38 protein-coding genes, 1 tRNA gene and 1 pseudogene (1 of these 40 running past the window's edge) are annotated in these 57,671 nt (G+C 46.3%); 15 read left to right on the top strand and 25 right to left on the bottom strand.

Features of this window, described 5'->3' with window-relative positions; all coding sequences use genetic code 11:
• From QUA62_RS21030 to QUA62_RS21020, 3 genes are all read left to right on the top strand, one after another.
• Positions 1 to 177 carry the final stretch of a polysaccharide biosynthesis/export family protein gene (locus tag QUA62_RS21030; RefSeq protein WP_190661505.1) on the top strand. Its footprint begins 1,296 nt before the window's first position, so 177 of the gene's 1,473 nt are visible here — the last part of the coding sequence; its start codon lies off the left edge, out of view; the stop codon is at positions 175 to 177.
• A 135-nt stretch (positions 178 to 312) separates the two neighbouring features.
• The gene (locus QUA62_RS21025) at positions 313 to 2,649 is read left to right on the top strand and encodes a polysaccharide biosynthesis tyrosine autokinase (RefSeq protein WP_333406407.1); all 2,337 of its coding nucleotides are present in this window, start codon (positions 313 to 315) and stop codon (positions 2,647 to 2,649) included.
• A 322-nt stretch (positions 2,650 to 2,971) separates the two neighbouring features.
• Positions 2,972 to 3,337, top strand: coding sequence for a response regulator transcription factor (locus tag QUA62_RS21020; protein WP_039886668.1), 366 nt, complete (start codon positions 2,972 to 2,974; stop codon positions 3,335 to 3,337).
• A 65-nt stretch (positions 3,338 to 3,402) separates the two neighbouring features.
• Here QUA62_RS21020 and QUA62_RS21015 read toward each other — a convergent pair whose 3' ends face one another.
• From QUA62_RS21015 to QUA62_RS20990, 6 genes are all read right to left on the bottom strand, one after another.
• Entirely contained in the window at positions 3,403 to 3,900 is a 498-nt protein-coding gene (locus QUA62_RS21015) for a hypothetical protein (RefSeq protein WP_190661498.1), read from the bottom strand.
• Between the two features lie 336 nt (positions 3,901 to 4,236).
• Positions 4,237 to 7,155, bottom strand: coding sequence for a response regulator (locus tag QUA62_RS21010; RefSeq protein WP_333406406.1), 2,919 nt, complete (start codon positions 7,153 to 7,155; stop codon positions 4,237 to 4,239).
• A 428-nt stretch (positions 7,156 to 7,583) separates the two neighbouring features.
• The gene (locus tag QUA62_RS21005; RefSeq protein WP_333406405.1) at positions 7,584 to 9,059 is read right to left on the bottom strand and encodes an ATP-binding protein; all 1,476 of its coding nucleotides are present in this window, start codon (positions 9,057 to 9,059) and stop codon (positions 7,584 to 7,586) included.
• A 179-nt stretch (positions 9,060 to 9,238) separates the two neighbouring features.
• Positions 9,239 to 9,700 (bottom strand): response regulator, encoded by a 462-nt coding sequence (locus QUA62_RS21000; RefSeq protein WP_333406404.1) that lies wholly within the window; start codon positions 9,698 to 9,700, stop codon positions 9,239 to 9,241.
• A complete protein-coding gene (locus QUA62_RS20995) occupies positions 9,663 to 11,621 on the bottom strand; it encodes a CHASE3 domain-containing protein (protein ID WP_333406402.1) in 1,959 nt (652 codons plus the stop codon). Before QUA62_RS20995 ends, QUA62_RS21000 begins: the two co-directional genes overlap by 38 nt.
• Positions 11,622 to 12,357: 736 nt before the next feature.
• The gene (locus tag QUA62_RS20990; RefSeq protein WP_333406400.1) at positions 12,358 to 13,563 is read right to left on the bottom strand and encodes a 4-hydroxy-3-methylbut-2-enyl diphosphate reductase; all 1,206 of its coding nucleotides are present in this window, start codon (positions 13,561 to 13,563) and stop codon (positions 12,358 to 12,360) included.
• A gap of 200 nt (positions 13,564 to 13,763) precedes the next feature.
• Between QUA62_RS20990 and QUA62_RS20985 the strand changes: the two genes are divergently transcribed.
• Complete coding sequence (locus QUA62_RS20985; protein WP_333406398.1) at positions 13,764 to 14,153, top strand: GxxExxY protein; 390 nt, start codon at positions 13,764 to 13,766, stop codon at positions 14,151 to 14,153.
• A 127-nt stretch (positions 14,154 to 14,280) separates the two neighbouring features.
• Here the strand turns inward: QUA62_RS20985 and QUA62_RS20980 are convergent, their stop codons facing one another.
• Both QUA62_RS20980 and QUA62_RS20975 read right to left on the bottom strand, forming a co-directional pair.
• Complete coding sequence (locus QUA62_RS20980) at positions 14,281 to 15,720, bottom strand: ammonium transporter (RefSeq protein ID WP_333406396.1); 1,440 nt, start codon at positions 15,718 to 15,720, stop codon at positions 14,281 to 14,283.
• Between the two features lie 473 nt (positions 15,721 to 16,193).
• Positions 16,194 to 17,105, bottom strand: a complete 912-nt coding sequence (locus QUA62_RS20975; RefSeq protein ID WP_333406393.1) for an SGNH/GDSL hydrolase family protein — start codon at positions 17,103 to 17,105, stop codon at positions 16,194 to 16,196.
• 282 nt (positions 17,106 to 17,387) lie between these two features.
• Here QUA62_RS20975 and QUA62_RS20970 point away from each other — a divergent pair, with 282 nt between their 5' ends.
• A complete protein-coding gene (locus QUA62_RS20970; RefSeq protein ID WP_333406392.1) occupies positions 17,388 to 17,990 on the top strand; it encodes an IS607 family transposase in 603 nt (200 codons plus the stop codon).
• A 422-nt stretch (positions 17,991 to 18,412) separates the two neighbouring features.
• On the opposite strand, the gene QUA62_RS20965 is transcribed toward QUA62_RS20970, so the two are convergent.
• Together QUA62_RS20965 and purE are read right to left on the bottom strand one after the other, a co-directional pair.
• A complete protein-coding gene (locus QUA62_RS20965) occupies positions 18,413 to 20,014 on the bottom strand; it encodes an ammonium transporter (RefSeq protein ID WP_333406390.1) in 1,602 nt (533 codons plus the stop codon).
• A gap of 83 nt (positions 20,015 to 20,097) precedes the next feature.
• The gene (gene purE, locus QUA62_RS20960) at positions 20,098 to 20,619 is read right to left on the bottom strand and encodes a 5-(carboxyamino)imidazole ribonucleotide mutase (RefSeq protein ID WP_190735709.1); all 522 of its coding nucleotides are present in this window, start codon (positions 20,617 to 20,619) and stop codon (positions 20,098 to 20,100) included.
• Positions 20,620 to 20,853: 234 nt separating this feature from the next.
• Here purE and nagA point away from each other — a divergent pair, with 234 nt between their 5' ends.
• The 3 genes from nagA (at position 20,854) to QUA62_RS20945 (ending at position 23,586) form a co-directional block, all read left to right on the top strand.
• Positions 20,854 to 22,083, top strand: coding sequence for an N-acetylglucosamine-6-phosphate deacetylase (gene nagA / locus QUA62_RS20955; RefSeq protein WP_333406387.1), 1,230 nt, complete (start codon positions 20,854 to 20,856; stop codon positions 22,081 to 22,083).
• Positions 22,084 to 22,291: 208 nt separating this feature from the next.
• The gene (bchM, locus tag QUA62_RS20950) at positions 22,292 to 22,978 is read left to right on the top strand and encodes a magnesium protoporphyrin IX methyltransferase (protein ID WP_190661485.1); all 687 of its coding nucleotides are present in this window, start codon (positions 22,292 to 22,294) and stop codon (positions 22,976 to 22,978) included.
• A 215-nt stretch (positions 22,979 to 23,193) separates the two neighbouring features.
• The gene (locus QUA62_RS20945; RefSeq protein WP_039886547.1) at positions 23,194 to 23,586 is read left to right on the top strand and encodes a DUF423 domain-containing protein; all 393 of its coding nucleotides are present in this window, start codon (positions 23,194 to 23,196) and stop codon (positions 23,584 to 23,586) included.
• Between the two features lie 40 nt (positions 23,587 to 23,626).
• Here the strand turns inward: QUA62_RS20945 and QUA62_RS20940 are convergent, their stop codons facing one another.
• Complete coding sequence (locus tag QUA62_RS20940; RefSeq protein ID WP_333406384.1) at positions 23,627 to 24,721, bottom strand: hypothetical protein; 1,095 nt, start codon at positions 24,719 to 24,721, stop codon at positions 23,627 to 23,629.
• 884 nt (positions 24,722 to 25,605) lie between these two features.
• On the opposite strand from QUA62_RS20940, the gene QUA62_RS20935 reads away from it, so the two are divergent.
• The gene (locus QUA62_RS20935; protein WP_333219245.1) at positions 25,606 to 27,039 is read left to right on the top strand and encodes a phosphoglucomutase/phosphomannomutase family protein; all 1,434 of its coding nucleotides are present in this window, start codon (positions 25,606 to 25,608) and stop codon (positions 27,037 to 27,039) included.
• 367 nt (positions 27,040 to 27,406) lie between these two features.
• Positions 27,407 to 27,682, top strand: a complete 276-nt coding sequence (locus QUA62_RS20930) for a LapA family protein (protein ID WP_333406382.1) — start codon at positions 27,407 to 27,409, stop codon at positions 27,680 to 27,682.
• Positions 27,683 to 27,696: 14 nt separating this feature from the next.
• Here QUA62_RS20930 and QUA62_RS20925 read toward each other — a convergent pair whose 3' ends face one another.
• The 3 genes from QUA62_RS20925 to QUA62_RS20915 all read right to left on the bottom strand — a co-directional run bounded on the left by QUA62_RS20925 (position 27,697) and on the right by QUA62_RS20915 (position 31,142).
• Complete coding sequence (locus tag QUA62_RS20925) at positions 27,697 to 28,692, bottom strand: hypothetical protein (RefSeq protein WP_333406380.1); 996 nt, start codon at positions 28,690 to 28,692, stop codon at positions 27,697 to 27,699.
• Positions 28,693 to 28,846: 154 nt separating this feature from the next.
• The gene (locus QUA62_RS20920) at positions 28,847 to 29,908 is read right to left on the bottom strand and encodes a hypothetical protein (protein ID WP_333406378.1); all 1,062 of its coding nucleotides are present in this window, start codon (positions 29,906 to 29,908) and stop codon (positions 28,847 to 28,849) included.
• Between the two features lie 559 nt (positions 29,909 to 30,467).
• Positions 30,468 to 31,142 carry an Npun_F0813 family protein gene (locus QUA62_RS20915; protein WP_333284992.1) on the bottom strand — a complete coding sequence of 225 codons (675 nt, stop codon included), beginning with the start codon at positions 31,140 to 31,142 and terminating at the stop codon, positions 30,468 to 30,470.
• A 940-nt stretch (positions 31,143 to 32,082) separates the two neighbouring features.
• On the opposite strand from QUA62_RS20915, the gene QUA62_RS20910 reads away from it, so the two are divergent.
• From QUA62_RS20910 to QUA62_RS20895, 4 genes are all read left to right on the top strand, one after another.
• Positions 32,083 to 32,156 (top strand) — tRNA-Arg (locus QUA62_RS20910).
• A gap of 344 nt (positions 32,157 to 32,500) precedes the next feature.
• Positions 32,501 to 34,129, top strand: a complete 1,629-nt coding sequence (locus QUA62_RS20905) for a site-2 protease family protein (protein ID WP_333406376.1) — start codon at positions 32,501 to 32,503, stop codon at positions 34,127 to 34,129.
• 241 nt (positions 34,130 to 34,370) lie between these two features.
• Positions 34,371 to 35,321 carry a PIN domain-containing protein gene (locus tag QUA62_RS20900; RefSeq protein WP_190661473.1) on the top strand — a complete coding sequence of 317 codons (951 nt, stop codon included), beginning with the start codon at positions 34,371 to 34,373 and terminating at the stop codon, positions 35,319 to 35,321.
• Between the two features lie 252 nt (positions 35,322 to 35,573).
• The gene (locus QUA62_RS20895; RefSeq protein WP_333406374.1) at positions 35,574 to 35,735 is read left to right on the top strand and encodes a hypothetical protein; all 162 of its coding nucleotides are present in this window, start codon (positions 35,574 to 35,576) and stop codon (positions 35,733 to 35,735) included.
• A gap of 638 nt (positions 35,736 to 36,373) precedes the next feature.
• On the opposite strand, the gene QUA62_RS20890 is transcribed toward QUA62_RS20895, so the two are convergent.
• The 3 genes from QUA62_RS20890 to glpX all read right to left on the bottom strand — a co-directional run bounded on the left by QUA62_RS20890 (position 36,374) and on the right by glpX (position 42,095).
• Positions 36,374 to 39,382, bottom strand: coding sequence for a UPF0182 family protein (locus QUA62_RS20890; RefSeq protein ID WP_333406372.1), 3,009 nt, complete (start codon positions 39,380 to 39,382; stop codon positions 36,374 to 36,376).
• Positions 39,383 to 39,619: 237 nt separating this feature from the next.
• Positions 39,620 to 40,912 (bottom strand): glutamyl-tRNA reductase, encoded by a 1,293-nt coding sequence (locus tag QUA62_RS20885; RefSeq protein WP_333219229.1) that lies wholly within the window; start codon positions 40,910 to 40,912, stop codon positions 39,620 to 39,622.
• A 145-nt stretch (positions 40,913 to 41,057) separates the two neighbouring features.
• On the bottom strand, positions 41,058 to 42,095 hold the full coding sequence (glpX, locus tag QUA62_RS20880; protein ID WP_006631470.1) for a class II fructose-bisphosphatase: 1,038 nt from the start codon (positions 42,093 to 42,095) through the stop codon (positions 41,058 to 41,060).
• A gap of 633 nt (positions 42,096 to 42,728) precedes the next feature.
• Here glpX and QUA62_RS20875 point away from each other — a divergent pair.
• On the top strand, positions 42,729 to 43,346 hold the full coding sequence (locus QUA62_RS20875; RefSeq protein WP_190661461.1) for a CP12 domain-containing protein: 618 nt from the start codon (positions 42,729 to 42,731) through the stop codon (positions 43,344 to 43,346).
• Between the two features lie 127 nt (positions 43,347 to 43,473).
• Here QUA62_RS20875 and QUA62_RS20870 read toward each other — a convergent pair whose 3' ends face one another.
• The 8 genes and pseudogenes from QUA62_RS20870 to QUA62_RS20835 all read right to left on the bottom strand — a co-directional run bounded on the left by QUA62_RS20870 (position 43,474) and on the right by QUA62_RS20835 (position 57,407).
• The gene (locus tag QUA62_RS20870; RefSeq protein WP_333406370.1) at positions 43,474 to 43,860 is read right to left on the bottom strand and encodes a VOC family protein; all 387 of its coding nucleotides are present in this window, start codon (positions 43,858 to 43,860) and stop codon (positions 43,474 to 43,476) included.
• Between the two features lie 150 nt (positions 43,861 to 44,010).
• Positions 44,011 to 44,682 (bottom strand): SOS response-associated peptidase, encoded by a 672-nt coding sequence (locus QUA62_RS20865; RefSeq protein ID WP_333406368.1) that lies wholly within the window; start codon positions 44,680 to 44,682, stop codon positions 44,011 to 44,013.
• Between the two features lie 490 nt (positions 44,683 to 45,172).
• Positions 45,173 to 46,117, bottom strand: a complete 945-nt coding sequence (gene uvsE / locus QUA62_RS20860; protein WP_333406366.1) for a UV DNA damage repair endonuclease UvsE — start codon at positions 46,115 to 46,117, stop codon at positions 45,173 to 45,175.
• A 238-nt stretch (positions 46,118 to 46,355) separates the two neighbouring features.
• Positions 46,356 to 46,562, bottom strand: coding sequence for a hypothetical protein (locus QUA62_RS20855; protein WP_190661448.1), 207 nt, complete (start codon positions 46,560 to 46,562; stop codon positions 46,356 to 46,358).
• Between the two features lie 118 nt (positions 46,563 to 46,680).
• Positions 46,681 to 50,529, bottom strand: a complete 3,849-nt coding sequence (locus QUA62_RS29470; RefSeq protein ID WP_445301695.1) for an AAA family ATPase — start codon at positions 50,527 to 50,529, stop codon at positions 46,681 to 46,683.
• 273 nt (positions 50,530 to 50,802) lie between these two features.
• A pseudogene (locus tag QUA62_RS20845) lies at positions 50,803 to 51,648 on the bottom strand (sigma-70 family RNA polymerase sigma factor); the annotation flags it as partial.
• A 683-nt stretch (positions 51,649 to 52,331) separates the two neighbouring features.
• Positions 52,332 to 55,646, bottom strand: coding sequence for a helicase-related protein (locus QUA62_RS20840; RefSeq protein WP_333406363.1), 3,315 nt, complete (start codon positions 55,644 to 55,646; stop codon positions 52,332 to 52,334).
• A 108-nt stretch (positions 55,647 to 55,754) separates the two neighbouring features.
• Positions 55,755 to 57,407: an AarF/ABC1/UbiB kinase family protein gene (locus tag QUA62_RS20835; protein ID WP_333285048.1), complete on the bottom strand. Its 1,653-nt coding sequence runs from the start codon at positions 57,405 to 57,407 to the stop codon at positions 55,755 to 55,757.
• Between the last annotated feature and the right edge of the window lie 264 nt (positions 57,408 to 57,671).

Raw genomic sequence — 57,671 nt, 5'->3', positions numbered from 1 at the left:
TTAAGTCAAGGAATTAACGAAGAAACCAATCCTCAACTTCGCAACAACGACATGATTATCGTATCTCGCAGGGGTCTCGTCAATTTTGTCGATCGCATGAACGCTGTAATCGGACCTGTCGGGCCAGCTACGGGAGTGTTAAATTTTATAAACGTTCTCCGATTTTTATTCAGGTAAGAAGGCGGCGGGTGAGGTGGATAATTCCTGGCAAAGGCTAGAATAAACTAAACAATAAGATTACCCAGCCGCGACTTGGCCTCTTCAAAAATATCAACCTCAAAAATATCAACCTCAAAAATACCCAGGCTGAATATGGATAGCAGACAAGATTACCAACCCTTCACCCCCAAATCGAATGGCAAACTGCCGGAGTTATCTGCTCAGAACTACAAAGATCACTTCGTAGAGGAGAGAGAAGAAGAAAAGCTAGACTTGTCATGGCTGTTCGGGGTCGTGCGCCGTCGCTTCCTGGTCATGGCAGCAGCCACCATAGCTTTGAGCGCCCTCGCAGGAGCAGCGATCGTCGCCACTTCTAAAAGCATAACGGTCGAGTATGAAGGGTCCTTTTCCCTGTTAGTAGAACCAGCCACGGCTGAAGGTTTGCAATCCAAACAATTAAACAACACCCAAGCTGCCGACTTAGCAAGAATTAATATAGAAGGAATTAGCCTACTAGACTACGAAACCCAAATTAGGATTTTGCGAAGTCCCAAAATGATGCAGCCAGTGATTGAGGAATTGCGGGCTTCGTATCCCAAAATGAACTATAGCGAACTGATCTCAAAAATGTCGATCCAGCGCATCAGCTACACGAAAGATGGCAAACAGCAAGGCACAAAAATTTTACAAGTTCGCTACAAAGATTCAAACCGAAAAAAAATTTACCGCGTATTGGAAAAAATTTCTAAAGCTTATCTAGATTACAGCTTGCAGCAACGGCTGATGGGCATTAATCAAGGTATTAAATTTATAGATACGGAGATGCCCAAGCTCCGAGAAAGAGTGGAAGTTCTGCAACTGCAAGTCCAAAGACTGCGGCAGCAGAGCAACTTGTTTGAACCCCAGCTAGAGGGAAAATCTCTGTCGGAACAAGTTCAAAGCATTCGGGGCAAGCAAGTAGAAATTAGAGTTCAGCTAAAAGGGATGCGAAACCTCTACCAAAGCTATGAAAAACTACTAAACGAAAATAATCCCCAGGGGCTGCTGATGACCCAAGGACAAGCTTACGGCGGACTATTAGGTCAAATTCAGAGAATAGACTCCGAATTGTCATTAAAATTAGCTCAGTACAGAGAAGACAGTTTGCCAGTTTTAGCGCTGCGAAAAAGTCGGGAAGAACTGATTTTAACCGCCACCCAACAAGCAAGAGAAGTGGTGATGGGAAATTTAGAGACCCAAATCAAAGAAATTGAAGCGCGCGATCGCGAAATGACAGCTTTGCAAAATGCTCTCAACCAAAAAATTAGAAACTTTTCAGTCACAACCCGAGAATACGACAATTTACAGCGGGAACTGCAAGTAGTTACTAAGAGTTTTTCGGACTTCTTGGCAAAACGAGAAGCCTTGCGGATCGATGCGGCTCAGCAGCAAATACCCTGGGTGCTGATAAATCCTCCGGAAATTCCGCTAGACAAATTCGGCAACCCTATAACAGCTACCGTCAAACAAACCAAAAAACAGTTAGTGCTCGCAGTAATTTTAAGCAGTCTGCTGGGCATAGCAGTCGGCTTGCTCGTAGAGGTACTAAATACTGTGTTCCACACTCCAGAATCACTGAGAATGGCCACAAGATTGCCAATACTCGGGGTAATTCCGTTTACCAAGAAAGTCAAGCGCAGACGGCCAGCCAGACAGAGAAAACTAACATCGGCTCGCTCGAACTCGAAAGTGGAAGTAGTCGAACCGGGTCAAGCTAGACATACTGGTCAGGAGATTGGAGAACCAAGTATTTTGAGCGACTTGGACTATCAATTTTTAGAAGCATTTCGATCGCTCTACACGAACATTCACTTGCTCAGTGCAGGCACGGCGATTCGATCGCTCTTAGTCGGCTCAGCCGTAGCCGGAGACGGCAAATCTACAGTAGCTTTGCACCTGGCAGCCACAGCAGCAGCAGTCGGACAGAGAGTATTGTTAGTAGATGCAGATTTGCGCTGCCCGCAACTGCACACTAAGTTAGGACTGCCAAACGTGCGTGGCCTGGGCGATGCCATCTCCACGGATCTCAGCCTCAACGACGCGATTCAACGAGCCCCGAACCAAGAAAATTTGTTCGTACTCACCGCCGGCCAAATTGCCCCCGATCCGATCAAGCTTCTTTCTTCCAAAAAAATGCAGTATCTGATGGAGCAATTTCAAGCATTTTTTGATTTAGTAATTTATGACACCCCGCCACTAACTGGCTTGGCAGACACCCACTTGATCGCAGCTCACACAGACGCTACGATTATGGTCGTCCAAATTGGGCAAACAGACCGATCGCAAGTTCGCAAAGTTTTAGAAGAATTAAAATTTTCTGGAGCTTCCGTCTTGGGAATCGTTGCTAACGGCTGCAAAAACACCGGTCAGAGCTACCGCCAGCGCCCGGTCGTTTTAGAGACGCTCTACGACCAAAAACTATCGGCTTTAGGTACGAAAAATCCTAAGTAGACAAATGTTGATGCAGGCGGCCGAGCGCCGCCGTCCTCAACCGGAAACGCACAACCAAGCTATACCCTTATTTTGTGATAATAGTACCATTTGAGAAAGAAAATGATAGACTAACGGACATAGCCTTGTGTGTCAACCGAGATTGCGCTGATCTTTAAATTTTGCGGTAATTACTCAGAAAATGATTGAGAAATCTGCAAAAGTGGGTAAACTACATCTAGCAGAGCGCAATCTCAATCAGGAAAAGACACTTTTGAAGGTGAACGTTAGTGTAAACGTTAATGTGAACGTTTCAACCCAGAAACTTGGTAGGGATTATTCTATGAGTACAGTTATGGTTGTTGATGATAGCGTCACTCTGCGGGAGATGATCGCCGACTTGCTCAAAGGTAGAGGACTCAACGTCACGGTAGCGAGTGATGGCGTAGAAGCTCTAGAGCAAATCAAGGCTAACCGCCCAGATTTAGTCGTTCTGGATATCGTGATGCCCCGGATGAACGGCTACGAAGTCTGTCGCCGGCTCAAAAGCGACCCTAAAACCCAAAATTTGCCGGTGGTAATGTGTTCGAGCAAAAGCGAAGAGTTCGATCGCTATTGGGGGATGAAACAAGGAGCCGACGCTTACATCGCCAAGCCATTTCACCCTCAGGAATTGGTCGGCACTATTAAGCAATTGCTGCGAGGTTGAGGTTGAGGAATAGGGACAGGAAAAAATTGTCTTGAGCGCTTATTATTTCTGCTCCCGCAGCCTCTCTAAACTACTCGATTGACAATAGTCCAAACATCCCCGTCCGATCGCACGTAGGGAACAGATATACTCTTAAAACCAGTAATAAAAGGCTTGTAATAAACCTGCCAGTAGCTGGGACTAATTTGGTCGGCGATAGCTTTGAGTCCCTTCACTTCCGCAGCCAGTTCCGCCGCCAGTTCATTAATCCGTTCCGCGTGTCCCTGAGCCAGCAATCTTCCTTCTTCAACTTGCTGCTCCATGGGAGTGATTCTTTGCAACTTTACCGACTGCTGCTGTTTCTGAGCCAGTTGAGCAGACAGAGCTGCGATCGCGTCATCTATACCCTTGACTTCTGCCGACACTTGTGCTGTTTCCCTCGCGTGACGCCGATAAGCATCGGCGATCGCTTGGGGCGAATCACCGGCTGGGACAGCATCGGCAATAGTAAGCTGCTGGCGTTCCAGGCGCAATTCCTCTATTTGAGAGTAAATTGCCTCTATATCTGTCTGAAGTTTGTCCACCTAATTACCGCGTGGTTGTTGGATATTTTAGCATATTAACACAAACCCCTCACCTAATCGGCATAGAAATTGCATATCTTAGGCTGGCTACAAGCAAAGTCCCACAAGAAGAAGTTGAATAGTTTGAAAAATACAAATTTTTTATATTTTTCAGTTGAGCGATTCCGTCGATATCCAGTCGCGTTAATCAGGTTGTATCCGGTAAAATTAGCATTATACATTTGTAGTCAGGAATGCAAGTACGAGCGAGTTTTACGAGGATTAAAGTCGTCACTAAAAACACAATTCCTAATTCCCAATTTCCAATTACCAATTCCCAATTATTAAGAGAATTTTTTAAGTTGTTAGCCCTTGCTGCCTCAACTGGACTATAGTCTCTACCAAGACATCGGGTTGCACAGGTTTAGACAGATGTCGGTCAAAACCCGCAGCAAAAGCACGATCGCGGTCTTCATCCCTAGCATAAGCCGTCAGAGCGATCGCCCAAAATTTCCCTGTCTGTGTGTTCAAAGAACGCAGCCTTCGTACCAGCGAATAGCCGTCTTCCTCCGGCATTCCGATATCGCTGACCACAACATCCGGGCTAAACTGCGAAGCCACCTCAAACGCCTCAGCAGCAGACGATGCAACCCTGACAGTGGCCCCGGAATCTGCCAAGACAAACCTCATAAATTCCCGCGAATCAACCTCGTCATCAACCAGCAAAATCTTAACTCCCAGTAAATTAGCAGCGTCAGCCCAAACCTGCGCTTCCTCGTCTGGGATCGAATTTACCTGCATCGCAGGGAGACGGAAAGTAAAAGTCGAGCCCATATTCAGTCCCGGACTCTGGGCCCAAACCGTGCCACCGTGGAGTTCCACCAACTGCCGCACAATCGCCAGACCCAGCCCCAAACCGCTATAAATGCGAGTAATCGTAGCATCCGCTTGGCGGAAAGAGTCAAACACGTAAGGCAAAAAATTCGGTGCAACCCCAATTCCCGTGTCGGTAACAGCCAGCTCAACCTCCGAATCAACTCTCGAAAGCCGGATTTCAACTCGCCCCCCGCGCGGCGTAAACTTAATCGCATTCGTCAGCAAATTCCAAATTACTTGCTGCAAGCGGCCAGGGTCTCCTGATACCCAAAATCTCGGATTTAACTCAGATTCAGGATTGCCAGAAACCTTCCCAAGCTTGGAAAATTCAGCAGTCTCTAAACCCAAATCTCCTATTGCAAACCGCAAATCGAGCGACTTAGCATCGGCAGCCAACCGCACCGTATTCAGCGCTCCTTCCACCAGGGAAATCAAATTTACCGCACAAGGATTCAAAGTCAACTTGCCGCGAATAATTCGCGAAATATCCAGCAAATCATCAATCAATTGAGTTTGCAATTTAGCATTTCGCTCGATCGTTTCTAAAGCCCGCCCAGTAGCAGCCGGACTCAAACTGCGTTGCTGCAGCAGTTGCGCCCAGCCCAAAATCGCGTTTAAGGGCGATCGCAGCTCATGAGAAAGAGTTGCCAAAAACTCATCTTTCATGCGATTTGCCTGCTGAGATTCCTCGTAAAGTCGGGCATTGTCGATCGCCCCCGACACCGCCTGAGCCAACTGCATTAAAATAGTTTCATCATCTTCGGCAAACTCCCCCTCATACTTGTCCGACAACTGAATCAATCCCAGATTTCTGCCGTCCCGAGTCGTCAGCGGTACAGCCAGCCAGCCCCGCATCGGCGGGTGCTTCCCCGCAGCCTTGCCGAACTTCCGCCATGCCGGGTGAGCCTCTAACTCAGTTTGAGTCATCCGCATCGCCTGTTGGTGCTGGCAAACTTCCTGGTAAATGCCCGTACCGTCTGGCTCTTCGCAGTAATCTTGCCACGCGGCGTATTTTTCTGACATGGAAAACTTGCTAATTCCCGCATCCCAGGTGGCGGCAGGGTCGAGGTTGACCGCTACCTGGTGGACTTCGAGAATTTGGCGGGCGCTATCTGCTGCTAACTGAAGTATTTCTGCCACCGACAGCGTGGAGTTGATAGCAACTGACGCGGAGGTTAACTTTTGCAGGCGGCGCAAATACGACTGCTCGCGGGCCAACGCGCGCGAACGGTCGTATTCTAACTGTTTGCGACCCGTAATGTCGATCGCCACGCCGAACAGCCGGAGGGGTGTGCCGGATGCGTCAAAAACCACCCGCCCTTTCTCGTGAAGCCAAATCACTGAGCCGTCGGGTCGCACTTTGCGGTATTCCGACTCGTAAACTCCCGTCCCGGTGAGTGCGGCATCCACATCAGCCAAAAACCTTTCACGGTCTTCTGGATGCACCGCATTCTTTTTTTGCTCAAAAGTACCAAAGGTGCTGTTTGGGCCCAAACCCATCTGTGTTTCGGCATTGGACGAACGGCGGACTTCCCCCGATGCCACATCCCAGGTAAAAGCGATCGTGTTAGCTGCTTCTAGGGCAAAGCGCAAATTTTCCTCGCTTTCTTGCACCCTCGCTTCCGATAATTTGCGCTCCGTAATATCCCAAACCAGGCCGCTCGACCGCACCGATTTACCCGTATCATCATCAAAAAACTTGCCCCTAGCCGCGATCCAGTGCAAGCTGCCATCGGGCCAAAGGACTCTAAATTCGTACTTGTATTCTATTTTATTTTCTAAAGCAAAGGCAAGAGCGCGGGCGATCGAGGCTTGGTCATCCGGGTGAATGCAGGCAAAAAACGCTTCATAAGTTCCCGGAAAACTGCCTTTTTCCAACCCGAATAACAGTTCCTGTTCCTCCGACCAAACGACCTCGCCAGTTAATACATTCCAATCCCAAATTCCCATTTTCGAGGCTTCGATCGCCAATCTCAGCCTTTCCTCCGAAATTGCCAACTGCGCCGACGTTTTCGCGTAGTTCTCGCGCAACTGCTGTTTTTTCAAGCTTTCGCCCACGGCCCCCGCCAGCCGCTTTAAGTACCGCCCTTTGAACACGTAATCGCTTAAGCCGGCTTTCATAGCTTCGACTGCCACTTGTTCGCTGCCGCTGTCAGTACACATAATTACCGGACAATTCGGGTAGCGGCTGTGAACTTTTTGGAGAATAGTTAATCCGTCGCTCCAGTGGAGTTGGTAGTCGGTAATTACTATATCAAAACCCCCGGCTGCCAGGATGTGTTCTAGAGTTGGGATATCAATAACGGATTTAATTTCTAAATCGGGAAAAGTTTTCCTCAGTTCCCGCTCGATCATCAGGCGATCGTTCGGGTTGTCGTCGATTAACAGAATAGATAGCATTAGCCTTTTAGTTTTTATATGGGCGCAAACACTCTTAAATCTAATAATATGTTCTTAAGCAATCTCGACAATTTGAATATGTACTTGGTGGGTTAATTAGACTTGCCAATAATTTTATTGTATTTGCTTGTATTTTATTATATTTTAAAGCTTGTAATATCCTCAACCAGCTTTTTAGGGGCGTGCCCACAAGCAAATTAATTAAGTAAGTTGTTGTAAAACTGATCGGAAAGCCTGCTCAGCCGGTATAACGGTGCAAGATATTACTTAACTATCATTATACTAATTGTTTATTCTGTCTTCGGGTGTGAACCAGCAGGTTGATTGATTCTTTGAGCTACAGCCGAATATTGCTGTTCAAACCCTCTTGCGTAGAACCTCATCTTTTTTTAAATCCCGATTCACTGCGCGTTGCCAAACTTGCTTCCTCAACTCTCGCACTTTCGTAATTTTACCCAGAAGCGGGTACCGATTCCCAAAGTCGATTTCACCCCGATCGCACCCCCCATCCGATCGACTCCTTTGCGAGCGATCGCCAGCCCAATTCCCGTCCCCGGATACACTTCTTGACCGTGCAGGCGATCGAACAACCCAAAAATTCTGTCTTGAAATTTTTCTTCAATACCAATGCCGTTGTCTTCTACCCAAAGATAGATATATTCCTCCTCAGCTTCTGCATAAACTCGCACCTGCGGCTGTATCCCAGGCTGCACAAATTTAATAGCATTGGAGAGCAAGTTAGCCAAGACTTGCAGCAGCGTACCAGGATGGGCTAACACCGTAGGTAGCGGTTCAACAACCGTTATCCGAGCTTGTTTTTGGGCAATTTCAGCCTCTAGTTGCGCGATCGAGCCAGCCACAATCAAATTCAGAGAGACTGCTTTTAGCGGCAAGTTAGCTTTGCTGAGGCGGCTGTACTCTAGCAAATTTTCGATTAAAGTATTCATCAGACTTGCAGCGTCATTAATCCGATACAAGTAATCCTGGGCGGTAGCATCCAACTCGCTGCTTCTATCTTGGAGCAACGTTTCAGCAAAAAACGAAATTCCCCGCAGAGGAGCGCGCAAGTCGTGAGAAACTGAATAGGTAAACGATTCGAGCTGTGCGTTAACTTCTTGTAACTCAGCAGTACGCTCTCTCACGCGCTCTTCCAAAGTTTCATTAAATTCGCGCAAAGCAAGTTCAGCTTGCTTGAGTTCCGTAATATCTTCCACCAATCCGTCGATCGTAGTTTCACCTTCTGCGCTGTAGACATATTGAGTAAACCGAATCCATTTTACTCGACCGTCTGCCAAAGGAAATGTAATTTCCAGATTTTGACACCGAGACTCCCCTGAATCTACCGGTTGCAAAAACAATTGCTGCAGATAAATCCCTTGCACATCTGCTAAATTGCTGGCATCAAACAAGCGCAAGAAAGCTTGATTGCTTTCCAAAAGCTTCCCGTCGGAAGTCGCTCGAAAAACTCCGACATTTAAGCGTTCTAGCAGAGAATTAAGTTGATTTTCTAGTCGGGCGACTCGTTCCCAGGCGGCAACTCTATCGAGTACGCCGCGAACCGCCACGCAAAGGCGGACGTAGTGCTTCGGCGACTTGATAATGTAGTCATCCACTCCGGATTTCATCGCCTCTACAGCAATTTCTTCGTTGCCAGTATTCGTAAACATTACAATCGGGCATCCTGGATAACTGGCTTTGATAGTTTTAAGCACATCTATACCGTTCGTCCAGCGTAGTTGGTAGTCGGTAATTACCAGATGGAATCCGCCTCGATTCAGTGCTTCCGCAAATAATCTATCGTCGGGAATTTCCGTTATTTGCAATTTCGAGAATTGCCGCTCTAACTCGCGTTTGACAAGCAGCCGATCCGTTGGGTTGTCGTCAATTACCAGAATGTGTACCACTTTAACAATCTATAATTGGGCTGTTAGCTAGAGTGCCGATCGATCGCTCCTAATAAAATGTTGGATGTTGCCCTTTTAAAATTAAAAATGACGGGATTCCTCAGTTAAAACTTAATTCAGTCGTTACCAGAAATAGCCTGGTAACGAGGAAACGAGGAAGAAAAACCGGGAAACCGCCACTACAAACCACCAAATTCTCTCGGTTCCGGCAATTCGGTATAGTTGAGCCAATACTCGTTAAAACTCTGCATCATTTCTAATAAAGAAGCAAACCCGACTGGTTTAACTAAATAAGAATTCACCCCTAAATCGTAAGCTCGCTTGACATCAGGTGTTTGCCTAGAAGAAGTAAGCATAACCACCGGCAAGCGTTTTAGTTCCGGCTGCTGCCTCAGCCAAATTAGAACCTCGTGACCGGAGCGCCTGGGCAATTTCAAGTCTAGTAAAATTATCGCAGGTAAAGGATAGCGATCGCGATCGCTGTATTCTCCGTCCCCATTTAAATAAAAAACCGCTGCATCTCCATCTCGGACAATTTGCAGCGAAGTATTAGCAAAAGTCTCATTGCGAAATGCCCGCTGCATCAATAGAATATCAACGGGGTTATCTTCCACCAGCAAAATCGTCTGCATTTGGGTCATGCTTCCTCAATTGTATCCAAAATCGACTGCCTTGTCCTACTTGAGATTCCACTCCCACTTGACCGCCCATGCGATCGACTCCTTTTTTTACAATAGCTAATCCTATACCTGTTCCGGGGTAAGATTCGATACCGTGCAGCCGTTCAAAAACCCGAAAAATGCGTTTTTGATGTTCTTGAGCAATACCGATACCATTGTCTTCTACCCACAGACGGATTATGGGGACTGGCAATACAGGGCTGACCATAAGTAACTGGGAATGTTCCCACTGTCCCACAGTCCCCCTTTCCAATTCTCCCGCTGTATCGCTGTCTGTCTCTCCCTCTTGAGACAGCTCAAGTTCCTCGGCCCAGATATGCACTTGGGGTGGTGTGCCTTGCACAAATTTTATAGCATTGGTGAGCAGATTGGCTATTACTTGAACTAAAGTAACGCGGTGGGCAATTACCGCAGGCAAGGGCGCTCGAACACTGATTTGAGCGTGTCTGGATTTAGCGTCAGCTTTTACCATAGCAATTGCCTCGGTCACAGCAGATTCTAAGTCTAAAACTTGCAGGGATAAATCACTGCGGCTCAGGCGGCTGTAAGCTAGCAAATCTTGGATCAATTCTTCTAGTTGTTGCCCAGAATTAACAATTTGCTGGGCGTATTCTTGACCGAGTTCGTCAAGGATGTCACGGTAATCTTCTAATAAAGCTTCAGCCAATCCCTGCATTCCCCGCAGGGGGGCACGCAAATCGTGGGCTACGGTATAGGCGAAAGCTTCTAATTCTTCGTTAGCTGCTTGAAGTTCATTGGTGCGGAGTTCGACTCGCCGTTCTAAGGTAGCATTGAGCATCCGAATTTCTGCTTCTGCTTGTTTGCGCGCAGTTACGTCAAGGGCGGTACTAATTACTAGACTTCTGCCGTCGGAAAGCTTGCCTAAAGGTGCGGAATAAAACTCCCAAATTCGAGTTTCGCCGCTGGCTGTGGAAATCATATATTCGCCTTCAGAAATGCGGCCGTTTAATTGGTGCAGCCGATCGATATGTGCTTGCACTAGCGATTGGCGGCTGTGGTAAGCTTTTTCTGTCCAATCTTCAATGGTGGGAATTTCTGAGTATTCGTAGCCTGAGAGTTCTGTCCAAGCGCAGTTAATTTGCAAAACTTCTCCGTTTTCAGCGTGCAGCATAATTGGCAGCGGTGCGTTGAGAATGGCGCTACGGAAACGTTCTTCGCTTAATTGTAGGGAGTGGCGATCGTGATCTAGCTGGTCTAAAAGTTGATTTTGCTTGATTTCGGCATTGTCCCGCAAAGTTCGATCGCGCTTCACCAAATAGTAAACCAACAGCATCAACAGGAAATTTACTAAACTCGCAACGGTAAAACTCAGGATTGTCAAATGAGCGCTTTTTTTAGATTCTCGGGCGCGCTGCTGCAATAGCTGAGTTTCTTCGGCAGTCATGGCGGCTATCTGCTGCCGAATGTCCCCCATGATTTGCTTTCCCCTACCGGTTTTTATTTGCCGCACGGCTGCTGCTAAGTTTTGTTTGCGTCGCAGATTGAGGGTTGTTTCAAGGTCGGCTAATTTAGAGTCGATCGCAATTTTCAAATCGCGAAGGCGCTGTTGCTGCCGCTTATTGTCAGCCGTTAGCTGCTGCAATCCGACTACTTGCTTGTTGATGCGGGCGAGCGCGCTGTTATACGGTTCTAAATACCGTTCTTCTCCCGTCAGCAAATAACCGCGCTGTCCGGTTTCAGCATCTTTTAAGGTGGAAAGCGTAGCTTCGAGTTCGGTTAAAACTTTGTGAGTGTGGCTCACCCAGTGTTCGTTTTCGATTAACTTGAGAGTGTTGCGGTAGGAAGTTGCCGCATTGAAAATTAGCAGGGCCACGACCATTCCGATACCTGCCGTGATTTGGGGAGTCAGTGATTGTTTCATGAAATAGTCGCTGTGCGAGTCCTGCTTTTTTTATTTTAACTGGATGCGGACTACTCGAATTTTTGGCGCGGGCCTATAGGGTGGCTAAAGACTATAAATTTAAGGCTCAAATGTGCGCTGGATCTTTTTTGTAACTTAGTTTCGATTCTTTTCGCATCCCCCTTAAGCCAGAAATGCCAGAAATTGCTCTCTTGCGTCTCGTGATTCAGGCCAACGCCACACAATCTAGGGTGGCCAACAAAGCTTTATTTGCCATGTTTTGTTGCATCGATCCTGCTGCTTTCACAGTTTCAAATCGCGGCGCAAAAAAAGGAGTTTTTACCTATTGATTTAAGTTGATTTTTGGGGTATATTTTAGATAATGGAAGTGGTAACATAAATTTTGAATTCGACAATATTACCATTATTAAATAATACCTTGTCGAGCCAGCAGCGTCAAGCTTTTTACCGCAAAAAAAAGGCAAATTTTTAATATTTTATTTAATTAATAATTGGTTGGACGCAGGGGAAAAATTCACAGGAACGATGGCGCGGGTGAATAGTATCAGCAATTCGAGCAATCGAGTAAGTGCGGAGAATTAATGGGTTGAAATTAGTTGAATCTCAAATCTGGTTATATCGCAATTATACTCTCTTGGCTTACGTGAGAGCGATCGAGCGATGTCACCAGCGAGGAATCACGCAAGTGCTGCACTGAGAAAATTATGATTCCCAGTGCAGTGCAGAAACAATATAATTAGACAACCGCAGCGGCTTTCATCGCCAAAATTCGATCGATCGCATCTTCAACCACCTTATCAGGCGTAGAAGCACCCGAAGTCACGCCGACTACAATTTTACCCTCCGGTAGCCAACCTTCAGTTACGACCAAATCTCGCCCCAAAGGCTTGTGTTCGATCCGATTTCCGGGTAAAATGCGCTCCGCACAATCAATGTGATAAGAAGGAACAGTTTTGTCGATCGCAATTTCCTGCAAATGCGTAGTATTAGAAGAATTAAAACCCCCAATCACCAGCATCAAATCCAACTTTTCCTCAACCAAACTCAACATAGCATCTTGGCGTTCCTGAGTCGCATCGCAGATAGTATTAAAACTCTGAAAATGGTCGTTCAAATTTTCAGGTCCAAACTTCCGCATCATCGTTTTTTCAAATAACTTACCAATGTTCTCTGTCTCAGTTTTGAGCATAGTAGTTTGGTTAGCAATACCAACACTTTCCAAATCCACATCTGGGTCAAAACCAGCAGAATAAGCCTTGCTAAATTTAGCAAGAAACTCATCGCGGTCGCCCCCATGCAAGATATAATTGCTGACATATTCAGCTTCCTGGAAATTCAATACAATCAAATACTTATCAGCAAAAGAACTCGTAGCAACAGTTTCCTCATGCTTGTATTGACCGTGAATAATCGAAGTATAATTCCTCTTTTTGTGCTTTTCAACAGTATTCCAAACCTTAGAAACCCAAGGACAAGTAGTATCAACAATCTTGCAGCCCTTATCATTAAGCAACTGCATTTCTTGGACGCTTGCTCCAAAAGCTGGTAAAATTACCACATCGCCGCTATCGACAACCGAAAAATCTTTCTGTCCCTTCTCAACAGAAATAAAACCAACTTCCATATCCCGCAAATGCTGATTTACAGACGGATTGTGAATAATCTCATTAGTAATCCAAATCCGTTCTGACGGGAAATGTTTGCGAGTCTCGTAAGCAATAGCTACAGCGCGTTCCACCCCCCAGCAAAAGCCAAAAGCCTCAGCTAGCCGGATCGTAACTGCGCCGCGTTCTAGCCTGTAATTATTGTCGCGAATTTGCTGGATCAGACTGCTTTGATAAGCCGTCTGCATCACCCCAGCTACCTCAGCTTCGTGTCCGAAACCCTTGCGGTGGTAGTTTTCAGACTGTTGGAGCGATCGTTTAAAAGCTTTAGTATCCATGCGGTATCGAGTTGAAATCTAGGTTAATTACCTTTGATTTTAGAATGCCTGGGGTGCGATCGGGATTATTGGCTCAGTAGGGAAGAGGGGATATGCTATTTATACGATCGACACATGAGAGGGAAGAAGGAATGAACCGCGAAGACGCGTTCGGCGAAGCCGTTCCCGTAGGGTAGAACGCGAAGGAAGAAGAAAGAAGAATGAGACAATTGGGCCAACAGGTAGAACAGTTGGCTTATAGAGCGATTGGGGCGGCTATTGAGGTGCATCGGCTTTTGGGGCCAGGATTTTTAGAATCAGTGTATCAGGAATCCTTAGAAGTTGAATTTCGGATGCGGGGGATACCTTGTCAGCCTAAAAAGCCAGTAGCAATCACCTACAAAGGTCATCAAGTCGGCGAAGGTCAATTAGACTTTATGGTTGGCGATATCCTCATTGTCGAACTAAAAGCTGTAGAAAAGCTCGCTCCCATCCACGAAGCTCAAGTTATCTCTTATCTTAAAATGACCAAAAACAGCTTGGGCCTTCTGAGCAACTTCAACGTTCCCATCCTCAAAGAAGGCATCAAACGAATCATACTTTCATCTTAACCCTTCTTCCTCTTCCTTCTTCGCGCTCTTCGCGCCTTCGCGGTTCGTTAAAAAAAAAACTTAAAAAAAGCCTAGAGACCCAGATAGCTGAGTCTCTACACCATCGAACTTATTCAAAAAATCAGCTTCAAATCTTCTTAGGCGCAAAAGGAGAACTCGATTCAAACGAACTGAAACCGCCGGCAAAATCCTCACCGTAAGCTTCTTCCCCGTGCTCGCCGATATCCAAACCTTGGTCTTCAGCAGATGAGGGCACTCGCAGTTCCATAAACTGCCCTAAAATTTTCAGGATCACAAAAGTGCCCACAGCCGCAAACAGGTAAGTAGCTAGAATGCCTACCAACTGGATGCCGATTAGCCCCGGATTCCCGGCAAACAGCCCGTCATTTCCGGCTTCGTTAACCGCTTTAGTCGCAAACACGCCAGTCAGAATCGCGCCTATAGTTCCGCCGACGCCGTGAATCGGGAAGGTATCCAAAGAGTCGTCAAATCCCAGCTTAGCCCGGAAACTAACGGCAAAGAAGCAGCAAACCGAAGTGATCGATCCGATCAAAAGCGCTCCCACTGGAAACACGAATCCAGCCGCAGGTGTGATTCCCACCAATCCGGCGAGGAAACCGCTAGCAATTCCCACTGCTGTCGGTTTGCCTCTGAGCACCCATTCCACAATTGTCCAAGTTAAACCGCCGGCTGCTGCTGAAATCATCGTGGTGACAAAAGCCACTGTTGCTAAAGAACCAGAACTCAAAGCACTACCGCCGTTGAAGCCAAACCAGCCAAACCACAGCATCCCAATTCCCAGCAAGACGTAGGGTACGTTGTGGGGGGTGTGGGGCTTGTTCAAGTGGTCTTTGCGGGGCCCGATCATCCAAGCTGCGACAACCGCAGAAACACCGGAACTGATGTGCACGACGGTGCCGCCGGCAAAGTCCAGAGATCCGATCGCCTGCAGCCAGCCTCTACCCCAAACCCAGTGGGCTAAAGGAGAGTAGATGAAGGTAGACCACAGCAGCACGAACCAGAAATAGGTTTTAAATGTTACCCGTTCGACGATCGCCCCGGAAATCAAGGCTGGAGTGATGATGGCGAACATCATCTGGTAAACCATGAAGACTTGGTGGGGTATTGTCGGTGCGTAGCCGATCGGATCTGGTGTGTCCGCCGTGACGTTGTTCAAGAACATCCAGTCCAAGCCGCCGATGAAGGTTTCGAGTCCTTGGGCAAACCCTTTATCATTGAGGTTGCTGCGGGTGACATCAAAAGCCAAACTGTAGCCCCACAGCGTCCATGTGACGCCGATGACTCCCATCATGACTAAGCTCATCATCATGGTGTTGAGGACGTTGCGCGATCGCACCAATCCCCCGTAGAAAAAGGCCAGTCCCGGTGTCATTAACAGCACCAGTGCTGAGGATATCAACATCCAGGCGGTATCGCCACTGTCGATCGGATTCGGCGCCACCGCAGCAGCAGCACCAGCAGCATCTTGAGCGAAGGCATTATCCGTTAGCGCTACGCTTAACAGCCACAGCGCCATGATGCCTATCGTTAAACTTTTTTTGATCACGTTAGTTGTACCTTCTCATACTCAGCAATTTTCAGGGAAGACCGAGCCGATTTTAGATAGGAGGATTTTAGATGCAATAGTTATTTGGTTTTAAGTCCCTGTTTTAGCGGAACAAATCTTCAATAGATAATTCCCCAATCCTCAACCCCCCGACTTCGTATAGCCGGACTCATCTAAATTCGTCAACTCTTTCTCCAATGGTCTGTGCCTTTTGGATTGCACCATTTGTACCAACAGTTATTCTGTATCAGCCTATACTAAAGAGCTAACTATCATATTTCTTAATCTATCCGCCGTTACTTGACATAGCCCGTGACAGCAGAGTAATTGGGGAGGGCGAGTTGAGGATAGGGGGAGAGTTTTGAGTTGGGGAGAGTGGGAGGATGAGGGGGGGAGAGTTGGGGACAATATGACTTCATCCTCCATCTTTCTAACGGATGAAGGACTAATAACTAATAACTAATCACTGATGACTAATCTTTCAACTGCATCTGACTGAACAGTTGCAGGGCCGATCGCCAAACTAGATAACCTTGATCGTTAAGGTGCAAGCCGTCTGTGCTGAGTTCAGTTGGCAAATTGCCGTCAGAATCCGCAAACAGCGGGTACAAATCCAGATACAAAACATTTTCAGAACTAGCAATTTCTTTCAGCCGCCGATTTATCGCCCGAATCCGACTGTTAGGAATCGCCAACAGCCGATCGCGATTTTCCCAAGTAGCTTGTTCCCCGCTGTGGGGCAAAATCGACTGCACAACCACTTGTGCATTGGGGTGAGCCCACCGCAAATCGCGAATAATCTGCCGCTGGTTGTCCAAAATCCCTTCGTCGCTGGCCCCCCGCAGCAAATCGTTAATTCCGATCATCACAAACACCGTATCCGGCACAGTTCGATCGAACAACTGCAACCGCTTCAGCAAACCCACGGAAGTCTCCCCGGAAATCCCTTGATTCAGCCAAAATCGATCGACTGGTAACAGCTTGGTCGGAAACCACATACTTAGAGAATCCCCAGCCAAAACACTCAGCCTTGAGGGTCGATTCGCCGCCGCCGCCTCAGCTTCGCGACCCAACTGCGTCACCCACTGCTGGTAAGTCCATTTATGTCGCGGTCCTGGAACGGGCACGTCTAGCACTGGGTTTGCAGAGCTCACCGGTTGGTCAATTTGTTCCTGGGCGCCTTCTGCCGTCACCGCATCATTCGCCTGGAAGCTTTCTGTCAAGTTGTGTCCCCCCAGGAGTAGTTGAGCAAGTGTGAATATCAGTACCCCGTTCGTCACCAAAGATAGCAAAGCCCAAACCGGAACAGCTTTCGATCGGCTAACTTCCATCCCTAAGAGGGATTTATGAGTTCTACTTCTGCTACCTCCTCCAAACTTCTCCATAAACTCAAGCTATTTGCAGGCCTCACACCGAATAATTTGCACTGATTGCTGCATCAAATTTTACCGCTCAATTAAAGCCTCAATTCTTGTAAGAATCAAGCACTGTGCTGTGTTGGGCAAGGGCGGCGATGCAGAACTTTGCTTTTTCGCACTACTTTACCATAAAAAATCTGCCTACCAAACTTTCTTGCACCGCAATCGGATTTGTCCAAGCTGCAGGACTGCACAAAAATATATCTAAAAGTGATCGAACTTACTCAGTTCTGATGCTAAAATCCAAAAATGAAAAAATTAACTATAACAGAAGCAGCCAAAATTAAAGGTGTGAGCGCTTCCACGTTACGCAGGTGGGAAGCCGAAGGCAAGCTAATACCGGAACGCACCGCTAACGGTCACAGACGGTATGACCTAGCTCATCTTCTCGGCTTAAAACCCAACGGCGCTTTAACTATAGCTTACGCTCGGGTTAGCAGCCACGACCAAAAAGATGATTTAGACAGACAAAAACAAGTTTTGGAATTGTTTTGTGCATCTCACGGCTGGCAATTCCAAATCATTGAGGATGTGGGTTCTGGGGTTAATTACAGTAAGCGGGGTTTACAACATCTAATTAGGGCGATCGTAGACAATCAAGTAGAAAGGCTGGTATTAACTCACAAAGACAGACTGCTGAGATTTGGTTCTGAACTAATTTTTAATTTGTGCGAACACTTTGGGACAGAGGTAGTGATTGTCAATCAAACCGAAAATGCTAGCTGTGACGAGGATTTAGCTAAAGATATACTAGAAATAATCACTGTTGTCTCCGCCCGCCTAGATGGCAGCAGGAATCCCAAGAACAAGCGCATCGTTGAAGAACTTAAAGCAATTGGCGGTAAACTCTAATCAATACACCAGTTTACAAAGCTCGTCAGTTACAGATTCTCAATTCCCCATTACCAATTACCGGCGCACATCTCATGCAATCGGAAACTACTATATGTAAGGCGTTGCATAATAGCGGCATGATTTTGATTTTTTTTGTGGGATGAGATCCTCACCCCGAAGGCGTGTATTTTCACAGCAGGCGGGACACCCCACCATAATCATCCTCACATTGTGCAACGCCATATGTCAGCCCTTAAAGGTCAACTAAAAATAAAATTATGCCCGCGTTCGCATCGAAGATTGAAACGCGAGCACAACGATAGACAGCCATATGTTGGGGGCTATTTCAGATGGTGGTTTTTCTGAATAAAAGCGTGAATTAGCTGATAAATAGCTAATGTAGGATACGAAAGCTGAATTGGTCGATCTCTTCGCACGCTCTACAGTTTGGTAGTCTTGCCCCCAGAACCGCCACCATAACCGCCGTAGCCACCCTCAATTCTGTTGTCCAAGCTCGTTTCCTTCACAAACCCGGTGTAAGCTTCCATCCCGTGTTCGCCGATATCCAAACCTTCAGCCTCCTCTACAGCAGAAACGCGGATACCCAGCAAAGCTTTGAGTGCGGCCCAAAAAATCGTACTCAGCAGCACGGTCATCCCGCCTACAGAGATAATGCCGACCAACTGGTTCCAGAGTTGACCGAAACCTCCGCCCACAAGCAATCCGGCTGCCGGGCCTGTGGTATAAAGTCCAGTTGTAGGCCCGTCAGCAAACAAGCCAACTGCCAGAGTTCCCCAGATGCCGCAGACTAAGTGAACTGAAGTTGCGCCTACAGGGTCGTCAATTTTCAAGTTGTCGAAGAAAGTTACTGCGAAAACTACCAGGATACCGGCTATCGTGCCGATAATGGCCGAGTTGGGGATGTTGATCCAAGCGCAGCTCGCTGTTACCCCGACTAAGCCTGCGAGGATGCCGTTGATAATCATCGAAAGGTCGGGTTTGCCCAGGTACAGCCAAGCTGTAATCGTTGCAGCAACTCCCCCAAAGGCACCGGCGGTGTTGGTGGTGAGCGCAATATGAGCGATCGCATTTGGATCGAGTGCCATTGTCGAACCGGGATTAAACCCGAACCAACCCAACCACAAAATCAAACAGCCTAGGGTAGCAATGCTCATATTGTGTCCCGGCATCGCCACAGTATCGCCGTCGCGGTACTTGCCGATCCGCGGCCCCAAAAATGCCGCTCCCATCAAAGCAGCCCAACCGCCTACCGAGTGAATCACTGTCGAACCGGCAAAATCGTAGAAGCCTGCGTCTGCCAGCCAGCCTCCGCCCCAAATCCAGTGTCCGGTAATTGGGTAAGCAATGCCTACTAGCAGCAAGCTGAAAATTAAGAAGTCAATGAATTTGACTCGCTCTGCAACTGCTCCCGAAACGATCGTCGCAGCAGTTCCCGCAAACACTAACTGGAAAAAGAATTTAGCGTTGAGGGGAACTCCCGTCCAGTTTAATGCGCTGAAAATGCCTTGATAAGCGTCTCCTGTGGCGGGGCTGTTGTCAGCTACATTCCAAAGAAAAAATCCGCCACTGGTGCCGATAAAACCGTTGCCGTCGCTGAACATTAAGGCAAAGCCGATCGCCCAATATGCGATCGTAGAAAGCGCAAAAACAATCAAGTTTTTGGACAACACGTTAACCGCATTTTTTTGGCGGCAAAAACCGGTTTCCAACATACAGAAACCCGCGTTCATAAAGAACACTAGCATCGCCGCTACCATAACCCACATGGTATCCATGCCCACCTTAAGGCTTGCTAATTGTTCCTCGGTTGTTGGCGCGGGAGCTGTTTGGGCTACCGCCGCATATCCCCACACCAAGACGATGATTGCTGCTATTGGTATGCAGGCTTGCCAACTTGGAGTGAGGCGGGCGATCGCCCGTTGTAACTTCTTCAACCTGTTGACTTTCGTAAAAACTTTAGCTGCTGGCAAATTTAAAGCATCCCGCCTGACTTGTTTCGACTTTTTCTTTCCGACAGTCATTTTAATCACTTTTACCCTCTTTACGGCTAGTAAGCTCAGCAATATTCGGAAAACTTTCCAATCTTACTACAAAAGTTTATGGATTATTTGTTGAGATTGAGATAGTTATGATAGCCTAGCTCTTCTAATTGATTTTGTTTTTTCAGTACAGATTCAGACAAATTTTTGCGGTAATGCAAGACTCGATCTAGCAATTCCGGCTGATGAGCTGCCAGTATCTGAACTGCCAGCAAGCCAGCATTCTTAGCGTTGCCGATCCCCACTGTGGCTACGGGTATCCCCGCTGGCATTTGCACGATCGAGTACAGCGAATCTACCCCTTGCAGGTGGCGGCTTGGTACAGGCACCCCAATTACGGGCAAGGGCGTTAAAGATGCTACCATACCGGGGAGGTGCGCCGCTCCCCCGGCTCCTGCGATAATGACTTTCAAGCCTCGTTGATGCGCGGTTTGGGCGTATTCCACCATGCGATCGGGGGTACGGTGCGCCGAGACGATCGCCACGGAGCAAGCAACACTGAATTCTTCGCAAACTGCGATCGCATCTTTCATGGTTGGCAAATCCGAATCGCTACCCATGATAATTCCAACTGTCGCTTGATTCATAAAATTTTCAGATTTGAGATTTCAGATAAATGCTAATTTTAAATGATTGCGTTAACTCAAATTTAGATATTTTGTACCAAAACTGACCCTTAAAAGCAATTTTGCCACAAGCCCCCGTCTGAGCAGCCCTGGAGCCAGCCAAAAGCAAAAAGCTCCCCCTCCTCATCGCCAGCCACCGGATTTATCCGTAGCGAATATTAAACCTAAAATCTAAAATCTAAAATCTAAAATCGGATGACTGAAGCCACAACCCCAACTGCCGCCCGCACAGATATTCTCAATGTTCGCCTCCCCGGTTGCAAGGATTTGCAGATGCTTGCTGTTGACGAAATGGGCATCATTCAAGAAGTTTGCCCGATGGACGCCGTATTTAAACGGATTTGTCCTCCCGATTTGCAAGTGCTTGATGTAGCAGGCGATTGGCTTTCTCTAGGCGGTGTTGACTTGCAGATTAACGGCGCCCTAGGTTTTGCTTTTCCCGATTTAGAAAGCAAGCATATGGAAATGTTGCCGAAAATTTGTCAATTTTTGTGGAATCAGGGAGTCGATGCTTTTTTGCCGACTTTGGTGACAACTTCGCTGGATAAGTTTAGGCGATCGCTCTCGACTATAGCTGATTATATCCGCACTGTACAAACCGCTGCTCCGGCAACAATTAAGCCCAAAACAGCGGAAATTCTCGGTGTTCACCTCGAAGGCCCTTTTCTCAACCCCCAGAAGCGAGGAGCTCACCCAGTTGAGTTTTTATTACCGCTGACTATAGAAAATGTCAAGCAAGTTTTAGGAGATTGTGCCGATATTGTCAAAATAATTACTTTAGCGCCGGAGTTAGACAGCACTGGCGAAGTCATTTCCTATTTGCAAAGTTTGGGAATTTCCGTCAGTCTAGGACACTCCCAAGCGAGTGCAGAGCAAGCGCAGCAAGCATTTGAGCGGGGAGCTTCAATGGTAACTCACGCTTTTAATGCGATGCCGAGTTTGCACCACCGAGAACCGGGTTTGTTGGGAGCGGCGATTGTTCATCCGGGCGTAAAATGCGGTTTAATTGCTGACGGCAAGCACGTTTCTCCGACAATGATTGATTTTTTTCTGCGCGCTGGTAGGTATGAAAAAGGCGTTTTTTTAGTGAGCGATGCTTTGGCTCCTTTGGGTTTGCCTGACGGTGTTTATCCTTGGGATTCCAGACAAATTGAAGTCAGAAAAGGTACGGCTTGGGTAAGATTAGATTACCATTCCCCGCTGGAATCTGCTACTTTGGCGGGTACAACTCTGCCGCTGTTGGCGGGAGTGCAGAATTTGGTGGAGTGGGGGATTTGCGATGCCGAAAGTGCGATCGCCCTGGCAACTGAATCTCCGAGAAGGGCGATCGGAATTTCGGGAATTATTGGCAAATCGGCAACTCAATTGTTGCGCTGGAATTTAAAGGCGGCGACAAAGGAATTGACTTGGCATCGACTCTTTTAGCCTGTTATACCCTTTTAGATTAAAGAATAGAAAAAGTGGGAATCGACCAACTGGTATTACCCGATAGATTTTAGATTTTAGATGTGCCGTTTTCATCGAAAATCTAAAATCGCCAATCTAAAATCTGTTGTTGCAAGTTGCACATTTTCCGAACCGGATTGCTATATAATGTCTAACCGTTGGCAATAACTCAGCAGCAGGCAGATCGATGAATTTGGTAGACGACAAGACTATAGTTAGACAGTATTTTAACTCGACGGGATTCGATCGCTGGCAGCGAATTTACGGCGAGGGCAAAGTCAATAAAGTTCAGCTAGACATCCGCACCGGCCACCAGCAAACGGTGGATACAGTCATCAAATGGCTGCAAGCTGACGGCAATTTGCCCGGGCTTTGTGTCTGCGATGCTGGCTGTGGTGTAGGCTCTCTGAGCATTCCTCTGGCTGACGCTGGGGCAATTGTTTGCGCTAGCGATATCTCTGAAAAGATGGTAGCAGAAGCTTACGATCGATCGACAGCAGTCCCCGGCAAGCTCTACAACATCTCCTTCGCCGCCCAAGATTTGGAAGCTTTAACCGGCAAATTCCACACAGTGATTTGTTTGGATGTGCTAATCCACTATCCTCAAAATAAGGCGGCAGAAATGATCGCTCACCTGAGTTCGATCGCCGAATCGCGACTAATTCTTAGTTTTGCACCCAAAACTTTAGCACTCACCGCCCTCAAAAAAATTGGTGAACTTTTCCCCGGCCCGAGCAAAACTACCCGAGCTTACCAGCACCGCGAAGCTGATATTATCAAAATCTTAGAAAGCAATGGTTTTGTTATTAACAGAACAGCGATGACTAGCACTAGCTTTTACTATTCTCGCTTGCTGGAAGCTGTGCGGAAATAGGTTAAAAATATCTGCAAAAAAGCTAATTTCTCATCAGCCTAGGGTGCGCCCCGCGCACCTTCCCTTCCCAGAGTTAGGCCAGTGAACATCTCTACTATGCGATTGCTTGGCGGAGGCTGGCAATGACAAGTAAGGCACGCACCGCGCACATTCGATATCAACAATTAGATGTTTTTCCCTGCTCCTTCTTCCTTCTTCCCAATTCACTAAATATTATGTCAACGCTAATTTTAATTCGCATTTTTATAGCAGCGGCAGCCGTATTCGGAGGTTTATCGGTTGCAGGCGGTGCTTTCGCCTCCCACGCTTTGAAAAATCAATTGAGCGATCGAGCTTTAACCATTTTTGAGACTGGCGCCCGATATCAAATGTACCATGCCCTGGCTTTATTACTCGTCGCTTTACTCTTGAGTCGCGCCCAAGAGTCTCAAACCTTTTTTGCAGTGGCTGGATGGGCTTTTATTGCCGGCACAATCATCTTTTCAGGCAGTTTGTACGCTTTGAGTTTGAGCGACATCAAATGGCTGGGTGCAATTACGCCACTGGGGGGAGTTGCTTTTATTGCAGGTTGGGGATGTTTGGCAGTCGCAGCTTTTAGTTTTAAATAGGCAATTGGTAAATTTGAGGCAATTCCCAATTCCCAATTATCTAATTTTCAAAAACATCGCTGGAAAACATCTCAGTCACAGTACGCAAGTAAGGTACAAATACCGTTAAATCTTCAGCAGGAAGCCGCTCGCATATTTCCCAAAATAAAATCAGCAGCATATCCTGCACTAACTCCCAACTTACATGAAGTTTCGGGTACAACATCACGCAAATTGGAAACAATTCTTGCTGTACCGGGTGAATGCTACCTTCCAAAACGCACCAGCACAAATAGCTTTGAAAAATCTCGACATCCCGGATACCAGAAATTTTCACCTCGCGATCGCTCAAATACCCGCTGCTGCTGCGGTATCCTTGATGCTGGGAACTAGCTCGATCGTACACTGCACTAGCAATCTGAGTCGTGTGCTGCAACAAATGCTGAACGGCTAATAGAGCTCTTGAATTCGGGGGCTGATTCGCCGCAGCCTCGTTAATCTCTCCGTAGGGAATGTGCAGGTAGTCGTCTACAACTTTTAAGTAGGGCGCAAATTCCGCTCGCTCTGAGTCCGAAAGACATCCTAACAAGATTTTGCTAGTGTATTGAAACTCCATTGTCACAAATCCCAGCACTAACGGATCTGTCTCTGAGTATTTTCGCCTCACTTTGATAATATCTTTTCCCACGAGCACTGACAACCGGAAAACAGGTTCTCTATCCGCATAAGCGTCTATTGCTTTCTGATATAAGGTACGAGTGTCGGCGGAAATTTCTAAAGGATTAATTAAGATCTTATCGATCCCGTGCCGCTCTATTTGTTTCCCTAAAAGAGCTTCTACTCTACTCCAAGCTATCTCGCTGGCTAATTTCAGGGTATCTGTCAATTTGTCAACTATTGGGGCTCTATTTCCCTCAAAATTAATTAAATCGAGGCTTGGGAGAATTTGGCGTGGCGCTTTCTTCTCTCGTGTCGCAACGGTACTGTAATATTTTTTTGCCCAGCTAACTGCGAAGGAAGAAACGCTGGCCCCTTTAGCTTTTGGGAGTTTGTCAGTCTCCGGTCCGGTAATACCTTGGGACGCCTGACTTGCGCCCTGTTTAAGTTTGTCTGCTGCTGGTAAAGATTTTGAAGATATTTGTGAAATACCCGTCATGATAAACCTCGTTTTTTTATTAAGTCGCACCCGATCGATTCCCCTAATTTTTAACGTTGTTAACTACAATTTTCTGCATTTTTACGCTGACAGTCATCAGCCATTACGCTTAAAGCTATAAGCCATTTGGCTCGACTGCCTGCATCTTTTATAAGCTGCACGTTAATAACGTTATTTATTGTGCGATCGATCACCATCACCCTGTGATCGCGACCCTAATCTATTTTTTTGACGTATAAAGAAGGCTGGAAATAAATTTAATTTGTCTTAAAAGCTGAGAATTAAAGTTAAGTCTGCTTAAAAAAAACTGCTGCTTGAAATACCTTATCTTTGTTTTGAAGCGCTTTGGTTGAGCGCCCTAATCTCTTTAAGAAGCTAGGCTACAGCACGATCTAGGGGTAACTTTGGTTAATTTATTTCTATAGCTGAATTAGAAATGTATTTTTAGTCTGGCGATTGTTAGGAAACCTTAACAAATTTAACGCTCGGCTTTTCTAAATAAAAAATTAAATTTGAGATGAGAATCAGATTTATGTGCATTTAGTTAATACCATTGCCAGGGCCGTTTTTTGCGATCGGTTTTTTAGCTTCCCCGTGAAGCGAAGCTATCCCGTAGGGAATCGCCCGCAATCGATCGTCGTCCATTCGATCGGCAAACCACCCTTCAAAATCGGAATTAGCGACTGAGTAGCCCGATCACTCCCACATTTTGCCAACTCTGAGTTTTTGGAGTCCTCTCCCGGAGCCCGAAGCCTGTCTCTACAACGATAGGATGAGGTTGATGCGGGCGCCACGGGCGATCGATCCTCACAAACAGCACGGCCAGTACGTCTTTAAGGCTATAGCTTCGGGTAGGATTAGTAGGACGAGAGGAAGTGGATAAAATGAGCGCTAGCAGCAATTCAACTGAAATTAAGTTCGGAACCGATGGGTGGCGAGGACTGATTGCCCATGACTTTACTTTTGCCAACGTGCGAAAAGTCACCCGGGCGATCGCCAGTTACCTAGAAACCGCTTACCCAAAAGACCGCCCAGTCCTAGTCTCCTACGATACCCGCTTTCTGGCAGACGAGTTCGCCCGCACGGCGGCTGAAGTATTGGCAGATTTGGGATGGACGGTGAAAGTGGTCGATCGAGATTGCCCCACACCAGTCATCGCCTACAGCGCCAAGCATCTCAACTCTGCAGGAGCCCTGATGTTCACGGCTTCCCACAATCCCGCACCTTACTGCGGCATCAAATACATCCCCGACTACGCGGGCCCGGCAACCCCGGAAATTACTGATACAATTGTGGCAAATATTGCTGGTGCTTCTGATGCCCCAGCCAAAGGCAGCCACAACGATAAAATCTCCAGTTTTGACCCGAAACCCGAATATCTGAAGTTTCTTTATACTTTGATCGATGTGGAGCGGATTCGCTCTGCTAAGTTGAAGGTGAAGTACGACGCTCTCTACTCGACTTCTCGCGGCTATCTCGACGGCGTTTTGGAACACTGCGGCTGCGATGTCGAAAGTTTTCACACCTACCGCGACGTGCTGTTTGGGGGCGGAATGCCGGAACCCAAGGGGGAACAGTTAGTTGAGTTGGTGGAAGCTGTTAAGAAGGATTCGGCGGATTTGGGTTTAGCTACCGATGGCGACAGCGATCGCTTTGGTATTGTTGACGAGTTGGGAAATGTCTTGACTCCAAATACTGTACTGTTGCTGCTGGCGCGTCACTTGGTTAAGAATAAAGGATTGACTGGGGCGATCGTCCGTACAGTCGCAACTACCCACTTGCTGGACAATTTGGCCGCCAAGTACGGTTTAACAATCTACGAAACCGCAGTCGGTTTTAAATACATCGGCGAAAAAATGCGGGAAACTGCGGTGCTCATCGGTGGCGAAGAATCAGGCGGTTTGAGCGTTTTGGGTCACATTCCCGAAAAAGACGGGATTTTGGCTGATATGCTAGTTGCTGAGGCGATCGCCTATGAAGGCAAACCGCTTTCTCAGCTAGTCGAAGAAGCCATTAAAGAAGCCGACGGCCCCCTGTACAACAAACGTTTGGACTTGCACTTAGAAGAAGCCCACAAAGCAGCCGTTTTGGAATCTTTTACCAAGAATCCCCCCACAGAAGTAGCAGGTATCGGCGTTAAGGAAATCGGCCGCAAAGACGGAATTAAACTTTATCTTGAAGACGGTGGCTGGGTACTGCTGCGGCCTTCGGGAACCGAACCCTTGATGCGCGTTTACATGGAAACCAATTCTGTGGAAAAAGAAAGCCAAGTTGCCCAACACATGGAAAAGGTAATTTCTCAGTTAGAACCTGTTTAATTTTCTACCTATTCCAACGGGGGTTTTTCCCCTAGCGCTTGGGATTGTGAGGTGCGCTGGGCGCACCTTACGTATTTTTGATAACTCTGGCAAAGCCTCTGAACATTAATCATCGATACTGCTGGGGAAGTTATATATTTGCAATACACTTGGAGTTGTTTAAGTTTGGGAAGTGTAAATTTATTTATGTTTGTTTAATTTTTAATTAATTTAAAAAATTATCTATTTTTTCCGTCTCTACTTGACTTTTCCCCTAATGTTATTCTATATTATTAAATAATGGGGTGTTTGCCAAAATAAAAATTTCACACATATTTCAATTATAAAACAAGTATACAAGTTAAATTATTAGCCTGTCAACCGGTTTATGAAAACAATTCCTCTGCTCGCCATTAGTTTTTTAGTAGCAATTTTAGTAAGCGCGATCGGCATTATCTCAGTGCAAAATGCCGCCCCAGTATCCTTAAACTTTATCTTTTTTCAATCGATACAACTGCCCGTAGGAGTAGTATTGGCAATGAGCATGAGTGCAGGACTGATCGGAGGTGCGCTACTGCAACCGCTGTGGAACATTTCAGATTCCCAAAACTCACGTCCTAAATTTCAGGCAAATCCAGAAGAATCCGACACCGTACAATATTAAATAGATTTGATCCCTTAGATGGAATATACCTGACCGTCAATCAGCAGCCGAGTAATTCCCTTAGCTCGCAAATAAGGCGCTGTTTTTTGCAGCATACTGCTGTCAGGAATCTTGAAAACCCTTTGATTGCGAGTAGCAAATCGGCGGGCCACTCGGTGATTGTCAAACACTGCCAGGGTTTTCTCGCGAATTTCCGCCGCCGGAATTTGACCCAGTTCGCCAAAAGCTTTTAGAGGTCTGGTGATTAACTCCGCTGCCCGATCGACCACCAAATAACAAATTTTGGGCAGAGATGCTTGGCTTAAAGGCAAAACTTGAATTTGTCCTGTACCCCGAAGCTCGATCAACTCGCCCGACGATAGTGAACCCAGGAGACTGCCTTCAAACAGAGAGTCTTCATCCTCTACATCTTCGTCGAAGTCGTCATCTAAATCGTCTTCATCCTCATCATCATCCTCCTCATCCTCGTCGTCGTCCTCGAAATCCCTAAAGTCTTCACCTGCCAGCAGCCCTTCTGCTGGCAGCATTGCCTTTAGTTCACCAGTCACAACAGCGCGGTGGCTTGGATCGGCAACATGGGCTGCTGCGGCATCTGGCACATCAGAGACATCCAAATCCGACTCTGCATTCCCTCGAATTTCGAGTTCTGCAACTGGTTTAGGGACTGATTCAGAACGCTTTCGGATCGTCGGTCTCGAATGTGAGGCTGACGGCTGGACAGGGACTGGCTCCGACAGGGGGACAGCTACAGGATCGATTTCGCCATCTGCCGACGACTCAGTAGCCGCCTCTGTCGCTTCAGAAACACTGCTGCGATCGGACAAACGCTTTTGTTTTTGCTGCACTAGAAATTCGTATTCCGGCTCCGACAAAGCACCCTGAAGGATGCGCCTCACAGTCGAACTGCTCACTCCGTAGCGCTTTGCCAGAGTGATAGTATTCTCGTTTGACTGTCGGTACAGCCTGATGAGTTCGCGTTTGTCTGAATCGGAGAGTTTTGTAGGCGTCATGCCAAGTTTCCCAGCAAAAAGACGTGAAAAGACGCAGGCTAGCAGTCAGCGAACTGTGATTTTTCATTTTCAAGTTCAAGCTCAGAGATGCCGACAAGGGCAAAAAAGCTTTCGCGTCTCCATCGCTTGTCAAAGCAACTCGAATCTCAAATCGCTACGCCGCGCGACGATTCCGCTCCCGCCTGCTCTGGCGAGAACGGGTTGAGATGTCATGTTCCAAGATAGCTCCAATTCCGAACAGGATGGCGCTGAAAACAAAAAAGACTTCCAGCAAACTGCCGCTTTGATAACTACCCTCAGCCTGAGTATCGCGCCATTTAAAGTACATATCTCCGATGTAAAGCGAAAAAGTTGCAGCCGCAATCATTCTCCAAGATTGGGAAAAACGTCCTCCCCAAAACGCCAGCAGCAGTGCAGTAGCAATAATCAGCAGAAAAACGTCCCCGACGATGTAAAACAAATTGATTGCATAGGCGTAAGGCGCCAGTTGCTTGTCGAGTGCCATCACCCATCCGGGAGCTTTGATTTCTGCTTCTTCTTCTTCGGGTGCTGATGCAGCATCGGTCGCGGCTGCTTTTGCCTGTAACTTAGACGAATTTTCCAAAGCAGGCGCTCTTCCTGTGGCAGTGGTTGCTGGTTCAGATTCTGTCACTACTTCTTGAGTGGCTGCCGGAGCCATTCCTAGCTGGGTCCTCCAAGAGTCTGGTGCAGCAACCCAAATAGCTACAGCAATCCCGAAGGCTGCAATTCCCGCTAACAAAGCCCACTGCCAAATATCTAGATTCAGCCGCTTGGAAGTCACAGCTACAACCATGCCTCCGATCAGTACCACATAGCTGCCCAGATAAAAGGCATCTGCTGGAGACACGTCCGGGTCTAAACCGAAATAGAGTTCCCAAATCCCGAACAGCACACCGGCTATGAAATAGAAGAGCATCCCCAGACCTATGCCCAGCCAGACGTTGCGCCCACTGACCATGTGGGGGCTTTGCCAGTTTCTAAAACAGACTAAAGCCGCTCCCAAGTATGCTCCGCATTCAAAAATATAAGTGCCGATCGAGTACCAAAGAGGTAAACCCTCTTCAGCAGAGAGGGGGACGCTGAACAGCAAAAAGAACAGCAGCGCCATGACAGCCCAGACAATGCCCGCAATCACTAGGGTCTGAGCTGACAGTAAAGATGAAGATGTAGATGACTTTTCTGAAGTGCTACTCATAGGGATTCCACGAGACCTAACTAGCGGTTGAACGCACCCCATCTCAATCTTTGATTGGAGATGAGGATTCTTTCGCCAAAAAACCTTAAAAAACCTCGATCTGACGCTTCCGGAATAACTGGCGTCCTCAGTGTGTCGTCGGGGCTTTTGCCCTCGTACACTCTAGAAAGACTAAGCAAGAATAATATCTATTTACTAATTCAATAAATTAGTCGTTAGTCGATCTTGTACCCGGAAATATAATGATAGAAATACGGTATATGTCTCCACCCTTAAGGTTTTTACAGTACCCTATCTATCTCTGAAATTCTACCATCAAAGGTTGAGGTATCTGTTTTTTTGCTTTCACACTCCCCCACTCATATCAATAATTCTGGGTGGGGACTGCGATCGACACTGAGTTAAATTGCCAGACCATAGGTGGCATCCAAACCGAATCAACAATTTGGTCGATCAATACAAGTTGGCAATCCAACCTGTATATCCCCTACCCCCTACAGTGCAATTATCTAAGCTAAATTATCTCAGTCCAATTGTCTGAGCAATTGTCAAAGATTTTCTATCCTGCGATCCACAATTTGTTGAGGGCTGATTGTTTCAGCCAATCTAGAAACTGAGTCCGATCCTGGGCTGGCATATCTTGCAGCACATCGCTGACTCCCTCAGCGAAGTCCGTATTGCCAAAATATGATTTCCCCAAACGGTGGAGTTCTTGCAATAAGGTCTTGAGATGCTGCTCTTGCCAAGCAGGAACCTTGTGATTTTGCAAGGGACTAACGGTTAGCCAATTTTTGATCGCATCAGGGGAGTCTGCCTGGGGGAAGTTTCCCTGCTGAAATACCTTGGCGATATCTTTCTGAAACGATGTGGCTTGCCTTGCGCCTAAGAGGTCTTCTACATCGAAGTAAACAGCTTGGAGCAGCAGCAGACAACCCTGCGCGAACAGCGGTGCTTTGGCTGCTTCATTACCTGCCGGTTCTTCACCGGCAAGCTGATCTAAACGGACTTTTCCCCAGACGCTATATCTATCCGGCTCTTCTAGCAGAACACAGGCTTTGCCTCGGTTGTCGGTTAAGTCCCGCCACAAGGCTCTGGCGTCTTCTGCTTGCTTGCCGTTGAAGGCGCTGATCAGGCGAAAAGTCTGCCCCTGATAATTGAGAATGGGAATTTGTTGATCCCGTTTTGGGTGTTGATAATTGGTTATTTCAACATCCTGCCGTTTCAGAATAAACATGACACTGCGATTTGACTCCTGTCATGGCCGAGGTGCTGTGCTTTTGACACTCCCGATGCCTAAAGGCGAAGGGATTCTTGATTCAGCGAGTCCACTTAAATTAGCAGGATTGCTCCCGATCACCCAGAGATGGTTCTCTCCTCAAGCGTTCCGATACTTTTTTGCTAACAAATGCTAACAAATATCTAAGCTGAGATTGTCTCTCAGCCTTGGCGTATAAATCAATGCACGAAGGAAAATCCCCCGCGCACAATTTACGACTGCTGTACTGGCAACGCTTGATTTTCGCGCTCGTGCCGAGCGGGCGATTGACTGTTTTGCTTTGATGCCGTAGAGGAAGCTTATATAGAGGCTCCGTACCATCAGGGATTTTCACCTGAGTCTTTCAATCTAGTTCTACCACATTTTTATTAAATATCAAGTCGAGCAGAATGTTAGCAAACATAACTAAACATCAGCCAATTAGTCATTCTGTCTCAACTCCTACCTAAAATCAGGGAACGAGCTCTGGTTTTTAGATAATGCGGTCAGCGTTTTAGGCTTTGCCACTAGGGGATGTTAACATAACCAATAGAAATCTGGGAAAAAGCACCTGTGACTTTTGTGCTGTCTGGGTTCCGTCTTAATTGGGAGAGAGATCCGATCGACCAAATAGTTGGGTTTCACCTCGACCTCTAAATACTTTACCCGAGTTCACGTCCTACCTAGTTTTGATTGTAAATTTACAATTGTGCTGTTTGCAGGTGAGTCCCTCCAGCTTTTGTCAGATACACTCTTGGAGGCACAGACACTCTCATAACCTTGGTTTTTTTTCCCGAACCATCGCGCTGCACGCCATATTTTTGTACATCAAAGCGCTTTGTGCGTAAGTCATCACATAATTTACTTGCTCGATCGCACACTACACCGATACAATAATTTTGTTAGCGATTTTTGAGTTGGGTGCGTAACTCAGTTGGATAGAGTAGCTGCCTTCTAAGCAGCGAGCCGCAGGTTCAAGTCCTGCCGTACCCGTTACACAAATTCAATGATATCAAGGGTTTCAGCACTTTTTTACCGCCAAGGAAAGAGGGGCTGAGATCTTATTTGCTTCGGATTTGTTTCCGATGCCCGAATCCGAAACAAATCCTTAAAAAAGCCCCGCCTGCCAAACTGGGCGAATCTGCCTGCTTCTGGGCGATCGACACTGCTACCCTTCTGAGTAGAGGTTTGCCCCAGCCGATGTGGTATCATAAAAAGTCTATTGTGTCAATAGCCTAGCTCCTGCGATGTTCAAACAGCACCAGCAGCAGGTTGTGGGCCGAGTAGCCCTCAGGGGTTATCCTTAGTAATCAGGCTAGTTTCCGATAGGTTTGGATATGTTCCCAACAACTCTATTTCATATTCCCCAAAATTTAATGCTATTACTCGACCGCAGCGCGATCGACCGATTAAAGCCCCTATTGGCGCAAGCAACCGGAATGCCTATAGTTGCATCGGAAAATACGGCAACAATTGCGCTCGTATTGGTTGCTATGGGAATTCTGGGTTGGGGATTTTATCGCGCCAGACCTTTTGGCAAACTGGGAATTTTGGCTTGGTTGCAGTCTGTTGCGCTGATGAGTCCCTGGCTGCTGTTCTTTGGTTTGTTCGCCGCCGGAATTTACCTCAATCTAGTGGCGGTATTGTTGCTGCTCGTGGCATCCACGGGATTGTACATTTATCTGGGCCGACAATTGCGTAAGGCTGCATCGGATACAGTGCTCCCGCGCCCGGATGCTGCTGAGGTAAAGTCTCAAAGCGATGCTTTCTCCGCTCCTGACTCGCAGGGAACACCAGGCCCAGAAACCATTAAGATCGTGACATCCTCGCCTGCGAATAAGGAATCAGAAATAATTCCCGTTCCAGTTGAAGACCTGAAGGCAATTAAAGGGATCTTTGGAATTGATACTTTCTTTGCCACAGAAACTATTCCCTATCAAGATGGGGTAATTCTCAAAGGCAATCTCCGGGGAGACGCAGAACAAGTACACTCACGTTTGACGGCCAGTTTGGAAGAAAAATTAAACGATCGCTACCGCCTATTTTTAGTAGAAAATCAGGACGACAAGCCCGTAGTTATTATCTTGCCCAGCACCAACGACCCGCAGCCAACAACCGTGTCTCAAAAAATCCTAGCAGTCGTGCTGCTGCTGGCAACAATTGCTACTAGCTTAGAGACAGGCAGTTTGCTGCTAAGTTTCGATTTCTTTAACTCGCCGGCTAGATATCTAGAAGTTCTGCCAATTGCAGCCGGAATTTGGGCGGTTTTAGGCTCTGGGGAAATTGCCCGCAGAGTGCTGGCAAATCGGTACAAGGTTCGCTTGAGTTGGCCGTTTTTTATACCAACTTTGCAGATAGGTTGTTTTGGAGCGATCGACCGTTTTGAGTCGCTGCTGCCCAACCGTAAAGTTTTGTTTGACATCGCTTTTGCCGGCTCAGCGGCTGGGGGAATAGTTTCTCTGCTAATGCTGGTAACGGGTTTGCTGCTGTCTCACCCCGGCAGTTTGTTTCAAATTCCCGCAGAATTTTTCAAGGGATCGGTTTTGGTGGGAACTTTGGCAAAAGTGGTTTTGGGTTCGGCGTTGCAGCAGCAGATTGTTGACGTTCACCCGCTGGTAGTTATCGGTTGGTTGGGCTTGGTAATAACGGCGATTAATTTGATGCCGGCGGGACAGTTGGACGGGGGTAGAATCGTGCAAGCAATCTACGGTCGGAAAATAGCCAGTCGCACTACTTTGGCGACTTTTGTGGTGCTGGCCATCGTTTCTTTAGTTAATCCTTTGGCTCTGTATTGGGCGATCGTGATTCTGATTTTACAGCGAAATCTGGAGCGGCCGAGCCTCAACGAGCTGACTGAGCCTGACGACGCTCGCGCGGCTTTGGGTTTGCTAGCTTTGTTCTTGATGATTGCTGCGCTGTTGCCGTTGACTCCGGCAATGGCTGGCCGTCTGGGAATCGGGAACTAACAGTAGTCGGGCATCTCTGGTAATAGGCTCTTGGGTTGCGGTAAATTAGTGGAATCTAGGAATTGAGCGATCGAACTGGGGAACTGAAGGGCGAGCTGGTTCCTAACTACTAATTTCCAATTAAGACCCGCGCCCAGGGCAATTTATCTACTACCAAAAGTTGATTTTTTTATAACCCAAAATTTGTTTAAACTTGAGCGATTAAGTTTAAATAACTTATCTGAGCCTCTAGGATAAAGTCATGGCTAATCAACTTCCTCCTGTATTGGTAACTTTTGATGCAGATGTTTTAATGACTGGCAGAACCCAAGTGTGGCAAGAATATGCCAAGGTGGGAACTTGCTATATCCCGGAAGTAGTGTACGACGAAATAGATCGTCTGACAGGGCAAGCGGTAGAAAAAGCTCAAGAGCAAGTAGCTAGAGAGTTTATGCGATTTTTTGCCGACAGTGGCTGGATTGCAACTGACGCTCAGGAAACACACCGAGCTCTCGAACCTTCGATCAAAAATCAAAGCAAGCCAGCAATGCTCGTGGTGGCGACGGCTCAGTGCGTTTACGGTTTGGCTCAGGAACACCCGGAGGCATTGGTGATTTTTGTTTCCAACAGCCAGCCTCTGCTGAAGCGGCTGGCTTCTGTAGGCGCTACGAATCTCTGCGGGATTACCGGGGCGATGCTGTTAAATTGGGCGAGGAAAGGAGAACGCCCGCCGGCGGCGACTCAGCAATTGCAAAGTTTGATGCGTACCCTCGCAGAACGCAAATCGACTCAGCGCCCTAACAGCAGAATTCAGGATGCTGCTGTAGGCAAAACGGGGGCTTCTGCTAGCCAGTTAACGGGAACCCGCGGCGCTTCTGAATTGAAGTCGGCCAGCAGTTTTACTAAAACTAATAAAACGGGTTTGACTGAGAAGCGCAGTGCGAGTTCGCGCCCCAAAACGCCGCGGCGCAGTCGCGAGGAGTCGAGAGATTACGAGCCGGCTGTATATCGCATGAAACATATTACACCTCCGAAAAAAAGGAACAGCGGTTTTCTGTCTACTGTGTTCAATTTTTTGGGAGCGTTATTTTTCTTAACGGTAGCGGTGGGTATTTTGTGGCGAGTGTTCGATGTTAGGGGTTTTAGAAAGACTTTTGTGCCGGCTCTACCACAGCCTGTGCAACAATTTGTTAAGTCGATCGACCCTAAATAATCTGGTTGTCTGAAAATTCTCCCTTCAGATCCGGCTGACTGGTGTCTTCGATCGTCCTTAATATTGCACCTTCGGAAACTGTGATAGCACGCTTGGTTAACAAATCGGTTCCCTCCCCTAAATATAGCGGTAAGCTGCTTGTGGCGCATCCTACGGTTAGAGTTCCTGGCCTTAGTCCGCTGGGGATTTTCAAAGGCTACTATCAGAACAGAAGATGAACGCTTCACTTTACCGCTCCCAAAATCCATCGCCATGCTGAACTGGAACGCAATCATTAGTGGATTAGCACAGGCTGTTGCGGGTTTTGCTTATGCTTTAGTCTTTTTTGTTCTTCTTCCCTTCAGACAGTACGATTATGCAGCACCAGTTGGGGCAATAGCAATGGCGATCGCCCTTACTGTAGCAATGAATTGACTACTATCTGCATCGTTGCTAGCTGGGTGGAATTGGGTAGCTGCATTATTTGGTTTTGAGATAGCCCTGATGTTTTTTTGTAGCAAGTTTATGGGAGATGGGCTGTTAGTGGCAAGTCTTTTATTTTTCGGAACTATCATCCTAGGAATCGCGAGCGTTCATACCAATTTTTTGCAACAAAAAACACTGCTAGCTGTGGGTTTCTGTACTGTATTTTTCCTAGCTTCAATGTAATTATTTTTGATTGGCAGCTATGCGATCTAAGGCAAAAATTCGTTTCAGGGTTCTTCTACCCAGATGCTGCCGCTGTGGAATCAAAGGGTATAAATTTTCGCCGACAATCCCAAACAATTGTATTTGAATGGCAAAACTGGCGAGATCACGCATATTAACCGTTATGACGTGACAGTGAAACTAGATTTTGGAGGAGATGAGACATTGATGTGGCCCTATGCCGATGTTTGTTAGCAGGATGTCAAAACTGCTAGCGAACAGAAATCGCAGTAATTTACATGATAAATGTCATAGTTAAACACGCAGATGTAAATCACCTCAGACCCATAAACCTAAATAAATTTCTCTCTTTCTCTTATCTTTTCGCTGTCTCTTCTCTGTGCATCAAGAGCGTTCTTGGCAGCTCATTGATTCTTTAAAGCTGGTTCAGTTCCTTCTACAGGTCGAATAATTGCGGGTTTATTAGTAGATTGTTGCTGAAAAAGTGCCTTGAGTGCCAAGTCGAGATTTTCTGCAATGACGATCCGGTTTTCGTAGACCGCAATAACTCTGACTAAAGTGGGCAAACTATTGCGCTCGGCTTCTAAGTAAAGAGGTTCCACATACAGTAAAGATTGTTCAATGGGAATTACTAATAAGTTTCCTTGAATTGCTTTGGAACCCTGGCGATTCCAGAGAGATATTTGTTCGGAAATAACCGGATCTTGGTTAATTAAAGCTTCTATTTGTTCCGGGCCGTAAACTAATCGCTGTTTGGGGAATAAATACAGCAGCAATTTTCCGTACTCGCTACCATCCGATCGCCCTGCAATCCAAGCAATTAAATTGTTGCGACTTACTGGTGTAAATGGAAGCAGCAAAATAAATTCTTCGGCTTTTTCAGTTGGCAGCTTCATAATCAAATAATACGGTGCTACGGGCTGCTGTTCGCTGCCATAAATTTCATTGGGAACTCGCCACAAATCCTCCCGATTGTAAAACACTTGCGGGTCATCCATATGATAAGTTAGCAAACGTTCGGATTGAATGCTCAACAAATCTACTGGATATCTGATATGTTTGCGGAGAGCCGGAGGCATTCTGTCAAGGGGTTTGAAGAGTCCGGGAAAGATAGCAATCCAACTGTTAATAATCGGATCGGAGGGATAGGCAACGTAGAAGTGAACAGACCCGTTGTAGGCATCAATCACTACTTTAACGGAGTTGCGGATGTAGTTAAACTCATGATTTCCCGGGTCAGAATACGGATAGCGATCGCTCGCTGTATAGGCATCGATAATCCAGTAAAGATAGTTGGGAGATTTATCAGTGGCCGAGGGTGAAGGTTTAATCTCGTTGCCATTTTCATCTTTTTCTTTTTCTATATCTTCATTGCTAAGATTGGCGTTTGCTACTACTAAATACGGGTCGGAATCGTAGCGTAAAAAAGGAGCAATCGCCCGGACTCTTTTGTTAATATTTCGGCGGTACAGCAATTTAGTTTCTGGGGTAAAATTGCGCGTCAGCGCCATTTGCCAATTTTTGAGATAATTAGCAAACAGCCAGCGCCGCCACATAGAACCGAGCTCAATTCCGCCCCTACCGCTGTAAGTATTGTAAACATTGTCTTCGCCGCTGGGATAGTCGAATTCTTTGACTTTTGTGGGCGCCATCGCGTCTGTATCAGTTACTTCGCCGTAGTAAATTCGCGGGTAGCCGATCGGAATACTGGCGCGAATTCGATCGCTCGTTACTTCTAAAGCAGTCTCTCCTTTCTGGGCTGCCACTCCAATATCTTTGACAAAATAATCGGGTAAACCGCCGACACCGACTGTATTTACCGGAGAAAGAGTAAAGCCGTAACCGTGAGTGTAAACCAGGTGTTCGTTCACCCAAGTTTGAGCTTCGGGGGCAACTGCTGTGTAATCTAATTCCCGCGCTGCCAGAAACACTTGTTGGCTTTCAGAATCTCCCTTTTTTGCGTTTTCATTTTTGATTGTGTAGCGCTCGATATCGGCATCAGGAAATGTATAATAAGGTCGGATTTGCTGTAACTGTCGGTTGGTTTGCAGCAGCGGCAGCTTGTCCCACAGCCGGATGTTGCTAATAGTAAGTTTATTTTTTTCTAAGTCTGCATAAGTAAGTTTCCCGGCGGGATCGAAAGTTTTTATTTCGATTTCTTTGAGGTCAAAGGCTTCTTGAGTAAAGGCAATGCTGCGCTTGAGGTACGGCTTTTCTCGTGCTAGTTCGTTGGGTTTAACTAGAAGTTGCTGCACAATTGTTGGCAGTAGCAAACTTCCCAAAAAACTTAAACTTATCCACGCTAAAATAATCTTTTTTATGAGTTCATTTTTAATTTTGAGTCGGTAAACCTGGCACAGCATCAAAAGTGCGATCGCCCCTGCCAAAATACTCAACAATCCATAGCAGGGCAGCCGCACCATCACGTCAGCATAATTCGCCCCGTAAGTAACGTCTCCCCGCGAATATAGCAATGCGTAGCGTCCCAACCAGTAGCGGAATGCAAGGGCTAGCATGGAAGCTGCACCCAACCCGTACAAGTGCCGCTGCTGCGATCGAGAAAACCCCAAAAATATCCCTTGACTCAGGCTATTTCCTGACAGCAAATATGTTAAAGCACAAGATACTAAACTGTACAAAAATACAACTGTCAGCCCGAATCCTAGCAAATCTAAGATTGGCAAAATAAATACATAAAAGCTAATATTTTGATTAAAAAGAGGGTCGGTTGTGTTAAAATTTATAGGGTGAAAATATTGCAAAACATTTGTCCAGCGACTGGCGAAAATAAGCCCGATCGCCAAACTGAGAAAAAAAGCGATCGCCCGCAGCCAAAAATCAGGCTTAATTACCACAGCTAACATTGTCCCCAGCAGCAAGCCCAACTGCCACCAGCGAGAAAATAGCTGCACCGCCCCATGCTGGATTGACTCAATTCCCAACTGCAGGGGCGCTAGAGGTAAATTGTCAGCTATACCGAAATAGGCGATACTGCTTGCAGCTAACAGCCCGCAGTGAATTAGTGTCAAAGTTGCGATCGAACTCAATCCGAATACCGCCAACAGCAGCCAGGAAAAGGTAATTTGGGATTTCGCAACAGGTAATTCGTAATTCTTCCCAGTTTTGTTAGCCCTCAGTGAAGCGAATAGCGCCCCCGCAACCGGCGATTTCATTTCTTCTGCGGGATGTTGCAGGTGGCGGGCTAAAGCCAAATTTCCGAGCAAAAAGACAGAAGAAACAGCAATTGCGATCGCCCCCAGCAACCCTTGAGTTTTCAGCTTTAACAGAAAAACCTGAAGATATCCAACTTCCTGAAACCACAGAATTTCTGCCGCAATGCGGGAGGCCAACTCCAAAACCAGCCACAGCCCTACAATCAGTAGGATTATTTGATAAATTCGCCTCTTAGTCATTAGTTATTAGTCATTAGTTATTAGTCATTAGTTATTAGTCATTAGTTATTGGTTGAATAATAACTAATATCAGGCTCAAGCAATTGCCCCCCCCGAACGATGCTTTTTCCGCAAGAGTTGGAGGCATTTTTATTCATGGTAATTGACCGGACATAATCTGACTCCTGCTTTCCTGTCAACTGCCAACTGCTTTCCTGTCAACTGACTAATGACTAATGACCAATGACTAATGACAAACTAGCTGTACTGCTGATTGACATCCACATCCAAATTAAACAGTGTTTGCAAAGTTTGCATCGCTTGCCGCCGCGCCTCAATATCCTGCTGAGCGCGCAACTGTACCATCGGATCGTGCAAAATCTTATTCACAATCCCCCTGGTTAAAGATTCAATCACATCTTGATGTTTCTCCGAAAATTCCGCACCCAGACGCGATAAAGCTTTTTCTAACTCTTGTTCCCGAATCAATTCTATCTTATCCCGCAAACAGCTAATAGTAGGAACTGTTTCCAGACTGCGCCACCAGAGATCGAAAGCCTCTACTTCCTGTTCCAGCAAGCCCTGAGCTTCCATTGCCATTTTGCGGCGACTTTCGTGATTTTGAGCTACCACTGCTTTCAAGTCGTCCACATTAAACGATCGCACATTAGCGAGTTCGTTCGCATCCGAATCAATGTTGCGTGGTACAGAAATATCCACCAACATCAAAGGGCGATTCGGGTCTAAAACCGATTCCAATTTAGCTTTATTTAACAGTGGCTCAGTAGCTGCCGTACTGGTAAAAACCAAGTCAGAACTGGCAATTACCTGCATCATTTCCGAGAGCTGATACAGGTGCAATTCAGCATCTTTAAACTGACCGGCCAACTCCAGGGCGCCACGCACAGAGCGGTTAACGATCGAAATATGGCTAGCTCCTTTTGAGAGCAAATGCTGTACCAAAAGCCGCGACATTTTGCCAGCACCGATAATCGCAATTTTGCTGCTTGCTAAATGCTGACCCTTCATTTGAGCCAATTCTGCAGCCGCCGAACTGATCGAAACTGCACCGGTACCGATGCTAGTTTCCGTGCGAACTCGCTTCCCTGCTGTGAGAGCTTGCTTGAACAAGCGCTCTAAAATTCTGCCTACACCTTTGTACTGCTGGGCGAGTTTGTGAGTTTGTTTCACCTGAGCCAAAATTTGTCCTTCTCCGAGCACCAAACTGTCGAGACCAGAAGCCACTCGCATCAAGTGCATCACCGCATCTTCGTGCAGCAAAATAAACAGGTGAGGGCGCAAAGACTGCAAAGGAACTTTACTGCATTCTGAAAGGAACTGAATAACCTCTCGCACACCCGGTTCCGACTCGCTGGTAACAATATAAATCTCTAAGCGGTTGCAAGTGCTGAGAATAGCAACCTCTTGAATGTGCGGGTAGCCGCGCAATTGGGCGATCGCCGCTTCAACTTTCTGTTCTGGAATGCTCAGTTTTTCGCGAACTTCTACCGGCGCTGTTTTGTGGCTGAGACCTACGACTGCAATATTCATATCTGTGATTTGTCACTATTTCTTTCTTAGTTGTTAACAGTCACCTGTTATTAGTTCTTAGTTTATCGCTAATTGCTAATCATCGGTGACTGTTAACCGTTAACTGTTAATTGTTAACATTTAACTGTTAACCACTAACTAATCACTAATTCAATTGCAAAGATTTCGGCTGGTCAAACATATGGATTGTATCCACAAACCGAGCAGTTTTCGACTGAGAAGAAATTACCAAACTTTCAGTGCGAGCGCCGCCGCCAAAGAAGCGAACTCCATCCATCAGCGTTCCGGGAGTAATCCCGCAAGCTGCAAACAGAACTGTTTCTCCAGATGCCAACTCTTCAGCATTGTAAATCTTGTCTGGGTCTGTGATGCCCATCTCGTTCAGGCGGGCGATATTGCTCTCTTTGCTTTCACCGATCAAACCAGTTTTTACAACAGCCGGATCGTAAATTAACTGCCCTTGGAAGTGACCGCCCAAGCAGCGCATTGCTGCTGCGGAAATCACACCTTCCGGTGCTGCGCCAATACCCATAAGTGCGTGGATGTTGGAACCCGAAAACGCGCAAGAAATCGCTGCCGAAACGTCGCCGTCGCTGATCAGCCGAACTCTTGCACCCGCTTGCCGAATTTCATTAATTAAATCTTTGTGTCGGGGGCGATCCATGACCACCACCACCAAATCTTCAATACTGCGGCCGAGACAATCAGAGATAATTTTGAGGTTTTGGGTTGGCGTTTTGCGAATATCTACATGATTCTTAGCAGCCGCAGGAGCAGCCAATTTGTTCATGTAGAAATCCGGTGCCGCAAACAAACCACCTTTTTCAGAGATTGCCAAAACTGCCATCGAACCGTTTTGACCGTAAGCCACGAGGTTAGTACCTTCGCAGGGGTCAACAGCGATGTCAATTTCGATCAATTCATCTAGGTTGCAGACATCTTTGGCATCTTCGCGGGTACAAATACCTACTTGTTCGCCGATGTAAAGCATGGGTGCGTCATCGCGTTCGCCTTCGCCGATCACGATGCGACCGCGCATATGAATTTTGTTCATGCGCTCCCGCATGGCTTCTACAGCCACTCTGTCGGCTTCATCTTTTTCGCCTTTGCCCATCAAGCGAGCGGAGGCGATGGCTGCCTGCTCAACTACTTCGATAATCTCTAAACCGATTACATTGTCCACGAACTAGATCCTCCCAACTGCTGATGCGTGCCTTGTGCTATTTTGCACTCCCAGCCATCAAGTTTATCAGAGGCGGGGATCTGTGCGAGCGCAAGCAGTTGCTTAGTTTGTGTTAACTTTTGCTTCTTTGAGACTGGGGCTGGAAAATCTGAGTCGAACAAGCTCAAGGATCGATCGCCCGAATGCTTCACTATAGCTCGATCGATCGCACGCTGGCCCCTATGCAAGCGGGAACTCGCGGACTCCGGAGGTTCCGGGGGAGCGATCGGTTGTTTCAGGCAACTTGTCAGCCCGAGTGGCGTTAAAGGTTTTATGATTAGTTTGCGATCGCACGATTTCTCAGAAACCCGGTTACTGACCGGATTTATCGTTCCTAAACCCAACATTTGGGTAGAAACTCATCTGTTGCACCATTGTCAAGAACAGGCAAGATGCCTGTTCCACAACAACTGCATTTTCTTGTGGGGAGTAGGGGTTGGGCAGGAGAGCCCGCCCATAGAAGGGTTATTGATAATGGTGGAACATCTCAGTAGAAATCGGGTTTCTGAGGGTAAGTCCTAATGATGATCGCAAATCAAATGGACAGCCCCAAATCGGGACGCACTAGACTTTATAAGCAGGAAGCAATAAAAAATGATGATGAAAGCCCAAGATATTATGACCACAGAAGTTGTCACCATTCGCGGTTCGGCAACTGTAGCTGAAGCAGTGGCGATGATGAACGAACTGTGTTTGCGCGCTTTAATTGTGGAACGCCGCCACGAACAAGACGCCTACGGCATTGTCACGGAAACGGATATTGTTTACAAAGTAACAGCCTACGGAGTAGACCCCCAGAAAGTCCGCGTCTTCGAGATTATGACCAAACCGTGCATCACGGTGAATCCAGACTTGGGCGTGGAATACGTGGCGAGGTTGTTCGCGAATACCCGAATCCGCCGAGCTCCGGTGATTAAAGACAAACTGCTGGGCATTATTTCGGTAACGGATATCTTGACAAAAAGCGATTTTGTCGAGAAGCCGAAAAGTGTTTTATTTGAGGAAGAAATCGAACAGGCGATCGCGGATGCCAGAACTATCTGTGCCGAGAAAGGCGCTACTTCTAGAGAGTGCGCGGTAGCGTGGGATATTGTAGAGGAAATGCAGGCTGAGGCTTCTCACCAGCGATCGCTGAAGCTTGAGAAAACGGCTTTTGACGAGTATTGCGAGGAAAATCCCGAGGCGGCTGAAGCCCGGATGTACGAGAGTTAATTTAGTTATTAGTCATTAGTCCTTAGTCATTAGTTATTAGTTATCAACTCTTATTTAGGAATTGATAACTAATAGCTAACACGCGGAAGTTGCTTGTTTTATGCGAGCCTCCCGAAAAATCAAAATCTTAAGTGTTTGGCCCCATCATACAAAACACGTTCAGCTTGTTACCATCAAGATCCCGAAAATATCCCGCATAAAACCCCGGCAACACGCCTCTTGGTCCTGCTGATCCTTCATCCTTAGCCCCAAGTTCGATCGCTTTGTTATAAACTAAGTTGACTTTTTCTGGACTGTCAACTTGAAGAGCTATCATTACTCCATTGCCAACAGTTGCTCTGTTACCATCAAATGGTTTTGCAATAGCAAGTGCTGGTCGACCGGGAGAAACACTCCATGCGATAAATTGGTCTAATTCCATAAATCGTCGAGCGCCAATTTCCGCAAGCAAAGCATCATAAAACTTTGCTGCACTTTCAATATCGTTGGTACCGAGTGTAACGTATCCGATCATATTTTTTGTCTTCTAACTGATGTTAAGATTAAAAAAATGTTTGAGCAAATAACAACTGAGTTAAACTGATCCTTAGCAAACCAAAGCTACAGCTCAAACATCATTTTAGATCCTAACTCAAACTATCTCGGTTTTGTCCGATCCAATGATTTATTGCCGATCGCTAATACACTCGGGAGTGTCTCTACTTGGACTGTTGACGATCGCACTTACGGCCTTTGCTTTCATAGCTTCGGAAGCATAGGGCTTTAACAGGGGCAAAACTTCCTGAGCATTTTTAACAGAAGGATCTAGCCACTGTTCCCAATCGCTGTCGGGGAGAATCACTGGCATTCGATCGTGCATTGGCTGCACTGTTTCGTTAGCATCCGTAGTAATTATACTGCAAGATACAATGTTTTCTTTTTCGGGAGATTCCCAATTTTCCCACAAACCGGCAAAAGCAAAAGGTTCGCCGTCTGCCTTTTGAAAATAGTAAGGCTGTTTGTTCTTTCCCTGCTGTTGCCATTCGTAGAAACCGTCAGCGACTATCAAACATCGCCTGTGCTTGATGGCGCTGCGAAAAGCAGGTTTTTCGGCTACAGTTTCCGATCGCGCATTGATCATCTTGCTGCCCATTTTCATGTCTTTGGCCCAACTTGGAATCAAACCCCAGCGCATGAATTGAAACTGTCGCTGCATTTGCTTTGGAGAAGCTGTGACTGTCGCCACTGATTGAGTTGGGGCGATATTGTATCGCGCTTTGATGTCGGGAACTTCCGACAGTTTGAAGAATTCGGCGATGATTTGACCTGAAGTAGTTAAAGTGTATCGTCCGCACATAATTTATAGTTGGTATTAACGCGGTTTTTACCGATTCCGGCAGTTCTACAGTTGGGTAATCCGGCATTCTGGCAGGGGTTTAAACGCCTGCCTCAACGCTAAAGTCGGTTAAAACTGAGATATTGCAACATTCTTAATTACTTGTTTAGGAACAGGCAAGATGCCTGTTCCACAAGAGATGAATTTTATTGTGGAACAGGCATCTTGCCTGTTCTTGACAAGGGTGCAAGATGTAAGTTAAAACCGACTGGAAATACGATCTCAATATCTATCTATTTTAGTGCTCTTTTAGAGGACTTTAGCTATGAGATATGGGTTAAAAACCCCTCTCGGACTGTCGGACTAAACCGGGCGGGCGGGACACCCACCCCACAATAAAATTCATTCTTTGTGGAACAGGCATCTTGCCTGTTCTTTGGATTTACCGTTGGGTGGGGGCCGGTTTTTGAGATGATTGGTTTGAAGAAATTATTGTGGGTAAAACCCGTCCCTACGAGACACTGCTAAATTGTGGAACATTCGCAGACAACCATTCGGCGCGCAACTTTTCAATAGCTAATTCTTTGAATTTAGCTTCTACTTCAATCCAAGGAGCCTGATAATAACAATTAGGCATTTCTGTAATTAAATCGCTGTGGCGCGGGTCGGCAAAAAATTCTCTGCCATTGGATATGTGTACTAATTGCGATTCAGGAACCGACCAAGTTGTGCGGGCTGCTTCGAGCATTTCGGCAACGCTGGGGTCGTCATAACTTTCTAAATGTTCGTGAATGACGTGGTGGTGGGCGTCAAAAACCATTGGTACGCCGGTATCGAGACAAACTTCTAAAATTTCCGAAGAACTGTAAGCGTATTCGTCATTTTCAAACGTTAAGCGCGATCGAATAGATTCTGGCAAGTCGCGGATGACTGATTTGAGCTGCGAACTGCGATCGCTCTTGCCGCCGTGAATGTTCATCAGTGCCTGGGGCGATCGGGGCTGTCCCAACATATCTAAAATTAAAGCATGAGTGGCGAGAATTTTAATGCTGTTTTCAACCACAGAAAGCTTGTCGGAACTGAGCACGACAAATTGATCCGGGTGGAGTACCAAGCGGATGCCCAAAGAGAGAGCGCGATCGCCCGTAATCCCCAATTCCTCAGTCATGGAGTGTAGCACTGCTTCCCCCAAATCTGTATCTGCAAAAGGGAACAGTGCGGAAGTCATGCGGTAGAGCTTAATTTGAGTAGCAGAACAGAAGTCGATCGCTTTGTCAAGCCGTTTTAAGTTGTCTGTATAAAGCTCGCGCAATACTTTTTCTTGTTCAGCTTCCGAAAGCTGTAAAAGTCGCTTCCGGGTGACAGTGCGAAAGCGAACGGCATCGGATGTTGTAATGCAGACTAATCCCAATTCCGGCAATTTTTCCTGTTCCACTACTTGGTTAATCCCGCTCATTTAGCAATAATCCCTAACTTTAATTTTATGTTAAATAGTTTTCTCGTAAGGACTTGAGTTTTTAGTCTTGAAATTTTTAGGAACTACTGAACCTGGCGAAAGAGTCCGGCCGAGATTGAACTCTCTGGCGGACTCTGGGGACAGGTGGAAGATGTAATTAGTACAAACGTGACTTGTTATCAAAAATCTAATCAACCGCGTCGCAGATAGCATATCGATGACAATTTAATCGATATAACTATTGCTGTTCTTCGCCAGACTCAGCCTCTTCGTCGGGCCGCGCGGTGGCAACAGGATTTTCCATTGCTTCGTTATGGAACGGATAACCGGATGTTTCTTGATTTAGCGGGTCAGCGGGTTGGTCCGCAGGGGATGTAATTTGACCGTTAGTGTTGGTATTGGGTTTTGTGGAAGAGCCTTTATGGCTGGCGTGACCGCTACTCATCTTTTTTTCCTCAATTAGGTTTATGGAACAATTTCTAGCTTAGACTTAGCGGCTGCGTGCGATCGCCTATCTTAAGTCAGATATCTGCTGAAGTACATCGCACAGCAGAAAGTGTGTATTACTCTGCCATAGATTTGAGCAGACGGCCAACTACAGGGTCAATCTGCCAGTAATCCTTACCGTCTTGCTTCTGATTTCCTAAATGCGAGACGAGACTGAGGAGATCCGCCCATTTGAGAGTCTGCTTGACAACTTCAGGCGATACACCCTCAACCAGAGCAATTAATTCCTCAACTGATGCTGCTTCTCCCCATTGGGCCAAAGTTCTCATGACCAGTTTTCTTTGAGGTTCGCAACCGTCAAAGCCCATTGAATTAATTAATTTCTCAGATTTATTAAATTGATTCTTCAGTTGGGCCAAGGAATCTTGCCAGCGCGGATCGGCTTGGGAAAATTTATAGAATTCTTGCAGCAGGTTTGACCAATTCCCTGTCACTTCCGCAATCTTCTTTCTAAGTTCTAGTTCGCTGGGCAACTTAGCATCTTCCAACCAATGTCGCAGCGCCGCATCGTGCCAAGGTTTGAGGCAGAAAAATCTCAGTTCCTTAAAGGAATCTAAACCTATCGAATTAGGAATAACTAACTGCCAAGCCTTCTGAGGATCGGCGACGAAAGCAAGCTGGATAAACGAGTCTTCCTTCTTCAATCTTTTGATTTTCTTAATTGCCTCATCAACCCAATCCTTACTCCAAGGGGTGGTGGGTGATACAACAACGAGCGTCGTGGTATCTTTCTTGCGACGGTTACTAATTTCTGTCAAACGCTGGCTGAAATCCGATTGATCTGAGAGATTTTCTAAATAGTGAATTTTGCAATCCTTCTTACTAAATGCTGCTTCCATAAAAACTCTCAAATCGTCAATTCCTGCGGCTTGGCAGCCAAATATAATAGAGACACCATACTCCCGGCGCAGCAGCTCTGATTCCTGTTGAACAGTTAAAGGACTGCGCCGGGAATCAGCTTTATTTTTGACAAGAGGAGAACGAAAAGTAGCCGGTTCGTATTCAGGTTGAGGTTCGCGGTGTCTCAGAAGTTCTGCTTCAATTTCTGGCTGCGTACCCATAAGCAAGGCTAAATTAGAACTTCTCAGAGTGAAGTAACCAGCATCGGTTTCTCGTAAAACTCCTAATCCGACCATTTCTTCTAGTAAAGCAAGAATTTCATCTTCCGATGACCTTCCCGCGAATCCCTCAGACCACCAATACAAGACTTGCTCGCGAATCCAAGATACAGAAAACCCATCCTCCATACCTGTTTCATTCTGCTGAGAACCATCAGCAATTGAGTAGGCAATTACTTCGTAGCGCAGATCGAGTCCCAGTGTCAACTTAAAGCGATCGCGAATATTATTGCGAAGGTCTTGACTTTGATAAGCTTCTTCTACATGGCGAGAAGTAATCACGTAAGGCGGACTAATTTTAGGATCGAAAGTAGGGACATCTGGGTTAGTAATGTGCTTGAGTAACTGCTCGCAATAGAGTTGAATCAAGCTCGGATAATAGTTGGTCTGCCAAAGAATGCGCGGAATTAAATCTTCCGGTTGAAAACGATAGCCAAGACTAGCCAGCGGACGTTTAACCAAAGCTGTTGCCGCACGCATTTCACCATTATTCAGCAGGGGCCCAATGCAGATCGGCGTGCCAAAGTGAGCCAGCGGATGGTTTGCTTGTCTAGTGGTTCTCAGAACGTTGTGCAATCCGGCAAAGACTACCTTAAAACGTCGGTCAGTTTCCGTCATTAATTTTCTGAGTTCATCGCAACGCGGGAAATCCTGCTTACCATCGGCTTCCAGGAAATTATCGGCCTCATCCAACAACAGCAAAAAGCGCCGCTGATTGTCGAATTCCAGCCAACTTTTAATCCGCTGCAAGCTGCTTTCGCGGACTGAATTGCGTCGGTTGATATCGGCAATCTGCAATTTATCCAATTCTTCGTTTAGTAGATGCCAAATCTTATCTAACAGTTGCTTGCGTCCAATTTCTTTGATATCCAAAAATAGGGCGTTCCTTCCCGCGTCGGTTGCGTGAAAAGTCCGGTGTACATATTTAAGCAAAACCGTTTTACCTAACTGGCGGCCTCCATAAATTAAACAAGAACCTCCTGGATCGATTATAGATTCCCGTTCTCGTACTCGCCCGTAAAACATCTCAGGCGGAACCTCTCCTGCTGCGGTTTTATACGGTTCCAGGAAAGTAAAGGGTAAGGTACAGTCAAACAATACAGGTAAGCGTGTTTTTTGTTCTCCGCAAAGGTAGAGCATCAGCACATCATCTATAACAATGAAAGTGCTCCGACGCTGCCGACACAAATCAGCCAAATCTCGGCGTTTCTTTACGGTCATTCGCCCAAAATGAAAGACGAATACCGGCTCTCCAAGAGCAGTTTCTCCAACGGCATTGAGGAGATCCTGTTCGTTGGGTCTATCCCATACGCAAAGAATGCGGTAATGACCGTTCGCGGCTGAACCATAGGCAGACACAGGACAGCGATTTTGGTCAAAGATCGGCTCAGCATTAACGTCAATCCAGGTATATTGTCCTGATTTTTTGAATCTAAGAAATTTTATGTTAAAACCGAGGTTGCTGAGAATTTGGCCCGCATCTATGTCTGTGATTACTTGATGCCTTCCCTTGGCTTTAAACCAAGCGTCGAGCATTTCAGCGGCTTTTTTGGCTTGAGCTCCTTGCGGTATCTGGATTTTGGCGATACTTTTCCCTTTGGAAATGTTGGGAATTAGGTTTTGCTTTTTTTGTCGATCGCGCTCGCACTCCTCAAGCACTTTTTCGATCGCAGCATACTTATGCTCGAAGAAGTCTTTAAAAGCATCTCTCTTTTCCTCTGGTTCAGGAAGCGATCGCCCCTGTTGCAGCAATATATATTCATTAGCCGTCAGGAGATCACCTCGATCCAATACACCCCCAATTCTGGTAGACTCAGCCTGCTTTTCAACTTCTTTACCTTGCTTATTTTCAGGAGTTTGATGATTAATCTGAGTTGGATTTGGCGATTCTATTGGTGGAATATTTGGGATATTTTCAGCGGTTGGCTGGGCGATCGCGTCCTCTATCGATGCCGCGTTCAACTCTGCTGCGGGAGGTGGTTCGACAAGAGGAACCGTTTCAGGTTTCGGCTCCTCAACTAAGGAATTTTCCTCTAAGTTATTGTTAGTATAAATAATATCCGGGAAATCGGGTCTTGCTTCCGCATGAATAATCAGTTTTCCTCTTACTGCTGCCATCGCCAGAGTTCTTCCAAATGATTCTGCTACGACCTCCTGTAAGGAAGCCAAACGCTCGTCATCTGCTTCTTCCCATTCTGCAATTAGTGTTAGAAGTTTGGAGAATGGATGATTGCCGTCAGCCAAGAGTTGCGTGTCGGGATGCAAGTCAGACTCCTGCGATTCGGAGATGGCGCGTTGAAGTTCGCGGGCTTTTTCCTGACATTCCAGCAATGATTGAAAATTGCTCTCTACTCGATGGGCGATCGCTAAAATTCGTTCCAGAACCCTCAAAGCAGAGTCGCGGACAAGAGCGATCGCACTTTTTTGCTTCTCGGCCAAATTAACACGCTCAAGTACAGACTTGATATCTGCTAAAGAACCAATTTCCTCAGTTGTAAGCGTTGGCGATACTGCCAAATATTCAGCCAGTTCTAGCACCTTGTCGCGAAGCTGAATAAAGTTTTCCCGGGACTCGTCAAGTTCTTGAATCAGCTTTTGAGATATAGGTATACCAGGGTCTAGCAACTTTCGACTCGCCTCTGACAGCCGTGCTTCCAGTTGGGAAAAAACATCTTCTAGTGCGGTGAGTTGTTTGAGTAAGTCTGCTGAATTGTGTTCCATCGGTTTAATCAATTTATTCAAGTCATTTTCTGTCAGTTCGGCAAGGGAGAAATTAGGCTCATTCAAATTTGTATGATTCAGATTGTTTTGACTTCCATCGCCACTCGAGAGGTGAGTCTGAGCCAACTTTGTTTGTTCTCTATTTGATTCTTCTATGAAGTTGTTAAAAGGAATTAATGGTTCGGTAGTATTAGCTGTATCAACTATTTTATCACCAACACGCTCCTGTAAGAAAGTGTCACAATGGCTGCGAGACAAGTTTTCTGGAATGTTGAACTGTCTGGGCTGTATCGGTTGGGCGATCGGTCTTTTTGTGTGAGTTTGGTCAATTGCTGTCGGGCGAATATAATCTTCTAGCAATGTGCTGCGACGCTGCGATCGCAACTTTTTCAAAGCCTCAACCTCAATTTGCCGAATCCGCTCGCGGGTAACATGAAATATATTGCCGATTTCCTGTAGAGCCTTTTCCCTGCCATCATGCAATCCGAATCGCATCCGAATAACCTGACGTTCGCGGGGTTTGAGGGTCTTTAAGACCCTTTCTATGTCTCGCAGCCCGTTAATGTTGAAAATGTAATCTTCTGGTGTTTCCCCATCGAATTCAATCAACTCTCCCAATGTAGAACCTTCCTCCTCACCCATTCGAGTATCTAAGGAAATGATAGGTTTATCCGATTGAATAACCAAGCGCAATTTTGCAGTTGTCATTTCCAAACAATTGGCGATTTCTTCCATCTTGGGAATGCGACCAAATTCTTGAGAAAGCCGTTTAGTAGTTTGCTTAACGTCGAAAATTGTGCGCCACAAGTGAACTGGTAGCCGGATGGTGCGGGAATGGTTATAAATTGCCCGCGTAATTGCCTGACGTATCCAGCAAGTCGCGTAGGTGGAAAACCTGTAGCCCTTGGTGCAATCAAACTTTTCTACAGCCCTGATTAAACCCAGATTTCCCTCCTGAATCAAGTCTAATAAATCCAGCCCTCGATTTTGATATTTTTTAGCAATTGAGACTACCAGCCGCAAGTTAGACTCTACCATTTTGTCTTTCGCTTTTCGGCTGCCCTCTAATTCTAACTGAGCAATTTTTCGAGCTAATTCAATCTCTTCGTCAGCTTTGAGCATGGGAATTCGACCGATTTCTTGCAGGTAAGCGCGAAGCGAATCTGGCGGTATACGGTCTTCTTTAAATTTGATGCTGTCAGGAATGGTTTTATGCCAAGCTTCATGAAATTCGTCAAAGTTGCTAAATCCGTAATTTTTATGCAACTCTGCCAAGGAAAGATCGAAGAGAATTTTTAAATGGGAGTTTGTAGGACTGTCGAATGGGATATCTTTAATATGTTTGACTTTTCCTAATACATCTTTAGATTCATTGCCTTTGTCGGGGCGGCGGTTGATAATGGATAAAGTCAGAGTTTCTCCATGCTGGAATAGAATTATCGCAGGGTTGAGAAAGAGTTTATTAATCTCGCGGACAATGCCGTCAAGCTGTTCGCTAGTGTAGGTACTACGCCGCAATTCTATTGCGAAAAACAAGTAGGAGGAAATGAAAAACGTATTTTCTCCCTTAGCTCTTGTCTCCAAGGATAATTTTAGCTGGTCATCACCCGCAATTTCATCCCAAGTGAGCTGAAATAAAAAATCAACAGTCAGCCATTCATTTAAGAGAGCTTTTTGGTGATTTAGCTTTTGATCACTATCAAAGTTGGCAATAAAATTATCCGAACTATTAGGATAAAACGGAAGAGTTTTCTCACTGCGGTAGCCAAGAGCAAACAAAAAATTACGGGCGTTATCGGCTATTTTTCCCTTGACAAAACTACTTAAAGCTTGGTTAATAGATGCTTTGGCTTGTTGTTCGCTGACGCTCATTTAATCACCAGCCAGGTAATCAGTTCAAAATCCGTTGTTGCTTTAACCTGATGCGGTTGCTCAACCAACACAGCCCTGCGGCTAGACTGCAGGTGGCCGATGAGCCGCTTGTTGTAAATACCTGCAATTGAATCAACCGCCCGCTGAAGCAAATCGTTATACAAACTCATATCAAATCCGTTGTTAGTTTGTCGATCGAACAAGTTGCACAACTCTTCATAGGGAACAGTACGCCCCGCACACAGCAACTGGTATATTTCAAGTATTTGTTTGGGTTGAGCAAAAGTTAATCGCACTTCCTTATTTTCTCGGACGTAAACTAAAAAGTATGGTTGCAGCGGGTTGACGGTTTTATTATCAAGACAATCGCCTTTTTGTTTGAGGGAAAAAATTACGCCCGGAGCAATTATCGGGTACTCCGAGTTAGTTGGAACTACTGCATAGAGTCCTAAAGGGGCATCTTGCAGTAGTTTGCGGTTGCTCTCAATGTATTTGGCTAGTTCCATTCGGAAATCATCGAGAGTGAATTCTGTGAGGGCTACACTCTCGGTGAAATCTTCGATATCCAGCACCTCGTCTTTCAATCGCAGCAACTGCTTGTCGCGGTATTTCAAATCACTCTCAATCAGTTCTTGAATCTCCTTTGTTTCCAGCAGGTTATCTTCAAATGTACCCGCCATGTCCGCTAAAGCCATCCGTGCTTCTACTCGATTTTTCAGATTGATGTATTGATCCAAGTCCTCTGTAGGCCAAAAATTAATTAATTGTACCGTGTGGTTGGGGCTGCCAATGCGATCGCACCTACCGAACCGCTGGATAATTCTGACTGGGTTCCAGTGTATGTCGTAGTTAATCAGATAATCACAATCTTGTAAATTTTGCCCTTCTGAAATACAATCTGTGGCAATTAATAGGTCAATCTCGCCGTCTTGCCGCATAGATGGAATTTGAGCGCGTTTCTTGGCGAACGGCGAAAAGTTTGTCAGGACGTGATTGAACTCATTTTTGCCAAAGGTAGTCTTATTTGCCGCCGAACCACCAGTCACCAAAGCTAGGTTAATTTGCAATTCTTCTGTTGCCCATGCCCGCAGTCCTTCGTAGAGATAGACTGCCGTATCTGCAAAAGCAGTAAAGACTAAAACCTTGCGATTTGGTTGGCCATGCTTGTTAGTTGTAGGATGCTTAACTTTCTCGGCGATCAGTTCTTTTAACTCAGCCAGCTTGGCATCGCGTTGAACAGAAATGCTTTGGGCAGAATTGTAAATTTTTTTAAGCTGTTCCTTGTCGTTTTTCAGGTCTTTTAACCAGGTTTCGACATCGAGGTGCGCCATTTGAAATATCAACTTCTGACCTACTTGCATGGCGTCTTGCAACTCTTCATCGTCCAAGTCTTCAATCATCAAATCGCTGAAAGTTACTGTCTGGTTAGGGTCGCGAGATTGCTGCGACTGCTTAAAATTTTTAATTTTTGTCTCTAGATATTCAGTTTTCGTAATCGTGCGCTCCATTGTCAGCGCAAAGGAACGGATGGAGCTTTCTAAGCGTTTAAGGAAATTGACTTTCATCATGCCGATCAAACAGCGTTCGCGATCGCTCTGTTTGAAATTTCGCACTCCTTTATTTTCATACACCGAACGATAGGGGGGCAGGACATATTTTGAAGGGTTGAATAGCGAGAGTTGATACTTAGAAATTTCGCTGTTAAGCTGTTCGTAGGACATGAACTCACCCTTTAGGTCAATCTCAGGAAATACGGAGATGGGTTTGAGCCGTTCTGGAAAGCCGCCTAATTGGGCGATCGCATCTTTATAGTATTTTTGAATGTGCTTGCGAGAGCGTGCGATCGTCAATTCGTCAAGCAGTTTGAAAAAAGCAGAACTAAGTTCTTCCAGCAGTTCGCTAGTTTTGCGCTCCCGACTTTTCTTAGCCCACTTGGTAAATTTCCCCTGAGCATCAGCTAGTGTATCGCGCAGACTGGCAATTCCCAGCGATTCGCCAAACGCAGCGTCGCGACCTTCTGTGATAAAATAAAGTTGATTTCGCAAATCCTTTAAATCATTGTTAACCGGAGTTGCTGATAAGAGTAGCACCTGAGTTTTGACACCGCTCTTGATAATGTCATCCATCAGCCTTTCGTAACGGCTCTTTCTAATTAGATTGCCAAATTCGTCCCGTTTGCTCTTGATGTTGTTGCGAAAATTGTGCGATTCGTCAATAACTACCAAGTCATAGTTACCCCACTTAATCGTTGCTAAATTAATGTTCCCAGAGTAACCAGAGTCACGACTCAAGTCGGTGTGAGACAGGACTGCATAGTTAAAGCCGTCTTTAAGAAAAGGATTCAGTTCGCTATTGTTCTGTGCTAGATATACAGTCCAATTCTCGCGGAGTTTTTTGGGACACAGAACCAAAACTTTTTCTTTATTGCGAAGTTCAAAATATTTAATCACCGCTAGAGCTTCAAATGTTTTACCTAAACCAACGCTGTCAGCAATAATACACCCGTTATATCGTCGGATTTTATTGATGGCTGCCTTAACTCCGTCTTTTTGAAATTCAAATAGAGATTTCCAGATTTCTGTATCAAAGAACTGTAGCTGTTCGCTGAGAATATCGTTTTTTTCTAGGTCATCGAGGAAAGTCTCGAAGATATGAAACAGAGTTTTGTAGTAGATAAACTCAGGAGAATTATTCTGGTAAAGTTGCTCTAGGTACAGTAGCACATCTTGTTTGACATCTTCGATGAGATCGGCATCATTCCAGAGTTCATCAAACCAGGCTTTAAGGTCGCGGGTATCGCGTTTACTATCTACTTCTAAATTGAGTTCAATATTGTTATATTTCGTACCTAATCCCAGTCCCCGCACGGTAAAATTAGAACTGCCCATAATAGCATTTTCGCTTCCGTTATGAGCAATGTGATACATTTTGCCGTGCAGTAAATTAGATTGCTTTACCGACCGTATCTGTACTTTTTTCTCAATCCATTCGGCACATTCTTTCGCAACCCGCTTTTGCTCCAACCGATTTTGTAGCTGCAAGCCCTCCTCCTCAATTTGGAACGCCTTTTTATCGGTTTTACTGGGGTCAAGGGACTTGATGAAGCGCGGTTCGCCAAAGAGAAATTTCAAGCTTTTAATACTTAGAAGTTGTTCCTTCAAAGCATCAAAAGCATAAATTGTAAAGTAAGCAGAAACAATTGACAAGGTTGAGTTTTCCTCAACCTTGGCTTTCAAAAAATCGCCCACAGTGCCGCGGTGGCGGTTGTCTCTAATTGCCGACTTTGGGAGAGAAGAATCATGCTGTGACATAGCCTACCTTTATGCGGTTGTTGCACTTGTTGGCTATATTCTACATCTTCCACCATTCTCAAGAACAGGCTTCCCGGCTCGTTCTACAACACATACCACATTGTACAATCAACTCCGCAAACGGCCGGATCGCATAATGCTAATAACTAACCACAAACCCAAAAAACTCGCCGCCCCAAACAAACCAGTGCTCAGAAAAGATAGCTGAGGAGTTTGTGCGTTAGAAGAAATAATTGCCGCCCCCACAATCAGCGAACCCACGACAATACTAAAAGAAAGTCGGTTCGCAGAATCCCCCAAAGTGCGGCGCAGCGGATCGAGTTCTTTTAGTGTCAAGTTCCACTTCAAAGTTTCCGAAGTAACCCGGTCTAAAAGCACTTCCACCTGTCGCGGAGATTGCAAAGATAAGCTTTTCAGATCCAGGGCAGTTCTCAGCAGAGCTTGGATCGGATCGTCTCCTAATAACTGACGCCGAAACATATCGGTCATCAGCGGTTTGACCTGCTCTACAATATTAAATCGGGGATTAAAAGAGCGCGCCAGTCCTTCCAAATTAGCTAGAGTTTTTGCATACAAACCGAGATTGCTGGGCAGTCGAATTTTATTTTTGCGGGTGATTTCCAGCACCTCATAAAAAATTTCCGACAAGTTCATTTGCGACAAGCTGATATTGTAATACTTGCGGAGCATTCGAGCCAAATCGTTCTCTAGGTTAACTAAACTTGTTGGCTGAGCAAATTCTGCCATTTCCAAAGTTAATTGAGCGCAGCGCTGAGCGTCTAAATCGACAATTGCCAGCAACATTTCTGTCAAATTTTGCTGAGTGCGCGGGTCTAATCTGCCGACCATGCCGCAGTCCAGCAAAGCTATGCGGCCGTCTTTGAGATAAAATAAATTGCCGGGATGGGGGTCTGCGTGAAAGAATCCGTCGATATACAACTGCTGGAAGAAAACGCGGCAAAGCAAGGTTGTAATTTCTTCGCGTTCGGCATTTACATCTCCTTTATGGCGAATTCCTTGCAAGTCGCCTAACAAAATTGGGACTCCGTTCAGCCACTCCATTACTAAGAGTTTTTTTGTAGTCAACTCCCAGTTAATCTGTGGTAGGACAACTTGTGTGGGGTCAAACCATTTACTTTTAGATAAATTGCGGCGCAGTTCGTCTGTGTAGCTGGCTTCTTGAATGAAGTCTAGTTCTGCACGCAGGGCGATCGCAAATTCTTCTGCTAAGGCGACAATATCGTATTGTTGACCGAAGTCTGTGAGCATGACAAGTTCTGCCAAACCTCGGAGCACGGCGATATCTTGTTCGATGACAATCTCAATACCGGGGCGCTGAACTTTGAGGGCGACTTCGCGACCGTCTTTTAAAGTAGCTTTGTGGGTTTGGGCGATCGAACCTGCAGCGACAGCTTCGGTGTTAAATTTGGCAAAGGTATCTTCGAGAGATTGTGTGAGTTCCTTGCGGACGATAAGTTCTACTTGCGACCACGGTACGGGCGGCACTTCCGCTTGTAGCGTGGAGAGGATTTCGATGTAGCTGGCCGGTAAAAGGTCGGGACGGGTGCTCAGCAATTGTCCCAATTTGACAAAAACTGGGCCTAATTCGACGAGGATGTTGCGGAGAACTGCTGGAGTTGGGAGACTGGGTGCGTCGGTTTTGCGGCCGGTTAGGAGGCTTTTCATGTAGTCCCAACCGTTGCGGAAGACGACCTCTAGAATTTCTCCTTTGCGAGAAGTGTTTTGAACTAGGCTAAACAAGGGGCCTCCGGGTCGATCGGGTTTAAGGGCTATATAACTACTAGGATAGCGCTGTTGACCGGGCTGACCAGTGTCTTGGGGAATAACTTGCGCGAAAGCGTGCGATTCCCTACGGGATAGCTTCGCTTCACGAATTTTGGGGTGTGGGGGCGATCGGTTTTTGGCTTTGGCATTACTCCTGATAGTAATATATAGCAATTCCATTTGAGATGTAAATATGGATTTCTCTGGTAAAATAGGAAAGTTTGATAATAAATGAAAGGG

The sequence above is a fragment of the Microcoleus sp. MON1_C1 genome, from assembly GCF_036701945.1.
Taxonomy (GTDB): domain Bacteria; phylum Cyanobacteriota; class Cyanobacteriia; order Cyanobacteriales; family Microcoleaceae; genus Microcoleus.
The sequence above is the reverse complement of the archived record's forward strand: the minus strand, read 5'-3'. Positions and strand labels throughout refer to the sequence as shown.

Excerpts from the sequence above, each read along its gene's own strand:
- QUA62_RS21025 (WP_333406407.1), top strand. The coding sequence starts at position 313 with ATGGATAGCAGACAAGATTACCAACCCTTCACCCCCAAATCGAATGGC.
- QUA62_RS21020 (WP_039886668.1), top strand. The coding sequence starts at position 2,972 with ATGAGTACAGTTATGGTTGTTGATGATAGCGTCACTCTGCGGGAGATG.
- QUA62_RS21010 (WP_333406406.1), bottom strand. The coding sequence starts at position 7,155 with ATGCTATCTATTCTGTTAATCGACGACAACCCGAACGATCGCCTGATG.
- QUA62_RS21000 (WP_333406404.1), bottom strand. The coding sequence starts at position 9,700 with ATGACCCAAATGCAGACGATTTTGCTGGTGGAAGATAACCCCGTTGAT.
- QUA62_RS20995 (WP_333406402.1), bottom strand. The coding sequence starts at position 11,621 with ATGAAACAATCACTGACTCCCCAAATCACGGCAGGTATCGGAATGGTC.
- QUA62_RS20990 (WP_333406400.1), bottom strand. The coding sequence starts at position 13,563 with ATGGATACTAAAGCTTTTAAACGATCGCTCCAACAGTCTGAAAACTAC.
- QUA62_RS20985 (WP_333406398.1), top strand. The coding sequence starts at position 13,764 with ATGAGACAATTGGGCCAACAGGTAGAACAGTTGGCTTATAGAGCGATT.
- QUA62_RS20975 (WP_333406393.1), bottom strand. The coding sequence starts at position 17,105 with ATGGAGAAGTTTGGAGGAGGTAGCAGAAGTAGAACTCATAAATCCCTC.
- QUA62_RS20970 (WP_333406392.1), top strand. The coding sequence starts at position 17,388 with ATGAAAAAATTAACTATAACAGAAGCAGCCAAAATTAAAGGTGTGAGC.
- QUA62_RS20965 (WP_333406390.1), bottom strand. The coding sequence starts at position 20,014 with ATGACTGTCGGAAAGAAAAAGTCGAAACAAGTCAGGCGGGATGCTTTA.
- purE (WP_190735709.1), bottom strand. The coding sequence starts at position 20,619 with ATGAATCAAGCGACAGTTGGAATTATCATGGGTAGCGATTCGGATTTG.
- nagA (WP_333406387.1), top strand. The coding sequence starts at position 20,854 with ATGACTGAAGCCACAACCCCAACTGCCGCCCGCACAGATATTCTCAAT.
- bchM (WP_190661485.1), top strand. The coding sequence starts at position 22,292 with ATGAATTTGGTAGACGACAAGACTATAGTTAGACAGTATTTTAACTCG.
- QUA62_RS20945 (WP_039886547.1), top strand. The coding sequence starts at position 23,194 with ATGTCAACGCTAATTTTAATTCGCATTTTTATAGCAGCGGCAGCCGTA.
- QUA62_RS20940 (WP_333406384.1), bottom strand. The coding sequence starts at position 24,721 with ATGACGGGTATTTCACAAATATCTTCAAAATCTTTACCAGCAGCAGAC.
- QUA62_RS20935 (WP_333219245.1), top strand. The coding sequence starts at position 25,606 with ATGAGCGCTAGCAGCAATTCAACTGAAATTAAGTTCGGAACCGATGGG.
- QUA62_RS20930 (WP_333406382.1), top strand. The coding sequence starts at position 27,407 with ATGAAAACAATTCCTCTGCTCGCCATTAGTTTTTTAGTAGCAATTTTA.
- QUA62_RS20925 (WP_333406380.1), bottom strand. The coding sequence starts at position 28,692 with ATGACGCCTACAAAACTCTCCGATTCAGACAAACGCGAACTCATCAGG.
- QUA62_RS20920 (WP_333406378.1), bottom strand. The coding sequence starts at position 29,908 with ATGAGTAGCACTTCAGAAAAGTCATCTACATCTTCATCTTTACTGTCA.
- QUA62_RS20915 (WP_333284992.1), bottom strand. The coding sequence starts at position 31,142 with ATGTTTATTCTGAAACGGCAGGATGTTGAAATAACCAATTATCAACAC.
- QUA62_RS20905 (WP_333406376.1), top strand. The coding sequence starts at position 32,501 with ATGTTCCCAACAACTCTATTTCATATTCCCCAAAATTTAATGCTATTA.
- QUA62_RS20900 (WP_190661473.1), top strand. The coding sequence starts at position 34,371 with ATGGCTAATCAACTTCCTCCTGTATTGGTAACTTTTGATGCAGATGTT.
- QUA62_RS20895 (WP_333406374.1), top strand. The coding sequence starts at position 35,574 with ATGCTGAACTGGAACGCAATCATTAGTGGATTAGCACAGGCTGTTGCG.
- QUA62_RS20890 (WP_333406372.1), bottom strand. The coding sequence starts at position 39,382 with ATGACTAAGAGGCGAATTTATCAAATAATCCTACTGATTGTAGGGCTG.
- QUA62_RS20885 (WP_333219229.1), bottom strand. The coding sequence starts at position 40,912 with ATGAATATTGCAGTCGTAGGTCTCAGCCACAAAACAGCGCCGGTAGAA.
- QUA62_RS20875 (WP_190661461.1), top strand. The coding sequence starts at position 42,729 with ATGATGATGAAAGCCCAAGATATTATGACCACAGAAGTTGTCACCATT.
- QUA62_RS20870 (WP_333406370.1), bottom strand. The coding sequence starts at position 43,860 with ATGATCGGATACGTTACACTCGGTACCAACGATATTGAAAGTGCAGCA.
- QUA62_RS20865 (WP_333406368.1), bottom strand. The coding sequence starts at position 44,682 with ATGTGCGGACGATACACTTTAACTACTTCAGGTCAAATCATCGCCGAA.
- uvsE (WP_333406366.1), bottom strand. The coding sequence starts at position 46,117 with ATGAGCGGGATTAACCAAGTAGTGGAACAGGAAAAATTGCCGGAATTG.
- QUA62_RS20855 (WP_190661448.1), bottom strand. The coding sequence starts at position 46,562 with ATGAGTAGCGGTCACGCCAGCCATAAAGGCTCTTCCACAAAACCCAAT.
- QUA62_RS20840 (WP_333406363.1), bottom strand. The coding sequence starts at position 55,646 with ATGTCACAGCATGATTCTTCTCTCCCAAAGTCGGCAATTAGAGACAAC.